The following is a 57,671-nucleotide window of genomic DNA, read 5'->3' on the forward strand; positions in this document are numbered from 1 at the left end:
CCGTTTTCTAGCAATCTCCAGCGCCGATCGATTCCTTCGACCGGCTCTTCGGCCCTTAAAAAGATGGTCAAAATCAAAGCACCAGCAGCGAGAATTAGGAAATCCAACGTAAATCCCCTCGTAAAAGCGTCTATGTGGGGATATTGAGGAGCACGCGCTGATCTGTGCCCAAATCCCCACATAAGAAAGGGAAATCCCCCATGAGCACGCTTACAATGGGATTTGGCTTTGAATCGTGGGGGTAGATCGTCAAAATCCCCACATTGCCCACGCACCGAGGCCGGGCGAGGTGCGAAATCAGCCCCATACCCCCTCCTATGGGCTGATATATCTTCTGTGCCCCGTTTCGTTGGTGAAAATCAGCCCATAGCCTACAGGCACTCACGCGTAAAAGCTTGAGCGGTGTTTTTAACGAGCAAATTCCCTGAATACTGCATGCAAGTAGGTTATTCATGTATAAGTCTTCGAAAATAACTGTCTACACTGTGGACTGAGTAGTCCTTTCAGAAACCGTCTTCGGTGTATAAAACTCCAGTGGTCAAAATTATGTGAGCACGCTCCCTCGTCTAAGTGAACAACCGAATCCCCCAAAATAAAATAATTATCACAAACAGGCACATTCAGGGTCATTTGCCCATATGCTTAAAGAGAACGTGAAATCTCCAAAATGAATGAATTCCCAGTAAATGTCCTCAAACGATCCCGGTATAGATCTATTAAAATTGGAAACACTAAAACCGATACCAGAATTTAAGGGAGAGATGAGGATGAATACGATGGAGCATCGGTGTGGGGTTTGTGAAAGTCATGGAAAAGACGGCTTTCATCTTTTATCTATGTGGCTTTGTAAGGATTGTGAACGTGCGATAGTAACGCTGGATGTTGAGCATTTGGAATATGATTGGTATGTTCAGCAACTGAGAAAGAGTAAAATGAATGTATTGTTGGCTCATTAAGTGAGGCTGTACCCATTCTTTGTTATAATGAAACAATGATTGTATAACAAAAGGATTGACGATGATGAACACTCCAATACTCCAAAAACTTATTGAGCATGCTCATGATCAACCGGTATCACTTCACGTGCCTGGTCATAAAAATGGCGAATTGGCAGAAGGTGACTATGGACGTTTTTTTGAGCAAGTGATGAAACTAGACGTAACTGAACTGCCTGGTTTTGATGATTTACATGCCCCAAGTGAGTGCATTTATGAAGCAGAACAGCTGGCAGCAGAGCAATATGGAATTGCGCGGACGCGCTTTCTTGTTGGCGGTTCTACCGTCGGGAACCTTGCGATGCTGTTGGCGTTTTGTAATCGTGGTGATACGGTGTTTGTGCAGCGCGATTCTCACCAATCCATTGTTCATGGTTTGGAACTGGCGGGTGTACAAGCTGTGTTTTTGCGGTCTGATCTTGATGAACAAACCGATTTAAGCCGGGGGATTGGCCGAGCGACGTTGGCATCGGCTTACAAGGCTTATCCTAACGCTCGTGCACTAGTCATGACGTCTCCTAGCTATTATGGCTCTGTCGGCGAGTTAGAGGCTGTTGTGAACCTCGCAAAATCGTATGGCCTGTCTGTGCTCGTTGATGAAGCTCACGGGGCACATCTACATATTGATTCAACGTTTCCACGTTCAGCACTTGAATTGGGGGCAGACGCTGTTGTGCAATCTGCACACAAAACGTTGCCTGCGTTAACGATGGGTGCGTATCTACATTTGCGCAGTCTAAAAGATGAATGGAAGATAAATGGATGGCTAAAACGACTGCAAACGAGTAGTCCATCATACATTATCATGGCTTCATTAGACGCAGCACGTGCTTATGCACGTACGATGAAACAGCGTAAACCTGCACGAGCGCTTAGCCGCTTTCACTCGAAAGTACACACTAAGATCCCAGGTGCATCTGTGTCTACGGAGGACCCTCTTAAATTGCTTATGTATGTTCCAGAGGGCTATACGGGGTCAAACTGGGAAAAAGAGTTTCATAGACAAGGGGTTTATCCTGAACTTAGTAACGAACAATTTGTACTCTTGATCCTCCCGATACAGATGAGTGAATCCTATGAACATGAACTGCTTCATGTTTTGGGGGAATTGTACGATGAACAGACGCTACCTAAAAAGAAACAGCGGTTTACCCCTGATTATCCAGAAACGAGTATGATTTCGTTTGAAAGTATCGGTGAAACCGCGACAGAATATATCCATCTAGACCAAGCAGTAGGAAGAACGATTGCAGAAGAAGTTGTTCCCTATCCACCGGGAATTCCTTTATGGATTGTCGGGGAGCGTATTGATGAGAGCAGGCTAGTGTTTTTACTGGAGTGGTGTAAAAGTGGTGGTCGTGTTCAAGGTGGGAATCAGTTGCAGAACGATGAATTACTCGTGGTGAAAGAAGAGGTTACATATGAATAAAAAAGGGTTGTTTATCACATTTGAAGGTGGAGAAGGGGCAGGGAAATCAACGGTATTGAAAGCTGTAGCCGAGCGCCTTGAAACGAATGGTTATCGCGTTGTGACAACGAGAGAGCCTGGAGGTGTGAAGCTTGCAGAAAGTATTCGGCATTCACTTTTGGATGATCCGTCACTTGATATCGATCCAAAAACCGAAGCACTTTTATTTGCAGCGGCAAGAAGGCAACATCTTGTAGAGAAGATTATTCCAGCATTAACTGAGGGAGCCGTGGTCCTCTGTGACGTTTTGTGGACAGCAGTCTAGCCTACCAAGGAGCGGCAGGGGGATTGGTGTAGAGGCAGTCCGTCATATTAATGAGTTTGCGGTGGAGGAGCACATGCCAGACGTCACGTTGTTATTTGACTTACCTATTCAAATTGGACTGGACCGAATCAAAGGAAATAAAAGAGAGAGCAATCACCTCGATGAAGAGGGAGCTCTGTTTCATGAGACTGTGAGAAGAACTTACCATCAACTTGCGTCACAAAATGAAGAACGGTATCGTATGATAAAGGCAGATGCCCCTATTGGGGCAGTCGTTGAAGAAACTTATTCTGTCATTCAATCTGCACTAGACCGTGTATAGGTCAATCCAGTATGATAAGGACAAGAGATGCGCATGAGTGCATTGTAAAGGGAGGAAAACAGCGTGAAATTAATTGTATCCGTTGTTCAAGATAAAGACAGCAACCGCTTATCAACAGCTCTTGTAGAGAATGATTACCGAGCAACGAAGCTAGCTTCAACCGGCGGTTTTTTAAAAGCGGGAAACACGACGTTTCTCATTGGGGTTGAAGACGATCTTGTTGCCGATGTTTTGGATATCATTAAAGAGAACTGTGAAAGTCGGGAACAACTGGTTGCGCCTGTCTCTCCGATGGGTGGAAACGCTGACTCTTATGTACTTACCCTGTCGAAGTACAGGTTGGCGGAGCTACTGTCTTCGTTTTGGACGTCGACCAATTTGAACAATTTTAAGTTTGGAAGGGGCGTCGACCGATGACTTGGGATCGATTGCGGAGCCGCCAGCCTGTTGTTGCAAAGCTATTGCAGCAAGCAGTTGTACGAGAGCGGCTTCCTCACGCATATGTTTTTGAGGGCGAAGACCGTTTGGAGCATCGAGAAGCGGCTTCGCTCCTTTGTCGTGCATTTTTATGCAGGTCAACAGAAACGAAGCCTTGCGGAGTTTGCCATGATTGCAAAAGAGCGGAAAACGGAAGTCATCCAGATTTAACAACAATCCAGCCGGATGGCCTTTCCATAAAAAAGAATCAAGTAGAGCTATTGCAAAAAGAATTCGCCTATAAAGGGATGGAATCTCCTCGCAAAGTATATGTCATTGAGGACGCTGACTTAATGACTGCGAGTGCTGCTAACAGCTTACTCACCTTTTTGGAAGAACCTGAGGGGGAGACGTTAGCAATTCTTATGACACGAAATCTACATTTTTTACTGCCGACGATTGTTTCAAGATCTCAAATTCTATCTTTTTCACCGTTATCTGATGTTGAACGACAAAAAAACCTAGAGGCTGCTGGGGAGAAACCGGTGCTTGCCGCTCTTCGAGCACGGATTGGAGACAAGCCTGTTGATCTTCCTGAAGAAGAGCGAACCGCGTGGATTGTACACGGGCGTCAGGTAGTGATACAATTGGCGGAAGAGGTTCTTCAGCGACCTCAGCAAGCAAGGTTAATCTTACAAGAAAAATGGCACAGTCATTTTAAAGATAGGAATCACATTGATACGGGACTAGACCTTTTCCTATTTTGGTACCGTGATGTACTTTACATGAAGTGGGAGAGAGAAGACTTAGCGTATCCGGATCAGGCCGAGCGTTTACGTGTAGAGAGCTTGCATCGTTCAGAAACCATGCTTGCTTCCAATATGAAAGCGGTTATGGAAGCGAAGAAATACTTGTCTGCAAACGTAAATCCGCAGCTGATTATGGAACGTCTCTTGCTTCGTATTCAGGAGGGATCATAATTGCACCAAGTGATTGGGATTCGATTTAAGAAAGCAGGGAAGATTTATTATTTCTCACCTGCAGAATTTGACATTCACGTTGGCCAATCTGTGATCGTTGAGACCGCACGAGGTGTGGAATATGGGGTTGTTGTCCTCGGGGTAAAAGAAGTAGATGATGACGATGTTGTACTTCCCCTCAAGAAAGTGCTGCGAATCGCAACGGATGAAGATACGGCCAGGGTGATCGAGAACGATACACTAGCAAAAAATGCACATGACGTATGTTCAGATAAGATTAATGAACACGAGTTAGATATGAAGCTCGTCAGTGTAGAATATACATTTGACCGTAATAAAGTGCTGTTCTATTTTACAGCGGACGGCAGAATTGACTTCCGCGAACTCGTGAAGGACCTTGCCTCGGTTTTTCGAACGCGGATTGAGTTACGTCAAATCGGAGTTAGAGATGAGGCGAAGATGCTTGGGGGCGTTGGACCGTGTGGATTGGTTCTATGCTGTTCAACATTTCTTGGTGATTTTGAGCCTGTCTCCATTAAAATGGCAAAAGATCAGAATCTCTCGCTCAATCCTGCAAAGATATCTGGATTGTGCGGCCGACTCATGTGTTGTTTGAAATACGAGAATGACGAATATGAACAGGCGAAGAAAGAGCTTCCAGATGTAGGCGAAAGAATTCATACCGTTGACGGTAAGGGCAAAGTCACGGGTTTGAATATGCTTGAGCGCATCGTCCAAGTCGAATTATTTGATGAAGAACGCACCTTGGAATATTCCTTAGAAGAATTGATTGAACAAGGATCACTAACCGGCTAAGCTGCCACAAGAGGGTGGGAGACGAACGTGGCGAAGAAAGAAATGTTTTCACAAGTTATCCATATGGAGAAGCAACTCCTTGCCTTCCATGAAGAATTGCGGGAATTAAAGGAGCAGCTTGCTTCACTGATTGAAGAGAATCAAGGGTTGGTTACGGAAAACCGACTGCTGCGAGAGCGGCTTGAACATGAAGGAATTAAACAGCCCTCCCAAGACGAGCAGCGACCGCCCGCAGATGATGGACAAGGGGAAACCGTCCCGCCCGGAGAAGGCTATGATAACCTTGCCCGTTTGTATCATGAAGGTTTTCATATTTGTAATTTGCATTATGGCAGCTTACGAACGGATGGAGATTGCTTGTTTTGTCTTTCATTCTTCCAAGCGAAGTAAAAATCTCTATGTAGACGACCCGACACGACATGTGCCGGGTTTTTCTTTTGAGGAGTCAAGCTATGGAGTTATTATCGAGAGAGAGAATCGATTATATTTACAGAAATCGCCTTAAAATTATTCAGAGTAAGGAACGCCTTGCGTTTAGTATCGACTCCGTATTATTAGCGCGTTTTGTTTCGGTAAAGCGAACACGAGGACGCATGCTCGATTTATGTTCAGGAAATGGCGTTGTGCCACTCGTACTCACGATGCGAAGTGAGGTACCGATTACAGCGGTGGAAATTCAAGCGGATGTGGCCGACATGGCAAAACGCAGTGTGCAAATGAACGGGCTAACGGAACAAATTGATGTGCGTGTGTTTGACTTAAAAACGATCAAAGACGAAATGCCACATGGAACATTCGACGTCGTTACGTGCAACCCTCCATATTACCAGGACTCGCTCAAAAATGATGCCAAGCCTTTTACGATTGCTAGACACGAGGAAGCGTGTACGATTTATGATGTGGCACAAGCGGCAGCTTATGCTCTTAAACATAAAGGCAAAGCAGCATTTGTGTTTCGACCAGAACGCATTCATGAGCTTTTTCAAGCGTGTGCAACGGCAGGTTTAGAGCCGAAAAGACTACAGTATATTCATCCTAAACAAGAGGCCCAGGCAAACATTGTCCTTTTGGAAGCGGTCAAAGGTGGTAAGCACGGGGTAACGACATTACCGCCTGTTTTTGTGTACGAAAATGGCGAGCATACGACGTCTTTTACTCGGGCATACGAGGGGGAATCGTTTGCCTATGAACGCATACAGTGCAAAGTGAAACGAAGAAGCCATTTTGTGTATATGCTGGAGTGCAAGGATGGTTCGTACTATACAGGATACGCACGTGATGTATGGGCGAGACTGAAGATGCATATCGAAGGAAAAGGGCAAAGTATACACGTGGACGAGGTCCATTTACGTTAATTCACCAGGAAGCGTTTGATACGAAGAGAGAAGCATTACAAGAGGAATGGCGATTAAAACAATTAACGAAGCGCGAGAAAAGGGCGTACATATTAGAAAGAAGGAGGGGTGTTTATGCACCGGGGCACATTATACCTCGTTCCTACACCGATCGGTAATTTAGAAGATATGACGTACAGAGGTGTACGTGTGTTGTCTGAAGTCGATCTCATTTGTGCAGAAGATACGAGACAGACAAGAAAATTGCTCACACATTTCGACATTCCTACACAGACGATTAGTTTACACGAGCATAATGAACATGCTCGTATTCGCGGGTTAATCGAGCAGTTGCAAGCCGGTAAAGATGTGGCCATTGTTAGTGATGCTGGAACACCGCTTGTATCTGATCCAGGGGCGGAATTGGTTGCACAGTGTATTGAAGCAGGAATTGTTATTACTCCTCTTCCTGGAGCTAACGCAGCGCTTACAGCTTTCATTGGATCGGGCCTCGGGGGCGGCGCTTTTTATTTTCATGGATTTTTGCCTCGGAAAAAGAAAGAGATTCGAGAACAACTTGAACATTTACGCCACTTAAAAGTACCGATTATCTTTTATGAGTCTCCTCACCGAATGAATGCGACGCTTGAAACGATGGCAGAAGTTTGGGGAGAAAGAGAAGCGGTCATCGGTCGAGAGCTCACGAAGCGTTATGAAGAGTTTGCTAGAGGTAAGGTGAAAGATCTAGGTCGTGATGAATGGCGAGGTGAGATTTGCTTTGTCGTTGCCGGTGCAGATGAATCGGAACAGGCAGAAACAACCGACTGGTGGGAAGGGCTTTCGATTCGTTTGCATGTGCAAGCCTATGAAGAAAAAGGAATGCAAAAAAATGCAGCGATGAAACAGTGTGCACTTGATCGCAACATCCGCAAAAAAGAAGTGTATAACGACTATCACGGACTTAGCTAACCGGCGTATAGGCTGTTCTATGAGAAGTTCTGAGATGGAAAGTGTCTCAAAAAAGCAAAAACCACACCATGCCTATTGAGCCAATAAAAAAGAGCTACCCATCGATTTGGGTAGCTCGAATTATGATATTTATAGAGCCGTTGACTTTGAATTGTCCAAGTACTCTTGAAGCGAACCAATTACTTCGCGTGCCCCGTCCGGCTAAGTATAATCTTGCCGTCGGCAATTGAGATATTTTCGTCAGAGACTTCGCCTGTGACTTGACAAGTCATATTCGGCTTATATTTCTTTAGAATAATGCGGTCGTGATCCACATAAATTTCTAACGCATCTTTCTCTGCAATATCTAATGTACGTCGTAACTCGATTGGAATTACCACGCGGCCAAGCTCGTCAACCTTGCGAACGATGCCAGTTGATTTCATTGCTTAGAATCTCCTCCTTGCGAGCGCAAATGTATATTTGTGTCACAATTTGACACTTTTTATCTCTATGTGTGCAATCATACCAGTATAGTAAAATCAAGTCAATATAATAATCTTAAAATTCAAATGCGATAAAATGGCTATATCTCAAGTGTTTCTGCATTTTCTGAGACAGCACGAGTGTTTGATATGGTATATGTCTGTTGACTTTAGGGAATCACTGATGTATAATTATCAATTAAGTTTGTGGTTTTTCAACGAATAAACATACCGATGAATGGATGAGTAAACAATAACGAGTGTTCAGAGAGCCGGGTTGCTGGGAACCGGTCACAAACGTATTGTTGAAGATGGTCCGCGAGGTTTTGCATTTTAAGCGTAACGCGTGAGGAATGCACGGTTGACCGACCGTTAGCAGGTGTGTAGCTAATTGTAACTGATTAGCGCTGTTGAGCTTCTCTATCACGAGAAGAAAGCAGGGTGGTACCACGTGAGTCCAACTCTCGTCCCTTCACATAGGGACGGGAGTTTTTAGATTTGATGAATAGATGGGGGCAAATACAATGAGTAATAAACCAACGTACTATGTGACGACACCGATTTATTATCCGAGTGGAAAGCTTCATATCGGTCATGCGTATACGACTGTAGCCGCTGACACGCTTGCACGTTACAAACGTCTACAAGGCTATGATGTGATGTTTTTGACGGGCACTGACGAACACGGGCAAAAGATTGAAAGAAAAGCGAAAGAAGAAGGGGTTACACCGATTGATTTCGTGGATGAAATTGTCGCAGGCATACGTCAGCTTTGGGACAACCTGGACATTTCTTACGATGATTTCATTCGTACGACCGAAAACCGTCATAAACACTCCGTTCAACAAGTTGTGGAGCAGCTAAAAGATCAAGGTGACATCTATTTGAGCGAATATGAAGGCTGGTACTCTGTGCCTGATGAGACGTACTACACAGAATTGCAGCTGGAAGATCCGGTAAAAGATGAAAATGGCAAAATAATCGGAGGTAAAAGTCCCGATAGCGGCATCCGGTAGAACTTGTTCGTGAGAAATCGTACTTTTTCAAAATGAGCAATTACGCAGAGCGTCTGCTTCAATATTACGAAGACAATCCAGACTTTATTCAGCCTGAGGCTCGTAAAAATGAAATGATCAACAACTTTATTAAACCAGGTCTTGAAGACCTTGCCATCTCTCGGACAGCATTTTCGTGGGGAGTACCGATTAAAAGCGACCCTGAACACGTCGTGTACGTCTGGATTGACGCATTACTTAACTACATTACAGCGCTTGGTTATGGGACGGACAAAGACGAAGCTTATCACAAGTTTTGGCCAGCAGATGTGCATATTGTCGGGAAGGAAATCGTTCGTTTCCATACCATTTATTGGCCAATCATGTTAATGGCGTTAGACGTGCCATTGCCGAAGAAAGTTTTCAGTCACGGTCATTTACTCATGAAAAATGAAAAGATGTCGAAGTCCAAAGGCAACGTCGTGTATCCCGATGCGCTTATCGAACGTTACGGGCTTGATGCGGTACGTTATTACCTCTTGCGAGAAGTGCCATTCGGTTCAGACGGTGTATTCACGCCAGAAGCTTTCGTTGAGCGGATTAACTATGATTTAGCCAACGACCTTGGCAACTTATTAAATCGAACGGTTGCGATGATTAATAAATACCTTGATGGTGAAATTCCAGAGTATCTAAAAGATGGCACCGGTTATGATGCTTCGTTACTTGATGTGGCTGACGCAACGATCGAAAAAGTGGAAGCGCATATCGAAACGATGGAATTCTCAGTTGCTCTCACCGCCATTTGGCAGTTTATCAGTCGTACGAACAAGTACATTGATGAAACACAACCGTGGATGCTCGCTAAAGAAGAAGGAAGTGAAGAGCTTCGCGCTGTGATGTACCATTTGGCTGAATCGCTACGAATCATTTCTGTTTTGCTCAAGCCGTTCTTTACAGAAGCACCAACGGCAATTGCACAACAACTTGGATTTAGTGACCAAGAAGATCTTGGCACTTGGGCATCGCTCAAACAGTTTGGTTCATTACCTAAAGGCACACAAGTCGTGAAGAAAGGGACGCCGATTTTTCCACGTCTTGAGATTGAAAAAGAAGTGGACCATATTAGCGGCTAATGGCAGCGCCAAAAACCGACGAAGCGGAAGCTGAAGAGGAAGAGGGCGCGAACCTTATTACGATTGATGACTTTAAAGCGGTCGAGCTACGGGTTGCACAAGTCACAAAAGTAGAGCCGGTGAAAAAAGCAGACCGGTTGTTAAAGTTGCAATTGGATCTTGGTGATGAGACGCGTCAAGTCGTTTCAGGTATAGCTAAAGATTACACAGCGGATGAACTTGAAGGGAAAAAGATCATTTGTGTAACGAATCTTACCCCTGTAAAGCTGCGTGGTGAGCAGTCTCAAGGGATGATTCTTGCTGGAAAAGCGGAAGACACATTAAAATTGGTCACAATTGATGGCGATCTTCCGAATGGAACACTCATATCTTAATTGATGGAAAGCCGGGCATGCCCGGCTTTTTAAAAAGGAGTTAACGATGGTTGAATTGTTTGATACACACGTGCACGTAAACGTGCATCAGTTTGATGATGATCTTGAAGACGTGCTTACCCGTGCACGAGAAGCCGGTGTGAAGTGGATGAATGTCGTCGGGTTCGATCGTGAAACCATTACCCGAGCGATGGCGCTCGTAGATGAATATGAGTTTTTGTATGCGACGATTGGCTGGCATCCAGTCGATAGTGTCGACTTCACCGATGAAGATCTTGCATGGATCGAATCGTTAACGGAGCACCCAAAGGTCATAGCCATCGGTGAAACGGGGCTTGACTATCATTGGGACAAATCTCCGGCAGCGGTTCAGAAGGAAGCGTTTATAAAACAGATCCAGCTTCATAAGCGAGTCGGACTTCCTCTTGTTATTCATGGTCGAGAAGCCCAAGCAGATATTGCGACGATTCTTGAACAAGAAGGGGTCGGCCCGGCAGGGGGAATCATGCATTGCTTTAGCGGAGACGAAGAGACAGCAAAGCGTTGTTTAGATGCGGGCATGCATATTTCTTTTGGGGGACCGGTTACGTTTAAAAATGCGCAACTACCGAAAGATGTAGCGAAGATGGTGCCGCTGGATCGTTTGCTTATTGAGACTGATTGCCCGTTTCTCGCTCCCCACCCTTACCGGGGAAAACGAAATGAGCCAGCTCATGTGGCACTCGTCGCGGAAAAAATTGCTGAACTAAAAGGCGTTACCGTAGAGGAGATCGCTGAGATTACGACAGCTAATGCGAAACGACTTTTTGGGCTTACCGATGAAAATTAAAGAGTGCATCGTTGTAGAAGGCAGGGATGACACGGTTGCAATCAAGCGAGCGGTCGAGGCAGATACGATTGAAACAGTGGCTCAGCTGTGCCACCGCAAGTGATCGAGCGAATTAAACTTGCTATGATACGTCGAGGCATCATCGTCCTTACCGATCCCGATTATCCCGGAGAGCGAATTCGGCGAATCGTGACCGAAGCGGTACCTGGTTGCAAACATGCATTCATTAAGAAAGCCGATGCGCTATCTGCAAATAAAAATAGCGTCGGGGTAGAACATGCGTCTCCAGAAACGATACGAGAAGCGTTGAGGAATGTTCAGACCATTGGTGAAATGCCTGCGTATGATCCAGTAACGATGGCTGATATTCGAGGAGCCGGCTTATTAGCAGGTGAGGATGCCAGGTCTCGAAGAGAGAAAGTTGGATCGGAATTAAATATTGGTTATGCAAATGGAAAGCAATTTGTAAAGCGGCTAGATGTTTTTCAAATTGAACGTGAGGAATTTTTGGCTGCTTTAGAAAAGGTAGGTTTACGATGAAAGAAATTGCAACCCCTACAAGAACGAAGGAAATTGTGGAACGCTACAACTTAAAAGCGAAAAAAAGTCTCGGACAGAACTTTATGGTTGATGCTCAGTTACTCAGCAAAATGGTTGATCATACAGGTTTAACAGAAAGAGATGGGGTCATTGAAGTGGGGCCTGGCATCGGAGCGTTAACCGAGCAGTTAGCAAAGCGTGCGAAGAAGGTTATCGCTTATGAAATTGATCAGCGCCTTTTACCTGTTTTAGACGATACACTGTCTTCGTATGACAATGTGGACATCAGGCATGAAGATTTTTTGAAGGCAGATCTTACGCAAGTGTTTAAAAAGGATTTTTCGGATGTAGACCATGTGTATGCGGCAGGCAATTTACCGTATTATGTTACAACGCCCATTCTTATGCGCTTTCTTGAGGAAAGATTGCCGATTGAAACATTAACGGTCCTCATTCAAAAAGAAGTAGGCGACCGTCTCGCTGCGAAGCCATCGACGAAAGCTTACGGATCGTTGTCGATCGCCGCGCAATATTATGCGGAGACAGAAGTCATATCAGCGGTGCCACCGCAAGCTTTTATGCCAAGACCGAATGTCGATTCTTCGATCATTACGTTTCGCATTCGCAAAAAAAAAGCTGTGCAAGTAAACGATGAAGCTTTCTTTTTCAAGTGCATACGCGCATCGTTTGCTCAGCGCAGAAAGACGCTCCGAAATAACCTGAATCATTGGCTTGGAGACAAAGAGCGGGTAACCGAAGCTTTGGGACGCGCAGAGATTGATGGAGCACGACGAGCTGAGACGTTAAGCATTCAGGAATTTGGTAATTTGGCAGATGCTCTAAATTCTTAACCATTCGTTTCACCTCTTTCATGGCAAATGCATAGTGTACCGTATGGAGGAGGAGTCACGATGAGTTTACAAGTTGGTGATCTTGTTACGCGAATCTCCTATGGTGAAGATGTTTTGTTTCGTGTGACGGCGGTTGATGACAAGGATAATATTGAACTAAAAGGTGAGGAGTTAAGGCTCGTAGCCGATGCCCCGCTGGCGGATTTGAAAAAGGTTGACGATGATGAGCGTTCGGAATTTGAGGAAGAAGAGAAGAAAAAAGAAGAGCAATGTTATCGGCTATTCCGACAAGATAATCGATTGATGCGTGAGAAAAATGAATATGAATTGTCATCGGCATATGCGACCCCGAATCCCCAATATTTTGAGATGAGGGTCGTGTTCTGCATATGGATGGCGACGCTTCGTATTTGCAAAAATGCACGACGATGTACGACCGTCTCGGCATTCCGGTATACGGTGCGCATATGAGGGAGACGGATATGCCGCAACAAGTGGCGTCACTACTTGAGATGGTACAGCCGGATATCCTCGTGATCACGGGGCATGATGCCTATACGAGAACGAGGGGAGATTCGAATGATCTGAAAGCTTATCGTCACTCCAAAGCGTTTTTACAAACGGTACGTGAAGCACGAAAGGCTGTCCCTAATCTCGATGATCTCATCATTTTTGCAGGTGCGTGTCAGTCGTATTTCGAAGGGCTCATCCGCGCAGGAGCGAATTTTGCGAGTTCACCATCACGGGTGAATATTCATGCGCTTGATCCTGTCTATATTGCTTCAAGAGTGAGCATGACACCTTTTTTAAATCGCGTACACTTAAATGAAGTACTTCGCAACACGATTACGGGTGAAGATGGGCTCGGTGGCATCGACACAAAAGGGGTATTAAGAAGAGGCATTCCCTTGAAAGAACAAGAAAATATATAATCCAAAAAACCTGTCATAGATCATTGCTTTGTGCATGAAACGGCAGGTTTTTGCTATTTTCTCAATGATTTTTGAATAATACGAGGAAATTTCGGCAAAATAAGAGGAATCTTACCGTTCGACAAATTAAACAGTTGACATGCAGGGCTTTTCACTGTTAAAATTTAATATTTTGTATCGGTTTGACGTTTCATAAAAATTGTGGTAAAATTATTACTAGTGAGGTGGGGTGACATAATGGGTAAAACGTTAGTGGAAATTAAGCAGTCGCTTGAAGAGAACGTCGGTAAGCGTATCACACTGAAAGCGAACGGCGGACGCCGCAAGATCGTCGAACGCTCAGGCATGTTAGAAGGAACGTACCCCTCAGTTTTTATCGTGAAATTAGATCGCGACAAACACAAAGTTGACCGTGTATCTTACAGTTATACAGACGTCCTGACAGAAACCGTGCAACTAACGGTTTGTGAAGACGAAGAATTACAAGCATAATATTTTTACTTAAGCTGCCATTCTTACAGAAATGAGCAGCTATATTTTTGTCTTTTTTGCCGATGCTATGTGTGTACGGGATTATTGAAAAGGAGATGGTTCCGTTGAGCCGTCATCGTAGTATCATGTCTTATGCACTCAAAGAAGAAATCGCAAAAGAATTGGGATTTTATGATACCGTCCAACAAGAAGGTTGGGGCGGAATCAAGGCGAGAGATGCTGGAAACATGGTAAAACGAGCTGTTGAAATGGCAGAAGAACAACTCGCTTCAAGGCAGCAGAAATAAACCGTACACGCCAGTGAAATCAATGATGATTTCACTGGGTTTTTTACGTCACGATGAATCTGATGAGTGACATTTCAAAAATACTTGTGAAAGCCCTTGCAAAGTAAACATATCCACGTTATAGTTGAGCAACTCTAACTTGTATATACAAGTTAAAAAGGAGGTTGAAACATGAGCGTACAAAAGTTAATCGCACCACTTTCAGGTCGTATTCTCCGGTTGGAGGATGTGCCAGACCCGACATTTGCAGAAAAGATGATGGGCGATGGAATTGCAATTGAACCGAATGAAGGAGAAGTCGTTGCACCTGTCGATGGTGAAATTGTGCAAGTATTCCCAACGAAGCACGCGGTTGGATTACGGACAACCGAAGGGTTGGAAATTCTCATACATGTCGGTATCGATTCCGTCCAGATGGATGGAGAAGGTTTTGAGGTTCATGTAAAAGCAGGCGATTCTGTTCGTGCCGGCGATCGTTTACTTACATTTAGTCTTGAGTTATTGCGAACAAAAGCCGCGAGTGCGATCACTCCGATCGTAGTTACAAACAGCGATGCGGTAGACGCAATCGAATGGAACTCTGAAGAACAACAAGCGACAAAAGGAAAAACCGAACTACTTACTGTACATGTGAAACAAAATAAATCTGAAAAGAAGAAAAAGACAAAAGGTGACTATACCGAAGAAGCAAAACGAATTGTTGAAGCGGTAGGCGGAGAGGAGAACATCATCGCCGCCACGCACTGCGTGACTCGTCTTCGATTTGCCTTAAAAGATGACGCTCATGTAAACAGAGATGCACTAGATGAGATGGATGTCGTACAAGGGCAGTTTCTTACAAATGGTCAATATCAAGTCATTATTGGGCAAGGAACGGTAGATAAAGTTTATAAAGCCATCGTTTCTGACACGAATATTGAGGAAGCATCTAAAGATGAAGTGAAACAAGCGAGTGGAAAAAAACAAAACGTTATTCAAAGAGGCGTTCGTGTTCTTGCTGATATTTTTATTCCGATCTTACCGGCCATCGTCACGGCAGGTCTTTTAATGGGGCTAAACAATATCCTCGCCAATCCAGGTATCTTTGGAGAGCAATCGGTCGTGGAAATGTTTCCACAATGGGCTGATTTTGCAGACATTGTTCATCTCATTGCCAACACCGCATTTACGTTCTTACCCGCACTCATAGGTTGGTCTGCCGTCAAACGTTTCGGGGGCAGTGAACTTCTGGGCATAGTTCTTGGACTAATTCTCGTTCATCCGGATCTATTAAATGCGTGGGCGTACGGAGAGGCTCAAGCGGCGGGGGACGTGCCTACATGGACGATATTCGGTCTAGAAATTGAGCAAATTGGATATCAAGGCCAAGTGTTACCAGTACTCTTTGCTTCTTGGATTTTAGCAAAGATTGAAATCTTTTTACGTAAACGTGTGCTTGATTCGCTACAACTGCTCGTCGTTGCACCGATTGCACTGCTAGTCACTGGTTTTCTCACATTTTTATTTATCGGTCCAGTAACGTTCACATTAGGGAACTTACTAACCGATGGATTGGTCACTGTATTTGACCAGCTTGAAATTGTCGGTGGTCTCGTATATGGTGCGGTGTATGCACCACTTGTTATTACGGGGATGCACCATACATTCCTAGCAGTAGACCTTCAACTTATTGGAACGTTAGGCTTTACATTCCTTTGGCCAATTCTCGCACTATCGAACATTGCGCAAGGGTCGGCAGCACTTGCGGTTATGCTTGCGACCAAAGATGAAAAGCTAAAGGGATTAGCAGGAACATCAGGTTTGTCTGCATACCTTGGAATTACAGAGCCAGCGATGTTTGGAGTGAACTTGCGTTTTCGCTATCCGTTTGTAGCGGCCGTAATCGGCTCAGCAATTGCAGCAGCTTGGATTACATCACAAAATGTTGTCGCAAACTCTGTTGGGGTCGGTGGAGTCCCAGGGTTCTTATCGATTACGAGCTCAGGTTGGATCGCTTTCTTCATCGGAATGGCAATCGTTATCGTCGTTCCTTTTACGATTACGTATTTATTAGCAAAACGAAAAGGGTTTGAAGAATAGAAAGTAGGGTTAGGATGAACGCGAATTGGTGGAAAGAAGCGGTCGTTTATCAGATTTATCCGCGGAGCTTCAATGATACGACTGGCAGTGGAACTGGGGATTTAAATGGAGTAACAAAGCGTCTAGACTATCTAAAAGATCTCGGTGTTGATGTTGTTTGGCTGACCCCAGTTTATAAATCACCACAACACGATAACGGTTATGATATTGCAAATTACTACGAAATTGATCCATTGTACGGCACGATGCAAGACTTTGATAAGTTACTCAACGAGACTCATGCACGTGGTATGAAACTGATTATGGATTTGGTCGTTAATCACACCTCAACCGAGCACGAATGGTTCCAAGAAGCGCAGAAATCAAAAGATAATCCATACCGAGATTACTATATATGGCGTGACGAACCGAACAACTGGGAATCTAAATTCGGTGGTTCTGCGTGGGAATGGCATGAAGCGACTGGACAATACTATTTGCATCTATTTGATAAAACCCAAGCAGATTTGAACTGGGATAACCCAAAGCTACGAGAAGAAATCTATCGGATGATCGAGTTTTGGGGCAAAAAAGGTATCGATGGATTTCGTTTGGACGTTGTTAACTTGCTATCGAAAGGCGAAACTTTTGAGGATGATCATGTTGGGGATGGTCGCCGTTTTTACACCGACGGTCCGAGAATTCATGAGTACATCCATGAAATGAGCACTCGTGCATTTTTGCCTTATGGTATGATGACGGTAGGAGAAATGTCTTCCACAACACTTGAACAAGGGGTTCTTTACACGCGTCCTGACCGTCAAGAGTTGGACATGATCTTTCATTTTCACCACCTTAAAGTCGATTATCCCAACGGTGAAAAATGGACCGAAGCACCGATTAATTTCGAGCAATTAAAAGAGATTTTTACGAAGTGGCAAGAGGGAATGGATTCCGGCGGTGGTTGGAATGCGGTATTTTGGAGCAATCATGACCAACCGCGTGCGGGTTCAAGATTTGGTGATGGCTCCCCTGAAGCGGCAAAAATGTTAGCAACAGCCATCCACCTTCTAAATGGGACACCGTATATATATCAAGGCGAAGAGCTAGGCATGACAAGTCCGATATTTAAAACCATTGAGGAATATCGAGACGTCGAGTCGCTCAATGCGTATGATCTGCTCATAGAACAAGGCGTGCCTGAAAAAGAGGTTCTGTCGATCCTCGCTAGCAAGTCTCGAGATAACGGAAGAACGCCAATGCAATGGAGTGGCGAAAAGCCTCATGCCGGATTTACAAACGGTACGCCGTGGATCGGCCTTGCAGACAACTGGGAGACGATCAATGCAGAGAATGCCATCAATGATCCTTCGTCTGTATACTATCATTTCAAACAGCTTATTCAACTGAGAAAGAAACATCCGGTCATCCAATCAGGGAGCGTTCGATTCCTCGATCATCTTCACCCTGCACTGTTTGCTTATGAACGAGTGTTGGATGATAAACGGCTCGTTGTCGTATGTAACTTTTCTAGTGAAGCGGTAGAAGTTTCTTTACAGATACACGAAGTGCTCATTTCTCATCTGCCTATTCAGAGCATTGATGACCAGAAGTTTGTATTACCTGGTTACGGTGCAATAGCTTTTTTTGCATAGTTGAAGGAGCGAGAAGGTGTGGAGAGAAAATATATAAGCGTGTACCAAGAACTAGCGCAAGAGATACGCCAAAACGTATATGAACCAGGTACTCTGCTTCCGTCTGAGAATGAGCTGACCGATCAGTTCACAACATCTCGGGAAACGGTTCGAAAAGCACTAAACTTGCTCGTTCATTATGGGCTCATACAGAAGGTTAGAGGCAAAGGGTCGATCGTATTAGATTCACAGCCGTTTGATCTTCCGGTTTCAGGAATTACGAGCTTTAAGGAATTGACTGAAAACATGTCCATACGAGCGGTAACGAACGTCGATCGAATTGAATCGTTACCTCAAGATAACGACATGCACAAGAAAATGGACATCCCCCCCGGATACGCCGGTATGGCAAGTCGTTCGAACGAGGGAAATTGATGGAGAAGTTGTGATTGTGGACCGAGATTGTTTCATTGAGAACGTTGTTCCGAAGCTCAGCCTAGAAGTTTGCGAACAATCCATTTACGAGTATATTGAAAATGAGCTAGGTCTCACCATTGCTTTTGCACATAAGGAAATCGTCGTTGAGCTGCCTACAGCCGAAGACCACCGGCTGCTCAGCCTAAACGGTGCACCGAACGTCGTCGTCATTCGCAGCCTCGTTTATTTGGAAGACTCGAGTGTGTTTCAATATACGGAGTCACGGCATCGCCCTGACAAGTTCCGTTTCGTAGACTTTGCTAGAAGAGAAAAGTGAACCTGTACTGCCCTTATGATCTGGAGAAAAGCTTCCGCCTATGATGGAAGCAAGAATCAACAGCGCAAATTATAAAATGTGAAGTTCACACTATCTAGATCGTTCTTCACTGTTTAAGGTACCGAAAGTGATGATTTGTACTCGTTTTCTGGAAGTAATTAGGAGATTGGCGATCTAGATCGCCCTCTAAATGGTCTAGAGCACGTTAAAACGATGGATTTTACCAAATACTGGGCGATCTAGATCATTTTCATGATGATCTAGATCGTTTTTTGCGGTTTTCAGCAGCTACAGGGGCAACGGTCACTCATTTTTGGGAATTTATAGGGGATTGGTGATCTAGATCACACCCGAAACGATGGTAAGCTGGGTAAAGTGGAAACTGTGCTCGAGTTGCGACCGAACTGTTCTCAAGTTGGGAAAAATTGCAGGAAAAGCGGTATATTCTCATAAACTAGGTAACAGAATGAGCAAACTCGGTAACAGATTACAAAGTCACGTGTGCAACCCCGCTCTTAATTACACAACTCAAGAGCTAGCAACCATCGGCACCAGAGGTGCCGAAGATAAACCAAACGAACGTCGGCATGACTCATGCGACGTTCGTTAGTCTTTGTGACAAAAAGGGTCGTAGATTCTCTTACGACGAGCGAAGGGAACGGAGGTTTGATGCGATTACAATATCAAGAACTAGTGAATTTCTTTAGTACAACGGATATAGAGCGCACAATGCTGGAAATTAGTCGTTCTGTTAGAAGCGGGTACGGTGTACTTCTACTAAATCCTAAAAGGTGTCCAATGAATCCAAGTTGTTGCTCTTATCGCCGTCAGGCTCACTTCGCAAGATGTCTCTGCCGTACCGTTGGAATACATCAACGTGGGCGAGAGTGCCGGCTTTTGCCTCTTGGAGTGCCGATGGGTAATCTAGTTCCCTTCCTCTGTTTGTCTTAAAGGCAATCAGGTTGCCGTCCTCATTCTTTCGCACGGCAACGATCTGCTCTTGATCCGAACCAATGTCCGGTTCGATCGTTCGTGCTTCGTTTTTGTAACGTTCATAAGCATCTTCAAAATCTGTCATCCTTTGACCTCCTTTCACCCTAGTGTGTGCTGGTTATTTTGGATTTAACCCCTGTCCTGTACATGCCCTTTATTTTCGACTAGAATAAAGGAAAACCAAGACCATCTTGTGAAAGAAGGAGAATGACGTTGAAATGTTCGTTAAAGGCACCGGCGAAAATCAACCTTTCTTTAGATGTGCTTGCCAAACGCGAAGATGGATTTCATGAAGTAGAAATGATTATGACAGAAGTTGACCTTGCCGATCGGATCGACCTTACGAGCCGGAGAGATCAGCAAATTGTCATTCAGACGCATGCAGGCTATATTCCTGCAGATCGTCGTAACCTCGCGTATCAAGCGGCAAGTCTTTTGAGGGAAAGGTATCGTATTTCAGCAGGTGTAACGATTTATATACAAAAGAATATTCCTGTAGCGGCTGGACTGGCAGGGGGAAGTAGTGATGCGGCAGCGGTGTTACGCGGCTGAATCAGATGTGGGGATTGAAGCTTTCCAAAGAGCGTCTGGCAGAACTTGGCTCGGAAATCGGCTCGGATATTGCGTTTTGTGTTCATGGTGGCACTGCCAGGGCGACAGGGAGGGGCGAGAAGATTGAGCATTTGCCTGCGCCTCCTGCTTGTTGGGTCGTTCTCGCAAAACCTCCAATCGGTGTTTCGACGGCAGATGTGTACGGCCGAGTCCGGGTAACGAACCCAGATCCTGCGAACACAGGTAGCCGAGCAATTGAACAAGCCATTCGTGACGAAGATTATCGCCAGATCTGTACGCACCTTCACAATGATCTCGAACAAGTGACGATGAAACTTTATCCTGAAGTCGGGCAGATTAAAGAACGGATGCTTGAGTCAGGAGCGGATGCGGCGCTAATGAGCGGGAGTGGGCCGACCGTATTTGGGCTCGTTAACAGTGAAGGGAAAGTCCATCGCGTGTACAATGCATTGCGTGGTTTTTGTGACCAAGTGTATGCTGTGCGGCTAATCACGTGAGTAACTTGAGAAAATACGTATAATAATGGTAAAATAATCTTTAATATTCGTGTTTTCGGAGGTTCTGATGAAAAAATTAAAAAGAAGCGGTCGTCTAGTTGATATGACACATTTTTTGTTGCAACATCCGAATCAACTCATCCCTCTTACTTATTTCTCTGAAAGGTATCAGTCTGCAAAGTCTTCAATTAGTGAAGATTTAACGATTGTGAAGAGTATATTTGAGAGCGAAAAGACGGGGTACTTAATTACGGTGCCTGGGGCGAGCGGAGGGGTTCGTTATGAACCTGCAGTACCTGCAAAAGAGGCCGAAGAACTCGTTCAGTCTCTATGCCAGAAACTTCAGGATCCAGAACGGCTTTTGCCTGGCGGTTATTTGTATTTGATGGACATCCTCGGGCGTCCACGATTAATGAATGATATTGGACGTTTATTTGCAGGACTGTATCGGGAAACGCAAGTCGATGCCGTTATGACAGTAGCAACGAAAGGGATACCCCTTGCGTATGCCATTGGAAATCATCTTGATGTGCCTGTCAGCATCGTCCGTAAGGATCACCGGGTCACGGAAGGCTCGCTCGTTAGTATTAACTATGTGTCAGGCTCATCGAAAAGAATTCAAACGATGTCTCTCGGTCGCAGAAGCATCCAAGAAGGGGCAAAGGTCCTCATTGTTGATGATTTCATGAAAGGCGGCGGAACCGCTCAAGGAATGGCAGAGCTTCTTAAAGAGGTTAAAGCAGAACTTGTCGGTACAGCTGTTCTTGTAGAAGCAACGACCGATGAGCGAGTGGTACAAGACTACATTTCATTAATCTGCCTGGAAGAAGTGAATGAACGCACGAAGAAGATTATTGCAAAGCCGGGAAATTTTGCTAAACATTTACGTTAGGAGAGACCGAAGATGAAAAGAGTTTTTACAAAAGACGCACCTGAAGCGATTGGACCGTATTCTCAAGGGATGATCGTAAACAACCTTTTTTACAGTTCAGGCCAAATTCCTCTCACTAAAGAGATGGACATTGTTGAAGGTGGCATTGAAGAACAAACGCACCAAGTGATGAGTAACGTGCAAGCGGTCTTAAAAGAAGCCGGTTCTTCACTTGACCAAGTTGTAAAGACGACAGTGTTTATTAAAGACATGAACCAATTCCCACAAATTAACGACGTGTATGGACAATATTTCAGTGACCACCAACCGGCTAGGTCTTGTGTAGAGGTCGCTCGGTTACCTAAAGATGTGCTCATTGAGATTGAAGTTATTGCCCTTGTTTCCTAATAAAGCGAGGTAGAGATCATGAATGATCTCTACCTTTTTGTTGATCGATAGCGGATGAATAAAAAAATAATGCCGAAACGATGTTGGGAACCGCGTAAAACCTTTATCGACAACGATGTCCCTCCCCGCCATGGGTTAAGTAAGCCAATATCGTTCTTATGCCCCAGGGCGCAACCATCCATTTGTTGTAGAAATCAAAACCTACAATGTAGCTCGGTATCGTCTATAGTTTGTCTCTTTTCGGAAGTTTCTGGGAACAAATCGTGAATATTTTTTGAAAGTTAGCAGGAATTCAAGTTCCCGATGTTGAAAGGTATTGCCCAGAGTCAAAATAAAAACGCTCACAACTAGAATTTTGTGAAGTAGGAGAAGGTGGTGAAAGGATGGAAGTAACAGACGTAAGACTTCGCAGGGTAAGTACAGCTGGACGCATGAGGCCATTGCATCGATTACTTTCGACCAGGAATTTGTTGTACACGACATTCGTGTCATTGATGGGAACAACGGATTGTTCGTTGCAATGCCAAGTAAGCGGACCCTGATGGAGAGTTTAGAGACATCGCCACCCGATTTCTTCTCGGACACGCGAGAAAATCCAAACTGCGGTACTGGATGAATACGAGCGTCAAGGTGATTTGGAAAATGTAGAATATGAAGAAGCGGGTGCTTCTTAATCAATGAAGACTCTGTACACGCCGTTGTACAGGGTCTTTTTTCGTGTATGGAGACTGTTCCCATCTGTTGAAAATCATGCGATTATAGGATATATTCATACGAGATACGAGCGCGTTACATGTTAAAGATTTAAATGTGGAGGTCGTTGAATGAGTAATCGATATGCAGTTATTCTCGCTGCGGGTCAAGGCACTCGAATGAAATCGAATTTGCCAAAGGTTTTGCACACGGTGTGTGGAAAATCAATGATTAACCATGTCATTGATCAAGTACAATTGGCAGGTTTTGACCAGACAACCGTTGTGATTGGCCACAATGGGGAAGATGTGAAACAAGCGGTCGGAAATTCAAGTGAATTTGTATGGCAAAAAGAGCAACTAGGAACAGGTCATGCGGTTAAGCAAGCGGCTCCCCTTCTTGCGGGAAAGAAAGGAACAACGCTTGTCATCAGTGCGGACACGCCGATGATTTCTGCAGCAACGATGCAAGCGCTAAGCGACCATCATGAGCATAGCGGTGCAAAGGTAACTGTGTTAACTGCTCGAGTTGATGATGCAACCGGCCTCGGTCGAATTATTCGTGACTCAGAAACTGGTGATGTACAAAGGATTGTAGAACATAAAGATGCCTCTTTGAAAGAACGGGGCATTTCAGAAATTAATACAGCTACGTATTGTTTTGACAATGAAGCGCTTTTTTCCGCACTCGAAGAAGTGAAAAATAACAACGCACAGTCAGAGTATTACTTGCCTGATGTGTTAGAAATCCTTCGTAATCGTGGTGAGCGGGTCGCAGCTTGGGAAACTTATGACGGTGCAGAAGCGATGGGTGTAAACGACCGTCTTGCGTTGTCGCAAGCAGAGAAAGTTATGCAAAAGCGCATCAATGAAGCGTGGATGAAACAAGGCGTGACGATGATTGATCCTGATCAAACGTACATTGCTGCTGATGTTCAGTTAAGCGCGGACATTCTTTTGGAACCAGGCACTGTAATACGTGGAAACACGGCAATTGGAGAAGGGTGCACGATCGGTCCACACACAGAAATTACAGACAGTCAAATCGGAATGAGTACGAACATTAAACAATCGGTAGTAACGAATAGTCAAATCGGGAACGATGTGAACATTGGACCGTTTGCCCACATTCGCCCAGAAACGGTTGTTCATGATGAAGTGAAGCTTGGAACTTTGTTGAAGTAAAGAAATCAACGGTCGGTGAACGTTCGAAGGCCAATCACTTAAGCTATATTGGGGATAGCCATATCGGGCAAGATGTGAATGTTGGCTGCGGCGCGATTACCGTCAATTATGATGGGAAGAACAAACACCTCACTACCGTCGAAGACGGTGCGTTTATCGGATGCAACGCAAATTTAGTCGCACCGGTTACAGTTGGCAAAGGCGCATTTGTTGCTGCAGGATCTACGATCACAGAAGATGTGCCAGCGAGTGCTCTCGCTGTTGCAAGAAACCGTCAAACCAATAAAGAATCGTACATGGACAAAAAATAACAATTGTGGAGGACAAATTCTCATGACGACGTATGATGATTCATCGTTAAAGATTTTTACGTTAAATTCCAATCCTGCATTGGCAGAAGAGATCGCAGAGCATATCGGAGTACGCATGGGAAAAAGTTCAGTCAAGCGCTTTAGTGATGGCGAAGTACAAATGAACATTGAAGAGAGTATACGTGGGGATGATGTGTACCTTGTTCAATCGACATCGAACCCTGCGAACGAACATATGATGGAGCTTCTCATTATGATTGATGCATGTAAACGAGCATCAGCGAAAACGATCAATGTCGTCATGCCGTATTACGGCTATGCTAGACAAGACCGCAAAGCGAGATCAAGAGAGCCGATTACGGCAAAGCTCATGGCGAACCTTCTTGAGACAGCCGGTGTAACGAGGTTGTTAACCTTTGATTTGCATGCATCTCAAATCCAAGGATTTTTTGACATCCCGGTTGACCAGCTCCTCGGCTCCCGGATCCTCTCTTCTTATTTTAAAGACAAGAATTTAGATGACCTTGTCATCGTGTCACCAGATCATGGCGGGGTTGTACGTGCACGTCGTATGGCCGACATGATGGATGCCCCAATCGCCATCATTGATAAGCGGCGCCCGCGACCAAATGAAGCAGAAGTGATGAACATTGTCGGAAACATTGACGGCAAAACGGCGATTATTATCGATGACATTATAGATACTGCAGGTACACTGCAAATTGCTGGTGATGCATTGATCAAACAAGGAGCAAAAGAAGTCTATGCTTGCGCGACACACCCGGTATTCTCAGGTCCAGCAATTTCTCGTCTAGAAGATTCAAAGATTAAAGAAGTCGTTGTAACGAATACAATCGTTCTCCCAGAAGAAAAGCAAATCCCTAAAATCAAGCAGTTATCCGTCGGATCATTAATGGCAGATGCGATTGTACGTGTTCATGAACAAACGTCAGTAAGTACATTGTTTGACTAAACAGTCATTCATTTGCAACAGTTCGTGAATCGTGCTAGCATATAAGCTTAGAGGGATACAGTTTTAGTACACATGTTTAAGGGAAAATATAAACAGTACTAGGAAAATAAATGACGAGGTGACAATAGAACAATGGTTAAATTACAAGCACATTCTAGAGAAGACTTGCGTCGTTCTGTAACGCGTAAGCTAAGAAAAGACGGCTATGTACCAGCTGTTCTTTACGGAAAGAAAACAGAAAGCACAGCGGTTTCTGTACCAAGCATTGAATTTATGAAAACGCTCCGTGAAGCGGGTCGTAACGGTATTATCGACTTGTTCGTTGACGGAGACGGCAAGAAGCACCAAGTCATGGTTCACGACGTACAAAACGACATCTTAAAAGGTGACACGACGCATATCGACTTCTTCGAAGTGGACATGAAGTCAGAGCTTGATGCTGACGTAGCCGTTAACCTTGTTGGTGACGCACCAGGCGAAGCTGAAGGCGGCGTTTTATCACACATGATGTTTACAATTTCTGTACGCGCATTGCCAACAGAGATTCCAGAGCAAATTGAAGTCGATATCTCCGGTCTTGGAATCGGTGACTCAATTGCAGTTGCAGACCTCAAGTCTGGTAAGAACTTCGAATTCAATAACGATGACGAAGAAACAGTTGTAGCTGTACTTGCGCCAACGATTGAAGAAGAGCCGGCTGAAGGCGAAGAGACTCAAGAAGAGCCAGAACTTGTTGACAACGATGAAGATGCTAGTGAAGGTTCTGACGAACAATAGAATTATATGCGGAGCACAAGGCATAGCCTCTTGGTTATGCCTTTTTCGCATCACAAAAAACGAGGAAGGAAGAGTGCAGTGAAACTAATCGCCGGTCTAGGAAATCCCGGACTGAAATATACGAAAACGAGACATAATGTTGGGTTTATGGCAGTAAACGATTTAGCAGCGGCGTGGAATATAAAACTAAAAAAGCATACAGCTTTTCGGGGTGAATATAATGAGATCAATGTGAACGGAGAGAAGGTCGCACTATTAAAACCGCTCACATTCATGAATCGGTCTGGCGAATCGATTAAAGCTGTCATGGATTTCTATAAACTTAGCCAGAAGACTTGCTCGTCGTTTATGATGACTTAGATTTACCGGGAGGCACGGTTAAATTCCGCAAATCAGGTGGACATGGGGGCCATAACGGCATCCGCTCAATTATTGACCATCTAGGTACGAAAGAATTCAATCGAGCTCGAATGGGCATCAGTCGACCTCCTGAAGGCGTCCAGGTGGTCAATTACGTGCTGTCCAAATTTAGCAAAGAGGAAAAAGCGAGCATTGAAGAGGCGAAGCAAATCGTCGTTCAGGCAAGCAAAACATGGTCGGAGAATGATTTTGATCGGGTGATGAACAGCCATAATTGATGTATATCTGTCTCCTTAATCGTTGAAACTAACGATAAAACAGAAGATAAGGAGACAGCGATGATGGTTGTATATTATCGATGCCGACAGTGTTTAAAAGAAATGGGTAAAGTGTCGTCAGAAAAAGCAACGCATTATAACTTAGGGTTTGATGCGCTAACGGAAGAAGAACAAGCGGAAATGATTTCGGCTGACCAAGACGGTCACGTACATGTAGAGTTACTCTGTGAGCATTGTCATCAAATGACGGCAAATAACCCGGATCTGCACGCGCAAACGAACTGGTACCATTAGGTCGAAAGCGTATGCGAATGTAGATTGTATGTTGAATTGTTTGAAAGTTCAAGAGGAGGACCGGCTTCATGAAAGCGATTGAAGAAAAGCTGCGCGTAAACCAACACATCCAAAGCGTCGCAGACGGTTTGGATGAAGGGATGCGCGAACAGCTATTAACAGGCCTGAGCGGTTCAGCGAAAACGTTATTGTTATCCGGTCTTTATGATCAGGGCAGCAAACCACAAATATTAATTACGTACAACTTGTTGCAAGCGCAAAAATGGCAAGAAGACTTAAGTGATCTCGTCGGTGGGGACAACGTATACTTATACCCAGTAAATGAGTTAATCTCTTCGGAAATTGCGATTGCAAGCCCAGAGATGAGAGCGCAACGCATTGAAGTCATGAATGCGTTTTTTGCTGATTTTAAAGGAATTGTCATCGTCCCTATCGCTGGACTGAGAAGACTTCTGCCACCTAAAGATTTATGGCAAAAAAGTCAGTACACACTCACTGTAGGCGAAGATATTGAGGTTGAATCCTTTTTGGCTCACTTACAGGCGATGGGCTACACCCGAGTTGATCTCGTTCAAACACCGGGTGAATTTAGTGTGCGCGGCGGAATTATAGATATCTATTCATTAACCGAAGAGTACCCGCTACGCATTGATTTATTTGATACAGAAATCGACTCGATGAGGTTTTTCAATGCCGAGGATCAACGCTCTCTTGAAGAGATTACGACGGTGCGTATTGGACCTGCGGAAGAGACGATTATGTTTGATGAAGAGTGGGACCGAGGGGCTCATAAGTTGCACAGCGAGATGCAGCAAACGATGAAAAAGGTGAAGGATGAAGAAACGCGCGACAAATTAGAGCAAAACCTAACGTACGAAATTGACCAGCTTAAGGAGCGAATTCGTTTCCAAGGGTTGTATAAGTATGTGTCATATTTCTATGAAACGAGCAGTACGCTCATTGACTATTTGCCTGAAGATGCAACGATTTTCGTTGACGAGATTAGCCGTGTGCAAGAGACGGCTGAACGTTTAGATGGAGAGGAATCTGGCTGGAAGCTCACGATGTTAGAGCAAGGGGAAGCTCCTCACAACTTGCACCTGTCTACTGACTTCCAAGGGCTGCTTCAAGCGATGCATCAACAAGTCGTGTACTTCTCAATATTTATGCGCAATATCCCAGGTGTGCAACCTCAAAACGTCGTGAATATAAACTGTAAAGCCATGCAGCAGTTTCACGGACAAATGCCGGTGTTGCAAAGTGAGATGGACCGTTGGATGAAAGCGGAGTTTACCGTCGTATTTATTGCATCCGATGAGGACCGGGCAAAACGTTTGCAAAGTGTGCTGAGTGATTATGACATTCACGCCTCCGCGGTTTCTAGGGATACGTCACTCCAGCCTGCTCAGGCGTATATTATTGAAGGGGACTTACACAACGGCTTTGAATTGCCTTTCGATAAGTTTGCGCTCATTACCGAACGTGAAACATTCACGAAAAAAGTGACCAAATCGCCACGTAGACAGAAACTTTCAAACGCTGAGAGAATCAAAAGTTATTCAGAACTAAACATCGGCGACCTCGTTGTACATGTAAGCCACGGGATCGGGAAGTACTTAGGGATTGAAACTCTCGCTGTAAACAATATGAACCAAGACTACGTGCACATTTCCTATGCAGGTAACGATAAACTTTATGTACCTGTTGAGCAAATTGATCAAGTTCAAAAATATGTAGGTTCCGAAGACAAAAATCCGAAAATATATAAACTTGGTGGTCAAGATTGGAAGAAAGTAAAACGTAAAGTTCAATCGTCGGTTGAAGACATTGCCGATGACCTAATCAAACTATATGCGGAACGAGAAAGCTCTAAAGGGTATGCGTTCCAAGAGGATAGTGCGGAGCAGCGTGAGTTTGAAAATGCGTTCCCGTACGAAGAGACAGAAGACCAATTGAAAGCCATCGGTGAGATTAAAGAAGATATGGAACTCGAACGACCGATGGACCGATTGCTATGTGGAGATGTAGGTTACGGCAAAACTGAAGTGGCAATACGTGCAGCGTTTAAAGCAATTATGAGTGGCAAGCAAGTGGCATTATTGGTTCCGACGACAATCCTTGCCCAGCAGCATTTTGACACGTTTACGGAGCGCTTTGCTGACCATCCCATTAATATTGGCTTGTTGAACCGCTTTCGAACGAGAAAACAACAAAATGAAGCGATCCGCTCGCTAAATGCAGGCGGTCTAGATTTGGTCATAGGAACACACCGCATTCTGTCAAAAGACGTTCAGTTTAAAGATTTGGGTCTTCTCATCGTCGATGAGGAACAGCGGTTTGGGGTGACTCATAAAGAGAAGATTAAACAGATGAGGGCAAACATTGATGTGCTTACGTTAACGGCGACACCTATTCCGCGTACGCTGCACATGTCAATGCTCGGGGTGCGAGACTTGTCGCTCATTGAGACGCCACCTGAAAATCGTTTCCCGGTACAGACGTATGTGTTGGAATACAATGCATCGCTTGTAAAAGAGGCGATCGAGAGAGAAATTAGTCGGGGAGGACAAGTGTACTTCCTCTACAATCGTGTCGACAATATTGAACGAATGGCTGAAGAGATTTCGATGCTCGTGCCGGATGCGGACGTGTCTTATGCGCATGGGCAAATGAATGAACGAGAACTCGAGTCGGTCATGATTGATTTCTTGGAAGGGCATAAAGACGTGCTCATTACGACGACGATTATTGAGACGGGTGTCGACATTCCAAATGTAAATACGTTAATTATTGCTAATGCTGACCAAATGGGATTGTCACAACTGTATCAAATTCGAGGACGAGTCGGACGGTCCAATCGAGTGGCGTATGCATACTTTACGTACAAGCGCGATAAAGTGCTCACTGAAGTTGCGGAGAAGCGTTTACAAGCGATCAAAGAATTTACAGAACTTGGTTCAGGTTTTAAGATTGCGATGCGAGATTTGTCCATTCGTGGGGCTGGGAATCTGCTAGGTGCAGAACAGCACGGCTATATTGACTCGGTCGGGTTCGATATGTATTCCCAGATGTTAAAAGAGGCTATTGATGAACGCAAGTACAAAGGCACGAAAGAAGAAGGAAAGCCAAAAGCAGATGATATGCAGCTAGATATTAAAGTAGAAGCATACCTTCCAGAAACATATATTAAAGATGCAAAACAAAAAATTGAAATGTATAAACGTTTCCGGAGTGTGTATACATTCGATGAATTAACAGACCTTCAAGATGAAATGATTGACCGCTTCGGGGAGTATCCAGATGAGGTTCGCTCTTTATTTTCTGTTGCAACGGTGAAGTTGTATTGCTTGCAAGAAGGTGTTGTTTCTGTGACAGAGACGAATGGGAAGTGTACGATCCTTTTCTCTGAAGAAGCCTCAAATGAGATAGACGGTGCTGAACTGTTCCGAGTTGTCAATGAGATGGTAGAGACGTTGGGGTAGGAACCGAAGGGAAAAGCATAAAGATCAACATTCAGAAACGGAAGATGAGTTCGCTCGTCTACATTACATTACTTGAGAAGCTCATGGCGCGAATTCCAGATATTAAAAAGCGGAACACGCCACAAAACGTTTCGTAACGAGAGTCGGCGGAATTTATTTCCGTCGATTTTTCCTATTATGGCAGGCTTTCTAAAGAAAAAGGGAAATTTATTTCTTTATGGGTGAATAGTTCTTTTTTGGTTACGAATACTAAAAACAGTCATGAGAGCCAAATCATCGCTGTAGTAGAGAAACCATATTGAAAGAGAGGCATTTCCATGAAAGCTACTGGTATTGTTCGTCGCATTGACGACCTTGGTAGGGTTGTAATCCCAAAAGAAATTCGGCGCACGTTGCGCATTCGTGAAGGTGATCCTTTAGAAATATTTGTTGATCGAGACGGTGAAGTCATTCTAAAGAAATACTCACCCATCTCAGAGCTAGGTGATTTTGCAAAGGAGTATGCAGAAGCGTTGTATGATAGCTTGGGGCATCCTATTCTCGTTGCTGATCGAGACTCTTATATTGCTGTATCTGGCGGATCAAAAAAAGATTATGCGAACAAGAGCATTGGGGATATTGTGGAAGAATCGATTAACAATCGCTCGACGAATGCAGCATTTGAGCCTGGGGACTATAATTTAGTGAGTGATCATCGCGATAATATGCAAGGGTATGTTGTTGCGCCAATCATTGCAAGTGGGGATCCTATCGGTGCTGTCGTTATGATTGCAAAAGAAAAGCCGCCCGAGGAAAGTGTTGCACGCATGTTAATTGAAACAGCTGCAGGCTTTCTCGCGCGACAAATGGAACAATGATACCGAACTTATTAATTTTTCAGCTGGTATCCCTTTACAGATTCCGGCTGTTCCTTTATCATTGTAAGTAACATATCGATTCACCCCAAATATCATAACCCAAGGAAGCAGGCCATTGTCATCGTGGTCTGCTTTTATCGTTCTTAGTAGAATGTTTACCCACTGTGAGAATTCTTAAACATACGATCATGAATTAAGCTCTCTAGCGCCTGGTTTTGATCATCCAGTTCTTCGAACTGAGACTCGATGGTTTCTACATGGCCTCTTTGTTCTTCCACGCTGGCAACAACTTCCTCCATTGCAGTGAGAGACTCGTCGCTAGAAGCAGCAACTTCTGATAATTCGTCGGTAATCGTAAGAGAAGATGTTGTTAAGTGCTTCACAATTGAGTTTAGTTCACTTGCATAGTCTGAGAAGGTGTGGGCATGATTGAGGAGCACCGATATGCTCTCCTCGTTTTCCTCCGTTATTGCAAGACTTACTTGCATCGCTTTTGTACTTTCCCGCACTTCTTCTTGAACCCTCTTTGTTTGCTCCTCAATTTCCGTTAACATGTTGCGAATCTCTTCGGTCGATTGTTTTGAATGATTGGCGAGCTTTTTGATTTCGTCTGCAACGACCCCAAAGCTTTTGCCGTGTTGTTTGGCACGAGCGGCTTCTATAGCAGCATTAAGAGATAAAAGGTCGGTTTGTTCAGCGATTTGATCGACGGTTTCTAAAATGCCGCCAATGTTTCCAGACATATTGGTGAGTCGTTCCATCGATACGGTTGTTGTATCCATTCGCCCTTGTAACTGTTGAATTTCTGTTTTTAATTTCCCGATCCGCACTCGCTGTGCTTTCGTTTCCTCCAAACTCGCTTGAGACGCTGTATTTGAACGTGCAGCTGCACCACCTAGATGTTGCACTTGTTCGTCTTGTTTTGTCATCATGTCATTCATCGTGTTTACGCTAAGTGATTGTTGCTCTATACCAGCAGACACCTCATTGAAAGCGGTCTCAATTTCTGAAGTGATTTCTCGCGTAGATTGAACATTTGATCTCACCCGCTGGCCAAACGTAGAAATCGCCGCTTGTGTGCGTTGAATTGATTGGAGAAGCTTTTGCATCTGGGCGTTGCTTTCTTTGGCGTGAGCGGCTTCTTTAGCCGTTTCCTGTTGCATCGTTGAAGCAATGTGAGCTTGGAACATTAAGATAATGGTTGTTAAAATGATGTATAAGTTTAACGAGAATAAAATGTCGAACCCAAGCCCTTGAAACATGGAGTCATTAAATGAAATAAAAAAGAAGTTGGTTAAACCAAGATTCAATACTCCAGATATTCCGATTAATGAATAACGATTGTATAATGAGACGACCGCCAAACTAATAAAGATGATGAGCAAATTCGACAGCTTCGGTGACGTTGCTGTTAAAATAAGGCTGAAGATGGAAATGAACACGACGACAAGATATGGAACTGTTCTAGGTATCCACTTTTTGTACGCACTGACGGTAATAATGAGTACGAGTATTGCTCCAGAGGCAGCATAAGCGACAATGCCTTGGACGGGGACACCGCTAATAAAATTGTTTGCGAGACCTAATAGATATAGAATAATAAGCAGATTAGAAAGCATTCGATTGCGTGAAATGAGTGTCTCTCGATTCATACATATACCCCCGAGGTTAATCGTGTACTAGTACTTATATCGGCGAATTCCCAAATAATTCAAGCGCATAAGGAGGTAAGCCCCATGAGCCTATAAAAAAGTCATTGCCTTACTACATCCAGCTGTATCATGAGATGAAACGGATGATCTATCAACAAGAGCTACCGCCAGGAGAGCGAGTGAATGAGAGTAAACTTTCGAAAGACCTTGGTGTGAGTCGTTCGCCCATTCGCGAGGCGATGCGCTTATTGGAAAAAGACGGCCTCGTTATTGATGATGAATCTGCGGGGTTTATCGTCTATACGTTTAAAAGCGCAGATGTGAAACATATTTATCAAATTCGGTCAGCGTTGGAATCCCTCGCTGTGCAGTTGCTCATTGAACAGGCGACAACAGCTGAGCGGTTGGAAATTGGCAACTTGCTGGATGACATTGATGATCGGATTCATAAAAACGACACGGACCCGAAGATTATTGATATGAATCAGCAGTTTCATGAAATGATTGCCGCAGGAAGCCAAAATCCATACTTGGTCAAACAACTGCATTCTATTAAAGTGTTGACGTATTATTTTCGGGTTTTGAATTTCGAAGGGGCTGGCAGAGCTCGTCGAATTCAACAGGAACATCGCGCAATTTATGAGAAAATCGAGGGGTCCGACGCGGCAGGTGCTGCTTATGAGATGCAAAAGCACCTCGCCCAAGATCTACAACATTTACGACGTGTGATTAATAAAGACGACAGCGGGGTGTAAGCATCCCACTGTCGTCTTTTTTATGAAGCATCAAATTATTTCCCGGGAAAAGGTGTGTCGCCACCAGAGCGCGACCGCGAACAATATGAACGCCCCGGCGAGGTATAGAAGGCGAATGTCTACAAGTTCGGCAATAATGCCGACAAGTAGTGACCCGACGCCGAACGCCAGCATGGAAAGAGCATGTTCCGCTGCGTAAACGTTGGCGAGTAGCCTTCCTCAACCTTCGCTTGGTAAATCGTCTGGGTGCCGACATTCTCCAGCTGTAAAAACCACCCAAGCCCAATCATGAGGATGAGGGCAACAACGGGAACGGTATTTACACTAAACAACAACGTGAGTATCGCAGAGCCTAAAAATCCTACAAATACGACACGAGCCAAGTAGAGCTGAACAAACTGATCGTATCGTTGCAACAAGATGCCTGCGACCATTAGTCCGATAAATAAGCTTGCATTTAGCAGCCCCCACCAAGCTTCAGACACCGCTAAAACCTCTTCGGTAAACACGTAGAGTATCGCGGCAATCCAAATGACACTAATGATCGACGAGAAAAAGGATATGCCGGTCGTGTGGCGAAGCCACCGGGTTTGTAAAATCGTTACCCACCCTTTCTTCAATGTGGAGGAAAACGACTCCGTCGATCCTTCCTCGTTCGCGAAAACGTCGGGCAGACGTCTCATTAGAATAAAGAAACAAACCGCAGCGATCGTATAGACGGTGAGCACGATCCAAAGAACGAATTGTGAATGAGTCACCGCCAGTAGGACGCCACCAAGTGCCCAGCACCCCATTTCCGTCGTTTCATTTACAACGGCAGCTTTACTGTTTGCTGCAACACGCTTGGAAGGATCAATGATCCGAGGAATGAGCGTGTAGCTACACGGATCTGCCCACGCATCAAAGCTTGCGAGCAAGCCGATAACAATAAACCAAACGGGTACTGGAGCGAAAGGCACCGCCCATAGCAATGCCAACATGAGAACGACTTTCGTTCCTTGCGCAATAAATAGTAGACGAGTTAACGTGACACGTTGAAAGAGCAAAGGGACGATGAGGCTTGATAGAAACCGTACCCCAGTAATCGTGACAGGTATAAGACTCATGATGAACGGTGACGCGGTTTCAGCATAGATGACATGCATCAAGCTAACGATGTAAAGGACCATCCCGCTTGATTGAACCTCTGCCACTAACAAGTAGGGCGAACGTGCGGTTACGCATGGAACGTAAGCCTCCTTTTCGTCTTCATTGTTTAGCCAATGAGTAAAAGGAAGGCTTGTTTACATCGGAACACCCCTCTCTATAAAGGCGTAGCTCAGTTTATTCATCGCATCGAATCACATTGGATTCACCTCGTCATATGTATTGAATACAGTTTAGCACGAAATACGAAGACAATTTAAGAAGAAAAAAAAAGTAGAGGTTGTAACTGCATTAACCCTTCTTTCCATACACTCATCGAAAGGTATTCGACCATTTTTCGTTCGCGAAGACCAACATGACGACAGCGCAGACCGTTCATTTCTCCATCGGCACCTCTGGTGCCGATGGTGGCCAGCTCTAGAGGTTTATGTAGATAAGCAAGGTTGAAGCTTGGTGTAGAAGCAAAGGTTCATATAATGCCCTTTATTTGGTGAATTGCGGTGTTTTAAAGCGGTCTAGATCGCCAACCTCCTAGGAATTCCCCAAATGAGTGTCGCCACGAATTGTGTAGAAAATCGTGAAAAAACGGTCTATATAGAATGAACTTAAGATTTTCCTGAGTTGCTCTGTTGGGAGTTGCTTTCCACTGCAGGCGGATGCTTGCACTCCAAAGTATAAGGGCAACATCGGCAGCCAAAATACGTCCGCCGTGTTTTCTTTACAGTCCAGAGCATAAGGCGATATCGGTTCACGTTTTTGCCTCCTGGCTACGGTGTGTGGAAAGAAGTCCAAATGCCCCATATATTCATATTTGTGACACTTGAGAAAGAAAATCATGATTTAAACGTGAATGTGCACATAAATGGTGTCAGCTGTCACAAATATTGCGATTTGTGACAGTTGCGTGCCGAAAGTGCCCGATTTGAGGGCTGGATTGTCACATACGTGACCGACCATTACATGCTTGTGCCAGGTGGTGAGCCTCGGTCACGACTTTTTACCCTTCGGAAAACGTTTTTCGTGTTGCCCCCAACCTTTGCAGTGACGAACAACGATCGGCAACGATGTTGTCGAAGTGCAACGAGATGAATTTCAACACGCAATACGCAAGCACTCACCCGCAAGGGTCCATCTCGGTCATCCGATTCAATGAATTTCTTTAGTTCAACTTATATAGATCATCAATCTCCTGAAATCCCTCAAATTTTACACAACTGGAGGCTTATGTGAGCAAACACCGCCTCAACCGCGGTAGAGTGCAACTGCAACCGTAAAACGACTGCACATATGTGGATGTCGGGGTTTCCCACTAGCATTGCTCGCTTATTATCTCTTCGGTCATGCGTACGGCAAATCTTCGTTTGTTCATCTTTACAACGTAAAAAAGACCGAACTCCATGTGGAGTTCGGTCGATTTCTTAACCTATCTCATTCGCCTCAATAGAAATTAAATCTCGGTTTAGTATCCGCCAGCATCTCCAGAAATAGAAACGTTACTGAAGTCATAGATGCCGTTATTTTGTAATACAAACCCATCAACAGAGTCAGAAATTCCAGTAATATAATCGTTATGAACAGTGAAGATTTGTGGCGCGTCGTTAATGATAATTTGTTCAGCTTGTGCGTACAAGTCTTCACGAACTTCATCATCGGTTTCGCGACGTGCTTCGTCAAGAAGCTCGTCAACTTCTTCATTCACATAGAAAGAGTTATTCCCTTCAGAACCTAGGTTATCTGAGTGGAAGTTCGGGTGCATGGCATAGTCTGCATCTGCCGTTACTGTAGACCAACCAGAGATGAAGATCTCGGTATTACCAGAGTTCATCGCCTCTAAATACGTACCCCATTCCATCATTTCAATGCTAATATCGACACCGATTTGACCAAAGTAATCTTGAGCAACTTCGGCTAATTGAATACGTGAGTGGTTTTCATCGTTCGTGTATAGTGTTGCGGAGAATCCATCTTCATAACCTGCTTCGGCAAGAAGGTCTGCTGCAGCATCAAGATCATGTTCAATCGCTTCAGTATCTTCACTATAACCAAATGTAATCGGGCTTAAAGGTCCTTTGGCTACTTGACCGTAACCGGAGTATAATCCTTCTACAATCGCTTCACGATCAATGGCCATCGCAAGTGCACGACGTACGTCAGGATCGTCGAATGGTTCTACTTCAGTGTTAAAAGCAATCGATTGAAATCCGAGTTGTTCTTGAGACAAGAGAGATGCACCATTGATGTTATCAACACTTGCAGCATTTGCAGGTTCAATCTGGTCAATGAAATGCACTTCGCCTTGATCGAGCATTCCCATTCTCGTGCTCTGTTCAGGAACAACATTGAAAGAAACAGTGCTCACTTGTGGCTCATCGCCCCAGTAATCATCATTTTTCCCTAAGTCAATCGCGTTTCCTTGCTCCCAATGCTCAAGTTGGAATGGCCCAGTACCATAAGCTTCAGTACCGAGTAATAGGTCACCATTGTTATGGTCTTCAATCGCTTGCGGGCTAATAATCGCAGCGGCACTATGTGTAAGGTGGTCATCAAGGGATGCAAATGGTTCACTTAATTCAAAATGAACAGTATAGTCATCAACCGCAATCACATCTTCAACGAGTTCAAACATGTTAGCGCGTGGTTTTAGCTCATCTGGATCAAACAATCGATCAAAAGAAGTGACTACCGCTTCTGCATCTAACGGTTCACCGTCATGGAATGTAACTCCTTCACGAATATTAAATTCCCAAGTAAGGTCATCAATAATTTCGAATGATTCTGCAAGTGCAGGAACAACTTCCATGTTCTCGTCATGTTCAACGAGTGTCTCATAAATATTCGTTGTGACTTGAGAAGAAGGTACGTCTGTAGCAAAGTGAGGGTCCAGTGTGTCAATATCAGAAGATACTGCCATTACAAAATTATCTCCACTTGCAACTTCACCTTGGTCGTCACTACCTGCAGCGCTTTCGTCAACGTCGCCAGGGTCTGATGTACATCCAGCAAGTAGAACCGCCGTACCAGCAATTCCGGCAAATAAGTGTTTCTTACTTGTCATTACTCATTCCTCCAATTATAGTATGGTGCATCTGAGATGATTGAGGCATTACCTATGATATAATAACACAGACAAGCAATAGAAACGAGGAGATGTCATTGGCGAAATTTCCAACAATTTGTGTATTTGGACTCGGGGCGGGAACGCTCGATCAAATGACACTTTCCACCTACCGACAACTACAAGAGACAGACCTTCTATACTTGCGTACGAAAGCACATCCTGTCGTACGTGAACTTCAGGACCTTCACATCCAAATGGAATCCTTTGATCATATATACGAATCACATGAAACATTTGGCCCAGTGTATGAAGCAATTGCCGAGCAATTAATAGAGAAAGCGAAAGATACGCCTGAGAAGACGGTGTTTTATGCTGTGCCAGGTCACCCACTTGTTGCCGAAGAGACGGTCCAACGTCTGATTGACGCTGAAAGAAAAGGTGAGATCATCTTGACGATTGTAGGAGGACAAAGTTTTTTAGATCCAGTATTTAACGCCCTTCGCATCGATCCGAGTGAGGGGATGCAACTGCTTGATGGTACGCAATTTCGCGGGCGAGATTGGCAGGTGACAAACCACCTCATTGTTACACAAGTGTATGATTCAATCAGTGCTTCCAACGTAAAGCTCGAACTGATGGAGCAAGTTCCAGATGATTATATTGTCAAAGTCGTCGTGAGTGCAGGAAATGATGATGAATCAGTCAAAGAAATTCCTTTATATACATTAGATCATGACTTTGAGATGACGAATCTTGCAGTTGTTTATGTTCCTCCTATAAGCGACCTAGAGGAGCGTTACCACACATTCCAAACGTTAAGAGACGTCATTGCGACGTTGCGTGGACCTGGCGGTTGTCCGTGGGATCAAAAACAGACACACACATCATTGAAAAAGTATTTGCTTGAAGAGACGTACGAAGTGTTGGAAGCGATTGATGAAGAAGACGATGACCACTTAGTCGAAGAGCTAGGCGACGTTTTGCTGCAAGTGATGTTACACAGTCAAATCGGAGAAGACGAAGGCTATTTCTCTGTTGATGATGTCATCCGTACCCTCACCGAGAAGATGATTCGCAGACATCCACACGTGTTTCATGTGGATTCACACAGTGAGAACATCACTTCAGAACAAGTCGTTTCGAACTGGGAGCAGATTAAACAGCGTGAAAAAGAAACAGATCAAAAGCTGTTAGATGGGATTCCAACGTCCATGCCTGCCATCATGATGTCGTATGAACTGCAGAAAAAAAGCGGCCAAAGCAGGCTTTACTTGGCGTGAGGCAGAGCCGATGTGGGAAAAGCTCCAAGAAGAGATACAGGAATGGCAAGAAGCACTAGCCCAAGGGTCTGACACCGAGTCAAAGAAAGAATTAGGTGATGTGTTGTTTATCATCGTCAACCTTGCAAGATTTTACAAACTCCAGCCTGAAGAAGCTTTGCTTATGACAAACCATAAATTTAAATCTCGCTTTTCGTATATCGAAGATCGCTTAAAAGAAGAAAATAAAACGCCAAACGATAGCAATTTAGAAGAAATGGATGCCTTGTGGAATGAGGCAAAAACCAGGGAGGATCAAACATGAGAATCGATAAATTTCTTAAGGTATCAAGAATCATTAAGCGAAGAACAGTAGCAAAAGAAGTCGCCGGTGCAGGAAGAATTCAAGTGAACGGCAATGCAGCAAAAGCAGGAACAGAAGTCATTCCTGGCGACGAAATTGCGATTCGCTTTGGTAAGAAGACGCTAACGGTGCGGGTCGAATCCACCGCATCTGCAGCACACAAAGACCAAGCCGCTCATATGTACACAACGTTAAATGAACAGTATCACGATGACAACAATAACTAATGATTCACCCCCTTGCAAAGTAATCCCACTTTGCAGGGGGGTAATAAACAACACTGGTCTAAGCAGATCCCTCATAAAGTTATGAAATTCACTCACGTATCAGCTAAGCGTTCCTCCGATCATTCTGGGGGCTTTAGAAAAATAATACGTTTATTTCACAGATATCCCGTCATAGAACTCTCTATGACGGGATATCGTCTTTCTATTTGAGAGATCACTGAAAAATGGCGTCCCGTTCTTAATTAATGAAATAAACAATACTTCAGTTACTCGTTAACACAATCGTTGTAGGATTTGAATTAGGTAGTCGTCTGCTATGGAAGATTTCCTCAAGTTTTCTAGCGTAATAGGCTGAAATCTTACCATTGGCCATTCTATGGTACAATTTCTCGTTTCGATGGGAGAATATTCAACAATATGCCTTGTAAAACAAGAAAGATCATACCATAAAACCACCTATGGCAAGATTTTCGTCCCGCGCCCCCGATCCAATGCTCAGTCAGCGTATGTGGGGATCCCCTACGATATTCATGTATAACAAGGGAAACACAAGTATATGTTTATGAACGTGCTGAATTGAGTGAATTTCATTAAACAGAGAGCGAACATGAATTATTAATCTCACCAACATCTATGTTGACAAAGTGTATAGCACTTAGAGGTGCGTGCACTCAATCGACTCGCTCGGGCCACCACAAATTCTCCATTCCTACATAGCTTGTTCTTTTCCGTACTGTTCGTGCATACATTTTGGTAACGAGAGCTGAATATTGAATGCTAGGAGGTTCTTTATGGCTGAATATACGACAAATCAACGTTATCAACCGATGGAATCAGCACATCATGAAGTGGTTATGAAAGGCAGAAAGTCGCTCGAAATAAGCGGAGTAAAAGAAGTGCAGAGTTTTGACAGCGAAGAGTTTTTGCTGGAGACAGTTATGGGTTTCTTGTCAGTTCGAGGGCAAGAGCTTCATATGAAGAACTTGAGCGTAGAAGAAGGGTTAGTGTCTATCGTCGGGAAGGTCGATGATCTCATTTATGTGGATGCGGGCGGTGCAGGCAAACCAAAAGGGATGCTCGGGAAGTTATTTAAGTGACACTGGCCATTCAATTCCAAACATTTTTGGCTATGTTGGCGGCAGGCTCTTTCATTGCAATTCAATTGGATGTGTATCATCGACTCCTCCCACAACGAGCAAGGTCCAAATGGCCACAGGCCATTTTGGACCTAGGTTTTGGATCGTACAGGCTGTGCTCGTCTTTTACGTATTGTTCAATATGAATGATGGTGAACTACGGATCTATATTTTCATAGCGATCCTCTTTGGGTTCTGGGTTTATTGGTTAACGTTTCGTCCTGTTTTTCTACAACTGCTAGAGGGAATTATTACTGTTGTTGATGGTATTTATCGATTTATAAGGAAAGTCTTTTATTTGTTCTTATGGCTTCCTGTGGTATGGTTGTATCAAGGAATTGTACATCTATTGAATTTTATCTTGACAGTACTCCACTGGATTGTGGTTCAATTAAGTAAAATCTTGTTCTTTTTTCTCCGACCGATCTATGAACTTGTTCAAGGACCGAAGATCGTGAACAAGGTGAAGACATCTAGTAAACGAATCTACCGATGGTTCTCTCCAAAAGGTGATGATGAAGACGAGCGATAGCCGTCTTCTCTTCGTCTTGGGGGCTCGAAAAGGAGGTGCAATATGTCTAAAGATCGAAAAAAGGTGACCGCGATTCATCGGGACAAGCATTATGAGCAAGAACAAGAACGGCTAGCTGCTCGGGAAGAGAGAAGGCGTATTGGGCTTAGGCGCAGGTTGACGATGATTGGCATCGTTGGAGCCGTCGTTCTTATTTTTGCGAGTATCGGTCTCGTTTCTCAACAATCGATGATTGATGCGAATGAAAAAGAACAACAGCTATTGGATGAACAATATGCTGAGCTTCAACTTGAACAACAACGTTTGGAGCAAGAGATCGAGAATTACAATGATATTGACTATATTGCAGAAGTTGCACGACGAGATCTTTATTTAACCAAGCCTGGGGAAACGATTTTCAAAGTTCCGGAGTACGAAGAAGATGAAGAAGATGAAGACGAAGAAGAGGATTCTTAATCACACAACTGATTTTGCATCATAGGATAGATATCGGGTAAGCTTGGAATACATACGTGTTACGTATGATTTACAATTAATATGAGGAGGAACGTTTCGTCAATGTCGATTGAAACTGGCAATAAGTATCAAGGGAAAGTTACCGGTGTTACAAAATTCGGAGCATTTGTTGATTTGCCTGGAGGAAAGACAGGTCTCGTTCATATCAGTGAGGTTGCCGACCAGTACGTGAAGGACATTAATGAGTTCGTAAAAGTTGGCGACGAAGTTACTGTAAAGGTACTAAAAGTTGAAAATGACGGAAAGATTGGACTGTCCATCCGAAAAGCAACGGATCGCCCGAAACAAGAGGAAAAGCCCCGCAGAAATCAACCGTTTAAGAAGCGAGAGCAGACGTTATCTTTTGAAGATAAAATGAACCGCTTCTTAAAAGACAGTGAAGAGAATCTTGCGACCATTCGCAAGAAGAGTGACAATCGAAAAGGCGGTGGCCGCAGGTAACGTGTCTGTTTCATTACTGAGGACGGAACTTGTTCATCTACGTATATACAGAAGTTCTTTCGAAAGGACTTCTTTTTTTGTTGAAATAGCATTGACTTCTTAGTCCCTACTCGTTATAATTTAGCTTGTCTTGTTTTTGATGGCGGTGTAGCTCAGCTGGCTAGAGCGTACGGTTCATACCCGTGAGGTCGGGGGTTCGATTCCCTCCGCCGCTACCATTTATATTCAACAGTACCCATACACATGTATGGTTTTTTTATGTCTTTTTTTCCTTCGTTCGAGCCCCATGCGACTGCAATTTGTCGAAACAACCCCCTCTGAATGTGTTGAATTTGCGCTATAATCATGAAGCTAATGGGCACACATTGCCGTCCGTCTCCCGTTTTTAGAATCATATAAAAATTCGTCGAACGATTATTGTCCAACTTTCTCTATTTTGACAAACACCGCGAGCCAATGCGGGTATACTCAACCCACGAATAAAAAAACGGTGGTGGGCGTCTATGTTGCAAAAAGGAACGACAGAGGGGAATTTTGGACGAGCTGTTCCTTACTCAGAGTGGCTCGGTAAGTTAAAACAATTATGGTTACGCTCGGTACAAAAGCTTGAGAAAGGAGCGAATCTTGTTTTTCTCAAGTGGGGGCTTTTGTTATTCATCGTCGGTGTGATGCTTGGCCGGGCGGCAATACTCTCCGATTTATATCCATTCGCATTGCCGTTCTTTGCAGCTGTGTTCGTACTTCGAAAAAACAAAGCATTACTTGCTGCGACGGCGGTGCTAATCGGAACGATTTGGGGGTTAACGTTCAACGTCCCTTATGTACTGGCCGGGTTGTTCTTGTTTCTTGTTTTTTATCAGCTAGTTAGTAAGTATAAAAGCAATACGCGTTGGGCGCTTCCGGCGACCGTGTTTGCCGCCTCGTTTATTAGCAGGCTTGCGATTACGTACTTTACGATGGGTACAGTAAGTCAGTATCACCTATTTATGGGTGCGATTGAAGCTGGATTAGCACTCATGCTCACAATGATTTTTTTGCAAAGCTTACCTCTATTGTCACCAAGAAGAAAACAACGGGCATTAAAGAATGAAGAGATTGTTTGTTTCGTCATTCTTATTGCGTCGGTAATGACAGGAGCAATTGGCTGGGTCATTTACGGGTTAGGTGCTGAACATGTGTTAGCCAGATACTTAGTGTTGTTATTTGCTCTTGCTGGGGGAGCGGCGATCGGCTCTACTGTCGGGGTGGTGACCGGGCTAATCCTTAGTCTAGCGACAGTCGTGAATTTATATCAAATGAGCTTATTAGCGTTTGCTGGTCTATTAGGTGGTCTATTAAAAGATGGGAACAAGCTCGGCGTTAGCTTCGGGTTGTTTGTTGGAACGGCACTCATTGCTCTGTATGGGCAAGGGCTTGGCAATGCAGGCATTACTGTCATGGAATCAGTTGCGGCAATTGCGTTGTTCTTACTCACGCCTAAAAGTGCGATTCAGTACTTAGCTAAATACGTTCCCGGTACGGTTGAACACTCCCACGAACAACAACGGTACATGAGGAAAATTCGAGATGTAACGGCGGCTAGAGTAGAACGGTTTTCAGATCTTTTTTCAACGTTATCATCGAGTTTTACAAACGATCGAGAATCCTCGCACCTTCAGGATAAGAACGTTGACGGTGATCGATTCCTTGCCGACATTACGTCTTCCACTTGTCAGAAGTGCTTTCGAAAGGAAACGTGTTGGGTGGAACGTTTTGATACAACCTATGATCTGATGGGCCAAGTTATGACAGATATTGAAGAAGATGAACGGGTAAGCACTTGGTCTTATGAAAAATTAAAACGGCATTGCATCTATCCTGATCGTATTGCGAAAACGATGAAAGAACAGTGGGGGCCTCATGAACTTCGAAAAGTATACGCCCGGCAATTAGAAGAGAGCCGGCGTCTCGTTGCCGACCAATTGCAAGGAGTATCGCAAGTGATGGGAGACTTTGCAAAAGAGATTCAAAAAGAAAAAGAAGCGCATGAGCAACAAGAGGAACAAATTCATACTGCGTTACACGACGCCGGCATCGATATTGGACAAGTTGAAGTGTACAACCTCACCCCGCGTGATGTTCGTATTGAAATTGAGCTCGGGGAGCATCTAGGCATTGAGGAAGCAGAGAAGCTCATCGCACCGATGTTATCGGGGATATTAAGTGATCACATTATTGTCGATGAAGAAGAACGGGAAAGGGGCGTAGATGCCTTTAGTAAAGTGAGCTTTGTATCGGCGAAAACGTATACAATTGACCGAGGTTCCGCGACGGTTGCGCAAGGGGGGGCGTGGCTTTCTGGGGACAATCATGCTGCGATGCAGCTTGGGTACGGGAAGTTTGCTGTTGCGATTAGTGATGGTATGGGTAATGGAAAGAAAGCGTACGAGGAAAGCAAAGCGACACTTAATCTTTTAGAAAATTTGTTGCAATCAGGCATTGATGAGAAAGTAGCCATCCAATCGATGAATTCCGTCTTATCGTTACGCGCGGACGAAGAGATGTTTTCGACACTCGATTTAACGATGATTGATCTACAAACGGCAGACACGTCATTTATTAAGATTGGTTCAATGCCGAGTTTCATTAAACGAGCCGGGCATGTGTTCAGTGTGGAATCTGCAAATCTACCAATGGGAATCATCTCAGAAGCGAACTTTGATGTGGTGACTGAGACGCTACAAGATGAAGATCTATTAATTATGATGAGCGATGGGATGTTTGACGGACCGAAGTTTATTGAGAACAAAGAGCGATGGATGAAGCGCATTATTGCTGAGATGGAGACCGATGACCCGCAAGAGTTGTCCGATTTACTTTTAGAAGAGGTCATTCGTGTGAGTGAGGGCACAATTGGAGATGACATGACGGTTGTCGTCACAAAAATTAAAAGAAATACGCCTAGGTGGGCAACCATCCCGATGAATAAATGGAAGCCGCCTGTGTATAAGCAAGCCCAGTAACGTATAGGCACCTCCTTTATCGTCAAAGATGGAGAAAAGACGATGACTCAGATTAGGGAGGAAAAGAGGATGAGTGCAGGCACGTTACGTCAAATTCTGTTATTAACCGATGGGTGTTCAAATGAAGGTGGAGACCGGCTGCTGTTGCGGCACTAGCAAGGGAAGAAAATATTACGGTTAATGTGATTGGGTATTAGAAGAAGGAACGTTGAACGAAAAAGCAAGTCAAGAAATTGAATCAATTGCAGAGTCTGGAGGCGGAATTAGCCAAATTGTCTATATGAAACAGCTTGCAAAAACAGTGCAAATGGTGACGAGACAAGCGATGACCCAGACACTTCAAGGTGTTGTGAATAAAGAATTATCACAAATTTTAGGGAAAGACCAAGAGTGGGATGAACTCCCTCCAGAAAAACGGGGTGAAGTGATGGAGGTGGTTGACGAGCTCGGCGAGAGTGCCAATCTTGAAGTGGTCATTCTTGTGGATGCCAGTGCGAGCATGCGAAACAAACTACAAACCGTGCAAGAGGCACTCGTCGACCTTTCCATATCGATGGATTCAAGAAGTGGAAGCAACCAGTATACGTTGCTCACCTTCCCAGGCAAGAGAAAAGATGTTGAAATGCTCCGAGGCTGGACGACAGGCATTACAGAGATGAGCGGCCTCTTCAATAAAATTGCGGCAGGTGGTATTACTCCGACAGGCCCCGCACTTCGGGCAGCTGTCAATGAATTTCGTACGTTGAAAAGAAGGAGTATGATCTTTGATGGAGAAGATGAACTCGACCTCGAAGAACGAGGCTCCTAATTTACCAAAAGGTCAAAAAATCACCGGCAAATGGAACCGAAATAGCTACACAGTCATTCGTCCACTCGGTAGAGGCGCAACCGGAGCGGTATTCTTAGTCGAACAAAATCAACAATATTTTGCGCTGAAAGTCGGTCATAGCAGCATGTCCATTACGTCAGAAGTGAATGTGCTCAAGCACTTTGAGAAGGTCCAAGGGCAAATACTTGGTCCTTCTTTTGTCGATGCCGATGATCTTTTCGTGTATGGTGAACGCTTTCCTTTTTATGTGATGGAATATTTACAAGGCACAACGGTGTTTAAACATGTTGAGCGTCATGGGAAAGAGTGGGCGCCTGTGCTTATTGTTCAGTTGCTTGGGGATTTGTCCCGTTTACACCGAGCCGGTTGGGTGTTTGGAGACTTAAAACCGGACAATTTGATCGTGACAGGTCCACCATTTCGAATCCGCTGGTTGGACGTCGGTGGAACGACAATTAAAGGTAGAGCGGTAAAAGAATACACGGAATTCTTTGATCGGGGCTATTGGGGAATGGGTGATCGAAAAGCCGATGAGCAGTATGATCTCTTCTCCGCGGGGATGGTGTTTATCCATCTCATTAGCAGGCAGAGGTTTGAACGAGACAAAGACGGGTGGCAGACGATCTCTAAACATATTGAACAACACGCCAGGTTGCGACCATACAGACAATGGCTAAAGCGTGCACTCACGGGGTATTATACGAACGCTGATGATATGAGGGTCGCTCTCATGAAGATGATCCAAACGGCAGAGAGCATGGAGTCAAAAAACACGTCTCCCCCTAAAAAGAAAGCAAAAAAACCGGTGGCTACGAACACGCGTCGTCCGAAGAAAACCGTGCCGATGGTTGGAATTGTTGATGTAATTTTAGTCATCTCTTTCCTGATCATTACTTCTATTTTATACTTGGTGGGACAATTGATTTAAGATCCGGTAAAGGGCGGTCCAAATGACAACGAAAAATGACAGGTTAATTGAACTGTGCCTCACTGCCGGTAAGCTCATGCTTATGTACGGGGCCGAAACGTATCGTGTGGAAGATACGATGAAGCGGATGGCTGTGGCAGGTGGCATGAGAGACGTGAACAGCTTTGTAACAACGACAGGTATCTTTCTGTCAGGCATGCTTGATGATGATGACGATGTGATGCAAATGATTCGGATCGTTGATCGTTTTCAAGATTTAAGCAAAGTAACAGAAGTGAATCATCTATCTAGAGAATTTGTTTCTGGAAGTATGACAATCCAAGAAGCGCGAGCAGAGTTAAAACGCATTGAAAAACAGCCGATGAATTATCCGTTATGGTTAATTTATCTTGCCTCAGCAGTAGGAGGAGGGGCGTTTTCCTACCTCATTGGCAATTCGATGTTTGATATGTTGCCCGCATCTATCGGTGGCCTCGTCTCAACGCTTGCACTCGTTTTGTTTCAGCACTACTTGCAAGCAAAATTCTTCTCTGAATATCTCGCGGCCTTCTTTGGTGGAATTACAGCATTAATTCTTGTTCATTCAGGGTTTGGTACGAACTTGGACCAAATTATTATCGGTTCGGTCATTCCCCTCGTTCCTGGTGTGCCATTAACAAACTCTGTCCGGGACTTGATGGCTGGGGATCTCATCTCGGGTCTTGCACGTGGTGCTGAAGCTGCACTAACGTCATTATCGATCGCAGCAGGTGTAGCGACTGCCGTTTCATTATTTATTTCGTAGACAAGGGGTGTGCAGTTTGATTTGGGAACTCATCATTTGCGGAGTTGCAACGATCGCGTTTGCTATTATCTTCAACATTCCTTATCAGCTGCTTTGGATGATTGGGCTTATTGGGATTACATCTTGGAGCGTATTTAGCTTCTTGCCGGTAACAGGAGTCGGTCCTGTGCCTGCAGCGGCAGTCGCCGCCTTTACTTCTGCACTCATAAGTCATTGGTGCGCACGAAAGAAGCGGGTGCCGGTCACGACATTCACCATCCCAGGTATTATCCCCCTCGTCCCCGGAGGACGTGCATATGAGACGATGTTGGCATTTGTACAAGGGGATTATGTTGAAGGATTGGCTCAAACAGCGGGTACGCTGCTTCAAGCAGGAGCAATTGCAGGTGGATTAGCGTTTGCGTTATCGATTTTTTCAATAGGAAGAGGAGTCGGGCAAAGATATGAAACGAATCGATGATTTTGTTCAGACGAACGATTTAATCACGAAAGATTCAACGATCATCGTAGCTGTTTCGACTGGCGTTGACTCTATGCTGTTGTTAGAATGGTTGCTCCGACGTGAGTCTTTATATAATATACAAATTGTCGTGGCGCATGCGCATCACGGGTTAAGAGATGCTTCGAATGAAGAATTGTCATTTATTCGTCATTATTGTGAGCAGCGACACATCAAATTATATACGAAATACCTACACGTACATGAACAACAAAAGGCAAACAACGATGCCGGCAAATCGGTGCAACAACTGGCTAGAGAGCTCCGCTATCAGTTTTTTGAGGAAGTAATGGAGAAGGAACGGGCGCATTATATTATGACTGGACATCACGGAGATGACCAAGTAGAAACCGTGCTAATGCGAGTGACGCGAGGGTATAGTGGAGGGGGGCTAGGCATTCCGAAAGTGCGTGCATTTGGACGAGGTCAACTCGTAAGGCCGCTATTATGCTTAGCAAAAGAGGATATTTATGAACTCGCCCGTGCTGAACAAATTTCATGGTGTGAAGACGTATCAAATGAGGATCAACACTATACGAGAAATCGATTCCGTCAGGCAGTACTTCCTAAACTCAAAGATGAAAACAGGCGTTTGCATGTATCTTTCCAGCATTTTGTTGATGACTATGAAGAACAAAGGGTATACATAGAAGCTGAGGCGGAAAAAATATTACAACAATGTGTATTTCAACAAGAAGAAGGCCACATTCTTCACATTCACCCTTTCCGTATTCACCCTATTCCTTTACAACGGCGGGCGTTTCACTTACTATTGAACTATCTATACCGAAACAAAAATGTCTTGGTATCACGGGTACATAGTGATCAATGTCTCCGCCTTTTACACGCCGACCGTTCTTCTGCAGAAATTCAATTGCCGGAAGGTTTGAAAGTGTCAAGGAGCTACGATCAAATTCGATTTACGTACGGACAGCCTTTTGCGCAAATGCCACAAGAGACCGTCCGGGTGAATGAATGGCCAACGGTCGTACAAACCTCGATTGGCGCGATTACATTTGAACAGACAGAAAAAAGGCGCTCAGCATCATTGATGGAGTGCCATATTCCTATGGAACACGTAACGGTGCCCTTGTTTGTGCGATCAAGGTTGCCAGGAGATGTCATTCAACCGCAGGGGATGACTGGTACTCAAAAGGTGAAACAAGTATTTATTGATCAGAAGATCCCGAAAGAAGAGCGAGCAAGTTGGCCGATCATAACCGATGATCACGGGCAAATTATTTGGATTCCGAAGTTGAAGAAAAGCACAATCGCAGACGAGCAATCACAATCTTCATACATTCGCATGACAATCCAACGAACCGTAAATCTTTGAGTAATGGAAACGAGGGTGTTTAAGTTCGATGAGGAATGAAATTGAAGAAGTATTAATTAGCGCTGAAGAAATTGAGGAAAAATGCAAAGAGCTCGGCAAGGAAATTACAGAAGAATATAATGACAAGTTTCCTCTATTGATCGGTGTACTTAAAGGTGCATTGCCATTTATGGCCGACCTAACCCGATGCATTGATACACATGTCGAAATTGATTTCATGGATGTTTCTAGCTATGGAAATAAAATGAGATCTTCTGGAGAAGTTAAGATTGTAAAGGATCTTGACGCTTCTGTTGAAGGGCGCGATGTATTAATTATTGAAGACATTATTGATAGTGGTCTCACACTTAGCTATCTCGTAAGTTTGCTAGAACATCGTGGTGCTAAGTCGGTTAAAATCGTAACGCTTCTTGATAAACCGGAAGGGCGTAAAGTTGATATTGTTCCGGAGCTAGCCGGATTTACTGTGCCGGACGCTTTTGTTGTAGGCTATGGTCTTGACTTTGCAGAGCGTTATCGCAACCTCCCCTATATCGGTATTCTAAAACCAGAAATCTATCAGGACTCTTGATTATGGCTTTTTCATTTAGTGTGATAATATTACCTGTATTGTGTGACAAGCGGGAGGAGGTCTCGAATGAGTCGGGCGGTTAGATATACATTATTTTGGGGTGTCATCGTATTGATCCTTGTTGGAGTCGTCAACATGTTCAACGATGATGTCGGCGATTCAGAAGTGCTGACAACCCAAGAGTTTTTAGAAGTTCTAGATCAAGATGAAATTGTATCAATGACGGTACAACCTGAGTTAGACGTTTACTTCATTGAAGGTGAACTCACAGGTGGTACTGAAGATGATCCGAATACATTCCAAGCACATATTCTACAATCACAAGTGATTACAGATATGCTTGTTGAAGAGTTTCAAACGAACCTAATCTTATGATGGGGGATTCTGAGCCTGCCCAAGAATCAGGTGGATGGCTCCAGTTCTTAACAGCAATGCTGCCGTTTATCATTATCTTTATTCTCTTCTTCTTCCTACTGAGCCAAATGCAAGGTGGCGGAAGTCGAGTCATGAACTTTGGCAAGAGTAAAGCCAAAATGTATCAAGAAGATAAGAAGAAAGCTCGGTTTAAAGATGTTGCTGGTGCCGAGGAGGAGAAGCAAGAACTCGTTGAAGTTGTTGATTTCTTAAAAGACCCTCGTAAATTCTCAAACATTGGAGCGAGAATACCAAAAGGTGTGTTGTTAGTTGGACCACCAGGTACAGGTAAAACCCTACTCGGTCGTGCTGTTGCAGGCGAGGCGGGCGTGCCATTCTTCTCGATTAGTGGTTCAGACTTTGTCGAGATGTTTGTTGGTGTCGGTGCTTCTCGTGTGCGTGACCTCTTTAGCAACGCGAAAAACAATGCGCCATGTATCATCTTTATTGATGAGATTGACGCCGTTGGTCGTCAGCGTGGAGCGGGTGTTGGTGGCGGTCACGATGAGCGTGAGCAAACGCTAAACCAATTGCTCGTTGAGATGGATGGTTTTGATGGCAATGAAGGAATTATTATTATTGCTGCGACAAACCGTGCCGATGTATTGGACCCAGCGCTCTTGCGTCCAGGACGTTTTGACCGACAAATTACTGTAGGTGCCCAGATGTTAAAGGTCGTGCCGATGTGCTTCGTGTGCATGCGAAGAACAAACCGTTAAACGAAGATGTTAAGCTGGAGGTCGTCGCCCAACGTACGCCAGGATTCTCAGGAGCCGACTTAGAGAACCTCTTAAACGAAGCAGCCCTCGTTGCTGCTCGTGCGAACCAAACAGATATCCGGATGGTTCATATTGAAGAGGCGATTGACCGTGTTGTCGCAGGTCCTGCGAAGAAGACGCGAGTCATTTCGAAGAAAGAACGTAACATTGTCGCGTTCCATGAAGCAGGTCATACCGTGGTCGGTGTGAAGCTAGAGAACGCAGATGCCGTTCATAAAGTAACGATTGTCCCTCGTGGGCAAGCGGGTGGTTATGCCATGATGCTTCCTAAAGAAGACCGTTATTTTATGACGAAACCCGAATTAATGGATAAGATTGTTGGTTTGCTCGGTGGGCGAGTGGCTGAAGATGTGATCTTCGGTGAAGCGAGTACAGGCGCTCATAATGACTTCCAACGAGCGACGGCCATTGCCCGTAAGATGGTTACTGAGTACGGGATGAGCGAAAAGCTTGGACCGTTGCAGTTTGGCTCATCAAGTGGTGGTCAAGTCTTCCTCGGTCGCGACATCCAAAATGAGCAAAACTACTCTGATGCGATCGCATTCGAAATCGACCGTGAAATCCAGTCGATTATTAAAGAAAGCTATGATCGTTGTAAACAGATTCTTACCGAAAACAAAGATAAACTCGAGCTCGTTGCCGAGAAGTTGCTAGAGCTTGAAACGTTAGATGCAGAGCAGATTTATTCTCTTGTTGAGGATGGGAAGTTGCCGGAGAACCATCACTCCAATCAAAAGCAATCTGATGCTATTGAAAGCTCATCAACCCAAGATCATGTCGACGATGAGAATGTTAAGGTGAACATTCATTCAAAAGAAGAAGAGCCACCTGTTGACGAAGACGTGTCTAAAGATGATGAAGCAACAAATGAATCCACTCATGAGGATGAGAAATCATCAGATGAGGATGACCGAAAGTCGTAAACGATGAAGAAGAGGGATGTCATACCGGCGTCCCTCTTTTCTTATGAATGCTTAGAGGAAATGGGGTGAACGGATGGAACTTGTCATTGATGTAGGGAATACACATATTGTGTTTGGGGTATACGAGGGTGAAGAGCTCCTGCATTATTGGCGGCTCACGACGAATCAAAATCGTACCGAAGATGAATATGGCATGCTTATGCAAACGTTGCTACAGAACGAAGGCGTGTCTTCTAAAGATATACGAGGCGTGATGATTTCTTCAGTCGTTCCTTCGCTCATGTTTGCACTTCAACATATGACGGAGAAATATTTTCAAACAGAAGCAATGGTTGTCGGCCCTGGAATTAAGACGGGATTGAACATATTGTATGATAATCCAAAAGACGTCGGAGCCGACCGGATTGTTAATGCGGTTGCAGGCATTCGTGAATACAAAGCACCGTTAATTATCGTTGATTTTGGAACGGCGACAACGTTTTGTTATATTGATGAGCGGGAAAATTATGTAGGTGGAGCTATTGCTCCAGGGATACCTATCTCAACTGATGCATTGTATTCTCATGCGTCAAAACTTCCGCATATAGAAATACAAGAACCAAAGGCAGTGGTCGGTCGGAATACGATTACGGCGATGCAATCAGGCATATATTATGGGTATGTCGGGCAAGTTGATGGCATTGTAGGTCGGATGAAAGCAGAAGCTAAACGTAAGCCGCAAGTCATTGCGACTGGAGGCCTTGCCCGTATGATTGGGCGCTCTGCGTCATCGATTGACGTTATTGACCCGTTCCTTACGTTAAAAGGACTCAAACACATCTACGATATAAATGTTAACCGAGACAAAAGGAGAGAAATCGATTGAAAGACTACCTAGTAAAAGCATCAGCGTACGATAACCAAATCCGAATTTATGCTGCGACAGCAACGGATATGGTAAATGAGGCAGTTGGGCGGCATGGAGTGTGGCCAACTGCAGCGGCGGCCCTTGGGCGAACCATGATTACAGGTACGATGATGGGTGCGATGCTAAAAGGGGAAGACAAAGTGACAATTAAAGTAGAAGGCGATGGACCGGTTGGACCGATCATCGTTGATAGCGATGCTCACGGCAATACGCGTGGTTATGTATACAACCATGCTGTTCATTTTGACTTGAATGCAAACGGAAAGCTTGATGTCGCCCGAGCTGTAGGAACAAATGGTCATATCGCGATCACGAAGAATCTTGGAATGAAAGAGCAGTTTACAGGCCATTCCCCGATCGTTTCTGGAGAGCTAGGGGAAGATTTCACGTATTATTTTGCGAAGTCCGAGCAAATCCCGTCATCGGTTGGTGTCGGAGTCCTCGTGGATACCGACCATTCGATTAAAGCCGCGGGCGGTTTTATTTTGCAAGTTATGCCAGGAGCTGATGATGCGACAGTGACGAAGGTGGAACAGCAAATTGGAGCGATGCCACCAGTGTCTAAGCTCATTGAACGTGGCGATTCCCCAGAGCAAATCATCGCTACCGTAACAGGTGGGGAATACAAAAAACTTGAGACGATGGATGTTGCATTTAAATGTGAGTGTTCCCGTGAACGAATTGCTAGAGCCATAGTCAGTCTTGGTTCTGATGAGATTCAATCGATGATTGAAGAAGACGGCGGGGCAGAGACGCAATGTCATTTTTGTAATGAGAAGTATGACTTCAACGAAGTTGACTTACAAGAGCTCAAAGATGAAGCTAACGCACATTAATGGGCGCAGGAAACAATTGACAGAAAATTGCCCTTCCGTTAGAATGGAACTAATACCAATAAAAATACTTGGGATTAATTTTGAGGAGGCTATCATTCATGAGTAAAGTTGCAAATTCTGTTACTGAGTTAATTGGCGATACACCGCTTGTAAAGATCAATCGACTCACTGGGGAAAATGATGCAGATGTGTACCTCAAACTGGAATACTTCAATCCAGGTTCTTCGGTGAAAGACCGTATTGGTTTGGCGATGATTGAGAGAGCTGAACAAGAGGGTAAGATTTCACCAGGTAAAGATACAATTATTGAACCGACGAGTGGGAATACAGGAATTGGCCTTGCGATGGTCGCGGCTGCTAAAGGTTACCGGTCGTTACTCGTTATGCCGGAGACGATGAGTCAAGAGCGCCGAAACCTTCTCAAAGCTTATGGCGCTGAGCTTGTGCTTACACCTGGACCTGAGGGTATGGGTGGAGCGATTGGAAAAGCGAAAGAGCTTGCCGAGGAGAAAGGTTATTTCATGCCGCAACAGTTCGAAAACCAAGCGAATGTTGATATTCATCGGGAAACGACAGGTAAAGAGCTGTTAAAGCAAGTAGACGGTCAAATTGACTCGTTTGTTGCTGGAATTGGAACTGGCGGTACAATCACAGGGGCTGGTGGGTTGCTGAAAGAAAACTTCCCGAACGTAAGAATTGTCGCCGTAGAACCAGCTGATGCACCCGTTTTATCTGGAGGTCAAAAAGGACCGCATAAGATTCAAGGAATTGGTGCAGGTTTTGTTCCTGGTATCCTAAACACAGACATTTATGATGAGATTACCCAAGTGACGACTGAGCAAGCATTTGAGTTTGCACGACGTGCAGCGAAAGAAGAAGGAGTGCTCGGAGGGATATCCTCAGGTGCGGCTCTTTACGCAGGTCTTGAAGAAGCGAAGAAGCTCGGCAAAGGCAAGAAAGTTGTCGTTGTGATCCCTTCAAACGGGGAACGGTACTTGAGTACTCCGTTATATCAATTTGATGACGAATAAAGAAACGTTTCTGCAGCGGCTCCGTTTAGGGGCCGCTTTTGTTTTTGTATACAAGATGATAAACTATGGAGATAGTAAGACGAGTAGAGTTTAGCTGAGCTGAGGAGGAGATTAGTATGTTGCTTATGATTGATAATTATGATTCTTTCACGTACAACCTTGTGCAGTATTTCGGTGAGTATGGCGAGGACTGCCGGGTATTTCGTAATGACGAAATTACACTTGAAGATATGATTGAACTCGGGCCAGAGCGTCTTGTCATTTCTCCAGGACCGTGTTACCCCGACCAAGCAGGAATTAGCTTAAAAGCTATCGAATATTTCAGTGGTAAAATTCCTGTGCTAGGTGTCTGCCTTGGTCACCAAGCGATTGGGCAAGTGTTTGGAGGTTCTGTGAAACAAGCACCTCGGTTAATGCACGGTAAGACGTCATCCTTAATTCACGACAATAAAGGGTTGTATAAAGGAATTCCACAAAATACAAAAATCATGCGCTATCACTCTTTGACCGTTGACCAAGATACACTTCCCGACAGCCTTCTCCCAACGGCTTGGACTGAGGAAGGTGAGCTTATGGCTTTCGCCACCGTGAGCATCCAACAGAAGGGGTGCAGTTTCACCCTGAGTCAATTATGACAACAGAGGGAAAACGAATGATGCAGCAATGGTTGCAAACAGAAGCTACATTAGCTCCTGCCGCACCGTAATGGCATGTTGTTAGATAGAAAGGAAGAAGGCATATGACACCAACCGATGCGATGAGTTGGGGGAAGTGGCAGCTAGACTTTACGAAGAAGACACTCATCATGGGTGTGTTGAATGTCACCCCAGACTCCTTTTCTGATGGAGGGCGATACGAAGCGGTCGATGTAGCTGTGGCTCAAGCTAAAGCTATGGTTACTAACGGTGCAGATATCATTGACATCGGTGGGGAGTCAACTCGACCAGGGTTCACGCCTGTTTCGCAAACAGATGAACTAGAACGTGTACTGCCTGTCATAGAAGCCCTACGTGGAGAAGTTGATGTGCCATTTCCATTGATACGTATAAAGCCGAGACAGCTAGGCAAGCCATTGAAGCAGGGGCAGCCATCATCAATGATATTTGGGGAGCAAAATATGACCCAGAGATGGCGAAGGTTGCAGCAAAAACAGACGTGCCGATTATCCTTACTCATAACAGAGAATCGTTAGAGTATACGAATTTCATGGACGACGTGATTCGTGATCTTCAGGAGAGTGTACAAATATGTGTTCAAGCGGGTGTTCAAACCGACCGTATCATTATCGATCCGGGCATCGGGTTTGCCAAATCTTATGAACAGAACTTAGACTGATGCGGCGGCTGAATGAACTTACAAATTTAGGCTTTCCGATTTTGCTCGGCACGTCTCGGAAGTCCTTGATTGCACAGACGTTACACACGCCACCAGAGGACCGCTTAGAAGGTACAAGCGCAACGATTGCGCTCGGCATTGAGCGTGGATGCGATATTGTACGTGTGCATGACGTAAAAGAAATGGCGCGAACCTCAAAGATGATGGATGCGATGTTAGGAAAAGCAGGTGAACCCGGTTGGATAAAATCTTTGTCAATGGAATGAAATTTTATGCGTACCACGGGGTTTTTGAAGAAGAGAATCGTCTCGGTCAACGCTTTGAAGCAGATGTGGTATTAGAAACTGACCTCAAGCCCGCTTCCGAAACGGACAACTTAGAGAAAAGTGTTGATTATGGCGAAGTATACCAAATTACGAAGAAAGTCGTAGAAGGACAGGCGTATGATCTCGTTGAGTCCATTGCTGAAGATGTTGCTTCAGAGTTACTTTCATCTTTTACAATTGTTCAGCGTGTGACCGTCAAAATCATTAAGCCTGACCCGCCGATCCCTGGTCACTATAATTACGTAGCCATTGAAATTGTGAGGGAAAAATGATTAACACAGCTTATATTGCTCTTGGCTCAAACATTGAACCAAGAGCACAATACTTAAACCGAGCACTAAGTGAAATAAATCAACATGAATACGTGGAGATGAAACAAGTATCTTCTATATACGAAACAGAACCCGTCGGCTACACGGAGCAGTCTGAGTTCTTAAATATGGTCATTAGCGTGAACACTTCGTTGCAACCGGAAGAACTTCTTCTTTTTTTGCAAAAGGTAGAGCAACACCTACACCGTGTTCGAGAGATTCGGAATGGACCGAGAACAATTGATCTTGACATTCTTCTCTTTAACGATGAGAATATTGAATTGGAACAGTTGTGTATCCCACATCCTCGC

At 44.5% G+C, this 57,671-nt stretch carries 39 protein-coding genes, 1 tRNA gene, 18 pseudogenes and 1 other annotated feature (1 of these 59 running past the window's edge); of the genes and pseudogenes, 53 read left to right on the forward strand and 5 right to left on the reverse strand.

From position 1 onward, the window contains the following. Window positions 1-776: 776 nt before the first annotated feature. From JCM19037_RS30170 to rsmI, 9 genes and pseudogenes are all read left to right on the forward strand, one after another. A complete protein-coding gene (locus JCM19037_RS30170; RefSeq protein ID WP_373900994.1) occupies window positions 777-956 on the forward strand; it encodes a sigma factor G inhibitor Gin in 180 nt (59 codons plus the stop codon). A 61-nt stretch (window positions 957-1,017) separates the two neighbouring features. Continuing rightward, window positions 1,018-2,424 carry an aminotransferase class I/II-fold pyridoxal phosphate-dependent enzyme gene (locus tag JCM19037_RS14435; RefSeq protein WP_081829328.1) on the forward strand — a complete coding sequence of 469 codons (1,407 nt, stop codon included), beginning with the start codon at window positions 1,018-1,020 and terminating at the stop codon, window positions 2,422-2,424. Beyond that, window positions 2,417-3,050 (forward strand): annotated as a pseudogene (gene tmk / locus JCM19037_RS30175) (dTMP kinase). Before JCM19037_RS14435 ends, tmk begins: the two are co-directional and overlap by 8 nt. 63 nt (window positions 3,051-3,113) lie before the next feature. Then, window positions 3,114-3,442 (forward strand): annotated as a pseudogene (locus JCM19037_RS14445) (cyclic-di-AMP receptor). 21 nt (window positions 3,443-3,463) lie between these two features. Then, window positions 3,464-4,447 (forward strand): DNA polymerase III subunit delta' C-terminal domain-containing protein, encoded by a 984-nt coding sequence (locus JCM19037_RS14450; protein WP_042402346.1) that lies wholly within the window; start codon window positions 3,464-3,466, stop codon window positions 4,445-4,447. Further along, window positions 4,448-5,263, forward strand: coding sequence for a stage 0 sporulation family protein (locus JCM19037_RS14455; protein ID WP_042402348.1), 816 nt, complete (start codon window positions 4,448-4,450; stop codon window positions 5,261-5,263). Window positions 5,264-5,290: 27 nt separating this feature from the next. Further along, complete coding sequence (gene yabA, locus JCM19037_RS14460; protein WP_042402351.1) at window positions 5,291-5,653, forward strand: DNA replication initiation control protein YabA; 363 nt, start codon at window positions 5,291-5,293, stop codon at window positions 5,651-5,653. Window positions 5,654-5,715: 62 nt separating this feature from the next. Continuing rightward, window positions 5,716-6,776, forward strand: a pseudogene (locus JCM19037_RS30180) (GIY-YIG nuclease family protein). Beyond that, window positions 6,733-7,566 (forward strand): 16S rRNA (cytidine(1402)-2'-O)-methyltransferase, encoded by an 834-nt coding sequence (rsmI, locus tag JCM19037_RS14470; protein WP_042402354.1) that lies wholly within the window; start codon window positions 6,733-6,735, stop codon window positions 7,564-7,566. Before JCM19037_RS30180 ends, rsmI begins: the two are co-directional and overlap by 44 nt. Window positions 7,567-7,695: 129 nt before the next feature. On the opposite strand, the pseudogene JCM19037_RS14475 reads toward rsmI, so the two are convergent. Beyond that, a pseudogene (locus JCM19037_RS14475) lies at window positions 7,696-7,991 on the reverse strand (AbrB/MazE/SpoVT family DNA-binding domain-containing protein). A 264-nt stretch (window positions 7,992-8,255) separates the two neighbouring features. Beyond that, window positions 8,256-8,505, forward strand: a binding site (T-box leader). 34 nt (window positions 8,506-8,539) lie between these two features. Here JCM19037_RS14475 and metG point away from each other — a divergent pair. The 10 genes and pseudogenes from metG (at window position 8,540) to treR (ending at window position 18,912) form a co-directional block, all read left to right on the forward strand. Beyond that, a pseudogene (metG, locus tag JCM19037_RS14480) lies at window positions 8,540-10,535 on the forward strand (methionine--tRNA ligase). Between the two features lie 46 nt (window positions 10,536-10,581). After that, window positions 10,582-11,364 (forward strand): TatD family hydrolase, encoded by a 783-nt coding sequence (locus JCM19037_RS14485; RefSeq protein WP_042402359.1) that lies wholly within the window; start codon window positions 10,582-10,584, stop codon window positions 11,362-11,364. Then, window positions 11,354-11,904, forward strand: a pseudogene (gene rnmV / locus JCM19037_RS14490) (ribonuclease M5). The gene JCM19037_RS14485 and the pseudogene rnmV overlap by 11 nt, the downstream one beginning before the upstream one ends. Then, window positions 11,901-12,755 carry a 16S rRNA (adenine(1518)-N(6)/adenine(1519)-N(6))-dimethyltransferase RsmA gene (rsmA, locus tag JCM19037_RS14495; RefSeq protein ID WP_042402362.1) on the forward strand — a complete coding sequence of 285 codons (855 nt, stop codon included), beginning with the start codon at window positions 11,901-11,903 and terminating at the stop codon, window positions 12,753-12,755. Before rnmV ends, rsmA begins: the two are co-directional and overlap by 4 nt. A gap of 60 nt (window positions 12,756-12,815) precedes the next feature. Next, window positions 12,816-13,687, forward strand: a pseudogene (yabG, locus tag JCM19037_RS14500) (sporulation peptidase YabG). 237 nt (window positions 13,688-13,924) lie between these two features. Beyond that, the gene (gene veg, locus JCM19037_RS14505; protein WP_042402365.1) at window positions 13,925-14,179 is read left to right on the forward strand and encodes a biofilm formation stimulator Veg; all 255 of its coding nucleotides are present in this window, start codon (window positions 13,925-13,927) and stop codon (window positions 14,177-14,179) included. A gap of 104 nt (window positions 14,180-14,283) precedes the next feature. After that, on the forward strand, window positions 14,284-14,466 hold the full coding sequence (locus JCM19037_RS14510) for a small, acid-soluble spore protein, alpha/beta type (RefSeq protein ID WP_042402447.1): 183 nt from the start codon (window positions 14,284-14,286) through the stop codon (window positions 14,464-14,466). Window positions 14,467-14,637: 171 nt separating this feature from the next. Next, window positions 14,638-16,545 (forward strand): PTS system trehalose-specific EIIBC component, encoded by a 1,908-nt coding sequence (gene treP / locus JCM19037_RS14515; protein WP_081829329.1) that lies wholly within the window; start codon window positions 14,638-14,640, stop codon window positions 16,543-16,545. 14 nt (window positions 16,546-16,559) lie between these two features. Beyond that, entirely contained in the window at window positions 16,560-18,179 is a 1,620-nt protein-coding gene (locus JCM19037_RS14520; protein WP_042402368.1) for an alpha,alpha-phosphotrehalase, read from the forward strand. An 18-nt stretch (window positions 18,180-18,197) separates the two neighbouring features. Next, window positions 18,198-18,912, forward strand: a pseudogene (treR, locus tag JCM19037_RS14525) (trehalose operon repressor). Window positions 18,913-19,696: 784 nt separating this feature from the next. Here the strand turns inward: treR and JCM19037_RS14530 are convergent. Then, the gene (locus JCM19037_RS14530; RefSeq protein ID WP_042402371.1) at window positions 19,697-19,990 is read right to left on the reverse strand and encodes a DUF3892 domain-containing protein; all 294 of its coding nucleotides are present in this window, start codon (window positions 19,988-19,990) and stop codon (window positions 19,697-19,699) included. 122 nt (window positions 19,991-20,112) lie between these two features. On the opposite strand from JCM19037_RS14530, the pseudogene ispE reads away from it, so the two are divergent. The 11 genes and pseudogenes from ispE to spoVT all read left to right on the forward strand — a co-directional run bounded on the left by ispE (window position 20,113) and on the right by spoVT (window position 31,463). Further along, a pseudogene (gene ispE / locus JCM19037_RS14535) lies at window positions 20,113-20,975 on the forward strand (4-(cytidine 5'-diphospho)-2-C-methyl-D-erythritol kinase). 67 nt (window positions 20,976-21,042) lie between these two features. Then, a complete protein-coding gene (gene purR, locus JCM19037_RS14540) occupies window positions 21,043-21,867 on the forward strand; it encodes a pur operon repressor (protein ID WP_042402372.1) in 825 nt (274 codons plus the stop codon). Window positions 21,868-21,879: 12 nt separating this feature from the next. Then, window positions 21,880-22,254, forward strand: a complete 375-nt coding sequence (locus JCM19037_RS14545; protein WP_042402375.1) for a RidA family protein — start codon at window positions 21,880-21,882, stop codon at window positions 22,252-22,254. Between the two features lie 383 nt (window positions 22,255-22,637). Beyond that, a pseudogene (gene spoVG, locus JCM19037_RS24450) lies at window positions 22,638-22,928 on the forward strand (septation regulator SpoVG). A 150-nt stretch (window positions 22,929-23,078) separates the two neighbouring features. Further along, window positions 23,079-24,442: pseudogene (gene glmU, locus JCM19037_RS14550) on the forward strand (bifunctional UDP-N-acetylglucosamine diphosphorylase/glucosamine-1-phosphate N-acetyltransferase GlmU). 22 nt (window positions 24,443-24,464) lie between these two features. Next, on the forward strand, window positions 24,465-25,415 hold the full coding sequence (locus JCM19037_RS14555) for a ribose-phosphate diphosphokinase (RefSeq protein WP_042402377.1): 951 nt from the start codon (window positions 24,465-24,467) through the stop codon (window positions 25,413-25,415). 132 nt (window positions 25,416-25,547) lie between these two features. Further along, on the forward strand, window positions 25,548-26,192 hold the full coding sequence (locus tag JCM19037_RS14560) for a 50S ribosomal protein L25/general stress protein Ctc (RefSeq protein WP_042402379.1): 645 nt from the start codon (window positions 25,548-25,550) through the stop codon (window positions 26,190-26,192). Window positions 26,193-26,270: 78 nt separating this feature from the next. Then, window positions 26,271-26,830 (forward strand): annotated as a pseudogene (pth, locus tag JCM19037_RS14565) (aminoacyl-tRNA hydrolase). 60 nt (window positions 26,831-26,890) lie between these two features. Continuing rightward, window positions 26,891-27,124 (forward strand): anti-sigma-F factor Fin, encoded by a 234-nt coding sequence (locus JCM19037_RS14570; RefSeq protein WP_081829330.1) that lies wholly within the window; start codon window positions 26,891-26,893, stop codon window positions 27,122-27,124. Between the two features lie 68 nt (window positions 27,125-27,192). Continuing rightward, window positions 27,193-30,606 (forward strand): transcription-repair coupling factor, encoded by a 3,414-nt coding sequence (gene mfd / locus JCM19037_RS14575; protein WP_307189819.1) that lies wholly within the window; start codon window positions 27,193-27,195, stop codon window positions 30,604-30,606. A 317-nt stretch (window positions 30,607-30,923) separates the two neighbouring features. After that, entirely contained in the window at window positions 30,924-31,463 is a 540-nt protein-coding gene (gene spoVT, locus JCM19037_RS14580) for a stage V sporulation protein T (protein ID WP_042402384.1), read from the forward strand. Window positions 31,464-31,618: 155 nt separating this feature from the next. Here the strand turns inward: spoVT and JCM19037_RS14585 are convergent, their stop codons facing one another. Further along, on the reverse strand, window positions 31,619-33,115 hold the full coding sequence (locus JCM19037_RS14585; RefSeq protein WP_042402387.1) for a methyl-accepting chemotaxis protein: 1,497 nt from the start codon (window positions 33,113-33,115) through the stop codon (window positions 31,619-31,621). A gap of 104 nt (window positions 33,116-33,219) precedes the next feature. Here JCM19037_RS14585 and JCM19037_RS14590 point away from each other — a divergent pair, with 104 nt between their 5' ends. Continuing rightward, the gene (locus JCM19037_RS14590; protein WP_052363919.1) at window positions 33,220-33,870 is read left to right on the forward strand and encodes a GntR family transcriptional regulator; all 651 of its coding nucleotides are present in this window, start codon (window positions 33,220-33,222) and stop codon (window positions 33,868-33,870) included. Between the two features lie 119 nt (window positions 33,871-33,989). Here the strand turns inward: JCM19037_RS14590 and JCM19037_RS14595 are convergent, their stop codons facing one another. Both JCM19037_RS14595 and JCM19037_RS14600 read right to left on the reverse strand, forming a co-directional pair. Then, window positions 33,990-35,063, reverse strand: coding sequence for an MFS transporter (locus JCM19037_RS14595; RefSeq protein WP_373900996.1), 1,074 nt, complete (start codon window positions 35,061-35,063; stop codon window positions 33,990-33,992). Between the two features lie 1,412 nt (window positions 35,064-36,475). Beyond that, the gene (locus JCM19037_RS14600; protein WP_042402393.1) at window positions 36,476-38,071 is read right to left on the reverse strand and encodes a glutathione ABC transporter substrate-binding protein; all 1,596 of its coding nucleotides are present in this window, start codon (window positions 38,069-38,071) and stop codon (window positions 36,476-36,478) included. Between the two features lie 92 nt (window positions 38,072-38,163). Here JCM19037_RS14600 and mazG point away from each other — a divergent pair. The 22 genes and pseudogenes from mazG to folK all read left to right on the forward strand — a co-directional run. Further along, a pseudogene (gene mazG, locus JCM19037_RS14605) lies at window positions 38,164-39,658 on the forward strand (nucleoside triphosphate pyrophosphohydrolase). Further along, complete coding sequence (locus JCM19037_RS14610; protein WP_042402396.1) at window positions 39,655-39,924, forward strand: RNA-binding S4 domain-containing protein; 270 nt, start codon at window positions 39,655-39,657, stop codon at window positions 39,922-39,924. Before mazG ends, JCM19037_RS14610 begins: the two are co-directional and overlap by 4 nt. A 791-nt stretch (window positions 39,925-40,715) precedes the next feature. Next, complete coding sequence (gene yabP, locus JCM19037_RS14615) at window positions 40,716-41,021, forward strand: sporulation protein YabP (RefSeq protein WP_042402399.1); 306 nt, start codon at window positions 40,716-40,718, stop codon at window positions 41,019-41,021. 32 nt (window positions 41,022-41,053) lie between these two features. Further along, a pseudogene (yabQ, locus tag JCM19037_RS23095) lies at window positions 41,054-41,592 on the forward strand (spore cortex biosynthesis protein YabQ). Between the two features lie 42 nt (window positions 41,593-41,634). Then, on the forward strand, window positions 41,635-42,048 hold the full coding sequence (locus JCM19037_RS14625) for a septum formation initiator family protein (RefSeq protein WP_042402401.1): 414 nt from the start codon (window positions 41,635-41,637) through the stop codon (window positions 42,046-42,048). 102 nt (window positions 42,049-42,150) lie between these two features. After that, window positions 42,151-42,549, forward strand: a complete 399-nt coding sequence (locus tag JCM19037_RS14630; RefSeq protein WP_042402405.1) for a S1 domain-containing RNA-binding protein — start codon at window positions 42,151-42,153, stop codon at window positions 42,547-42,549. Window positions 42,550-42,690: 141 nt separating this feature from the next. Beyond that, window positions 42,691-42,767, forward strand: a tRNA-Met gene (locus tag JCM19037_RS14635). 285 nt (window positions 42,768-43,052) lie between these two features. Next, window positions 43,053-45,551 carry a stage II sporulation protein E gene (gene spoIIE, locus JCM19037_RS14640; protein ID WP_042402407.1) on the forward strand — a complete coding sequence of 833 codons (2,499 nt, stop codon included), beginning with the start codon at window positions 43,053-43,055 and terminating at the stop codon, window positions 45,549-45,551. A gap of 69 nt (window positions 45,552-45,620) precedes the next feature. Beyond that, a pseudogene (locus JCM19037_RS14645) lies at window positions 45,621-46,359 on the forward strand (VWA domain-containing protein). Beyond that, window positions 46,319-47,308 (forward strand): hypothetical protein, encoded by a 990-nt coding sequence (locus JCM19037_RS14650; protein WP_042402409.1) that lies wholly within the window; start codon window positions 46,319-46,321, stop codon window positions 47,306-47,308. Before JCM19037_RS14645 ends, JCM19037_RS14650 begins: the two are co-directional and overlap by 41 nt. A gap of 22 nt (window positions 47,309-47,330) precedes the next feature. Next, window positions 47,331-48,092, forward strand: coding sequence for a threonine/serine exporter family protein (locus JCM19037_RS14655; RefSeq protein ID WP_042402412.1), 762 nt, complete (start codon window positions 47,331-47,333; stop codon window positions 48,090-48,092). Window positions 48,093-48,099: 7 nt separating this feature from the next. Continuing rightward, on the forward strand, window positions 48,100-48,552 hold the full coding sequence (locus JCM19037_RS14660; protein WP_307189820.1) for a threonine/serine exporter family protein: 453 nt from the start codon (window positions 48,100-48,102) through the stop codon (window positions 48,550-48,552). Then, window positions 48,536-49,927, forward strand: coding sequence for a tRNA lysidine(34) synthetase TilS (gene tilS, locus JCM19037_RS14665; protein WP_042402418.1), 1,392 nt, complete (start codon window positions 48,536-48,538; stop codon window positions 49,925-49,927). The genes JCM19037_RS14660 and tilS overlap by 17 nt, the downstream gene beginning before the upstream one ends. A gap of 28 nt (window positions 49,928-49,955) precedes the next feature. Continuing rightward, entirely contained in the window at window positions 49,956-50,498 is a 543-nt protein-coding gene (gene hpt / locus JCM19037_RS14670; RefSeq protein ID WP_042402420.1) for a hypoxanthine phosphoribosyltransferase, read from the forward strand. Between the two features lie 66 nt (window positions 50,499-50,564). Continuing rightward, window positions 50,565-52,614 (forward strand): annotated as a pseudogene (gene ftsH / locus JCM19037_RS14680) (ATP-dependent zinc metalloprotease FtsH). A 73-nt stretch (window positions 52,615-52,687) separates the two neighbouring features. Beyond that, the gene (locus tag JCM19037_RS14685) at window positions 52,688-53,479 is read left to right on the forward strand and encodes a type III pantothenate kinase (protein WP_042402426.1); all 792 of its coding nucleotides are present in this window, start codon (window positions 52,688-52,690) and stop codon (window positions 53,477-53,479) included. After that, a complete protein-coding gene (gene hslO, locus JCM19037_RS14690) occupies window positions 53,476-54,357 on the forward strand; it encodes an Hsp33 family molecular chaperone HslO (RefSeq protein ID WP_042402428.1) in 882 nt (293 codons plus the stop codon). The genes JCM19037_RS14685 and hslO overlap by 4 nt, the downstream gene beginning before the upstream one ends. Before the next feature lie 98 nt (window positions 54,358-54,455). After that, window positions 54,456-55,388, forward strand: a complete 933-nt coding sequence (gene cysK, locus JCM19037_RS14695; RefSeq protein WP_042402431.1) for a cysteine synthase A — start codon at window positions 54,456-54,458, stop codon at window positions 55,386-55,388. 116 nt (window positions 55,389-55,504) lie between these two features. Continuing rightward, a pseudogene (locus JCM19037_RS14700) lies at window positions 55,505-56,094 on the forward strand (aminodeoxychorismate/anthranilate synthase component II). Window positions 56,095-56,127: 33 nt separating this feature from the next. Next, window positions 56,128-56,989 (forward strand): annotated as a pseudogene (folP, locus tag JCM19037_RS14705) (dihydropteroate synthase). Then, complete coding sequence (gene folB, locus JCM19037_RS14710; RefSeq protein WP_042402434.1) at window positions 56,962-57,321, forward strand: dihydroneopterin aldolase; 360 nt, start codon at window positions 56,962-56,964, stop codon at window positions 57,319-57,321. The pseudogene folP and the gene folB overlap by 28 nt, the downstream one beginning before the upstream one ends. Continuing rightward, window positions 57,318-57,671, forward strand: partial view of a 2-amino-4-hydroxy-6-hydroxymethyldihydropteridine diphosphokinase gene (gene folK / locus JCM19037_RS14715; RefSeq protein ID WP_042402437.1) — the 5' portion only. Its footprint extends 180 nt past the window's final position; only the first 354 of its 534 coding nucleotides appear in the window; the start codon lies at window positions 57,318-57,320; its stop codon lies off the right edge, out of view. Before folB ends, folK begins: the two co-directional genes overlap by 4 nt.

It is taken from the genome of Geomicrobium sp. JCM 19037 (assembly GCF_000698105.1).
Lineage (GTDB): Bacteria > Bacillota > Bacilli > Bacillales > Marinococcaceae > Geomicrobium_A.

What these genes read in the sequence shown, in the direction of transcription:
- rsmA (WP_042402362.1), top strand. Translation starts at nt 11,901, where the DNA reads ATGAAAGAAATTGCAACCCCTACAAGAACGAAGGAAATTGTGGAACGC.
- spoIIE (WP_042402407.1), top strand. Translation starts at nt 43,053, where the DNA reads ATGTTGCAAAAAGGAACGACAGAGGGGAATTTTGGACGAGCTGTTCCT.
- JCM19037_RS14555 (WP_042402377.1), top strand. Translation starts at nt 24,465, where the DNA reads ATGACGACGTATGATGATTCATCGTTAAAGATTTTTACGTTAAATTCC.
- JCM19037_RS14655 (WP_042402412.1), top strand. Translation starts at nt 47,331, where the DNA reads ATGACAACGAAAAATGACAGGTTAATTGAACTGTGCCTCACTGCCGGT.
- spoVT (WP_042402384.1), top strand. Translation starts at nt 30,924, where the DNA reads ATGAAAGCTACTGGTATTGTTCGTCGCATTGACGACCTTGGTAGGGTT.
- treP (WP_081829329.1), top strand. Translation starts at nt 14,638, where the DNA reads ATGAGCGTACAAAAGTTAATCGCACCACTTTCAGGTCGTATTCTCCGG.
- rsmI (WP_042402354.1), top strand. Translation starts at nt 6,733, where the DNA reads ATGCACCGGGGCACATTATACCTCGTTCCTACACCGATCGGTAATTTA.
- JCM19037_RS14625 (WP_042402401.1), top strand. Translation starts at nt 41,635, where the DNA reads ATGTCTAAAGATCGAAAAAAGGTGACCGCGATTCATCGGGACAAGCAT.
- JCM19037_RS14570 (WP_081829330.1), top strand. Translation starts at nt 26,891, where the DNA reads ATGATGGTTGTATATTATCGATGCCGACAGTGTTTAAAAGAAATGGGT.
- hpt (WP_042402420.1), top strand. Translation starts at nt 49,956, where the DNA reads ATGAGGAATGAAATTGAAGAAGTATTAATTAGCGCTGAAGAAATTGAG.
- JCM19037_RS14630 (WP_042402405.1), top strand. Translation starts at nt 42,151, where the DNA reads ATGTCGATTGAAACTGGCAATAAGTATCAAGGGAAAGTTACCGGTGTT.
- JCM19037_RS14585 (WP_042402387.1), bottom strand. Translation starts at nt 33,115, where the DNA reads ATGAATCGAGAGACACTCATTTCACGCAATCGAATGCTTTCTAATCTG.
- JCM19037_RS14530 (WP_042402371.1), bottom strand. Translation starts at nt 19,990, where the DNA reads ATGACAGATTTTGAAGATGCTTATGAACGTTACAAAAACGAAGCACGA.
- JCM19037_RS14560 (WP_042402379.1), top strand. Translation starts at nt 25,548, where the DNA reads ATGGTTAAATTACAAGCACATTCTAGAGAAGACTTGCGTCGTTCTGTA.
- JCM19037_RS14485 (WP_042402359.1), top strand. Translation starts at nt 10,582, where the DNA reads ATGGTTGAATTGTTTGATACACACGTGCACGTAAACGTGCATCAGTTT.
- cysK (WP_042402431.1), top strand. Translation starts at nt 54,456, where the DNA reads ATGAGTAAAGTTGCAAATTCTGTTACTGAGTTAATTGGCGATACACCG.
- JCM19037_RS14520 (WP_042402368.1), top strand. Translation starts at nt 16,560, where the DNA reads ATGAACGCGAATTGGTGGAAAGAAGCGGTCGTTTATCAGATTTATCCG.
- JCM19037_RS30170 (WP_373900994.1), top strand. Translation starts at nt 777, where the DNA reads ATGGAGCATCGGTGTGGGGTTTGTGAAAGTCATGGAAAAGACGGCTTT.
- JCM19037_RS14650 (WP_042402409.1), top strand. Translation starts at nt 46,319, where the DNA reads ATGGAGAAGATGAACTCGACCTCGAAGAACGAGGCTCCTAATTTACCA.
- JCM19037_RS14435 (WP_081829328.1), top strand. Translation starts at nt 1,018, where the DNA reads ATGATGAACACTCCAATACTCCAAAAACTTATTGAGCATGCTCATGAT.
- JCM19037_RS14450 (WP_042402346.1), top strand. Translation starts at nt 3,464, where the DNA reads ATGACTTGGGATCGATTGCGGAGCCGCCAGCCTGTTGTTGCAAAGCTA.
- yabP (WP_042402399.1), top strand. Translation starts at nt 40,716, where the DNA reads ATGGCTGAATATACGACAAATCAACGTTATCAACCGATGGAATCAGCA.
- tilS (WP_042402418.1), top strand. Translation starts at nt 48,536, where the DNA reads ATGAAACGAATCGATGATTTTGTTCAGACGAACGATTTAATCACGAAA.
- mfd (WP_307189819.1), top strand. Translation starts at nt 27,193, where the DNA reads ATGAAAGCGATTGAAGAAAAGCTGCGCGTAAACCAACACATCCAAAGC.
- JCM19037_RS14610 (WP_042402396.1), top strand. Translation starts at nt 39,655, where the DNA reads ATGAGAATCGATAAATTTCTTAAGGTATCAAGAATCATTAAGCGAAGA.
- veg (WP_042402365.1), top strand. Translation starts at nt 13,925, where the DNA reads ATGGGTAAAACGTTAGTGGAAATTAAGCAGTCGCTTGAAGAGAACGTC.
- JCM19037_RS14600 (WP_042402393.1), bottom strand. Translation starts at nt 38,071, where the DNA reads ATGACAAGTAAGAAACACTTATTTGCCGGAATTGCTGGTACGGCGGTT.
- JCM19037_RS14545 (WP_042402375.1), top strand. Translation starts at nt 21,880, where the DNA reads ATGAAAAGAGTTTTTACAAAAGACGCACCTGAAGCGATTGGACCGTAT.
- purR (WP_042402372.1), top strand. Translation starts at nt 21,043, where the DNA reads ATGAAAAAATTAAAAAGAAGCGGTCGTCTAGTTGATATGACACATTTT.
- JCM19037_RS14685 (WP_042402426.1), top strand. Translation starts at nt 52,688, where the DNA reads ATGGAACTTGTCATTGATGTAGGGAATACACATATTGTGTTTGGGGTA.